The organism is Enterococcus faecalis (genome assembly GCF_029024925.1).
In the GTDB taxonomy this organism is placed as follows: Bacteria; Bacillota; Bacilli; order Lactobacillales; family Enterococcaceae; genus Enterococcus; species Enterococcus faecalis.
Genome location: NZ_CP118962.1, coordinates 337,843 through 395,513 on the forward strand (window position 1 = coordinate 337,843; position 57,671 = coordinate 395,513).

The window sequence follows — 57,671 nt, forward strand, 5'->3', positions numbered from 1 at the left end:
TACACGAATGAATGGGGCGCCCAGAACACAATTCGTTTCTTAAAAAATATTATGGGTATGTGGCTAATTCAAGAAGTGGCACGGCACCAAAACTACCAATATAGCTATGCTGAATTGGCCGCCTTAGCTGAAAAAGAACCAGCATTTCAACAATTTATTGATGTAAATGATCCTCGTTTTTTAAATCCGGGAAATATGATTACTGAATTACAAGCCTATTGCCGTGAAACACAACAAACAGTTCCTGAAAGCCCTGGTGAACTCGCTCGTTGTATTTATGATAATTTAGCATTGTGTTACAGCGTAGAACTAGAAAAATTAGCTCAATTAACAGGAATCGAACGGAAAATTACAACTTTACATGTTGTCGGTGGTGGTTCCAATAATCGTTTATTGAACCAGCTAACTGCTGATGTTGCTAATGTTACAGTGAAAGCGGGACCTGGGGAAGCAACTGCTTTAGGTAATCTTTTGATGCAGATGATTGCAACAGGTGAACTTAAAGATATTCCAGCAGCTCGTACTTGTATCCAAACATCTTTTCCCACGGAAATCTATCAAGCAAATCCAATTGATTCAACAATAAAAAATCGCTATCAAGCATTTATGAAAAGGAGCTCATTATGACAACCATTACACAAAAATATGAAGAAGCGAAAGAAAAATATGCTAGTATTGACGTAGATACCGAAGCTGTATTGGAAAAAATGGCTGATGTCAAAATTTCAATGCATGTGTGGCAAGGAGATGATGTGAGAGGCTTCTTAAGTGAGGATGAACTTTCTGGCGGTATTTCAGTTACAGGGAATTATCCAGGCGTTGCTCGAAGTCCCCAGCAACTACGTCAAGATTTAGAAAAAGCGTTTTCTTTAATTCCAGGAAAACACAAATTGAATTTGCATGCTATTTATTTAGACACAGAGGAAAGGGTGGATTTAAACGAACTGGAACCAAAGCATTTTGAACCATGGGTGACTTGGGCAAAAGAAAATGGCTTAGGATTGGACTTTAATCCAACCTTTTTCTCGCATCCAATGTACCGCGATGGCTTTACTTTAGCTCATCCGAATCCGCAAGTTCGAGACTTTTGGATTGAGCATGGGAAACGTTCACGAAGAATTGCTGAATATTTTGGAAGAGAATTAGGACAAGTAGCTGTCAATAACTTTTGGGTGCCAGATGGCTTTAAAGATAACCCAGTTGATCGTTTAACGCCGAGAAAGCGGCTAATGGCTTCGCTAGATGAAATTTTTTCAGAGGAAATTGATCCAGCTTATACAGTTGATGCAGTGGAAAGTAAGCTCTTTGGGATTGGTTCAGAAGCCTATACAGTTGGGTCTCATGAATTTTATATGGGCTACGGTTTAACGCGGAATAAATTAATTTGTTTAGATGCTGGTCATTTTCATCCAACAGAAGTGATTTCTAATAAGTTATCTTCATTATCCTTATTTGGCGAAGGAATGCTATTACATGTCAGTCGTCCAGTTCGCTGGGATAGTGACCACGTTGTCATTATGGATGATGAATTGCAAGAAATTGCCAAGGAGTTAGTTCGCAATGATTTATTAGGAAAAACACACGTGGGCTTAGATTTCTTTGATGCCACAATCAATCGTGTTGCCGCTTGGGTGATTGGCACCCGCAATACACAAAAAGCGTTAATGAAAGCGATGCTTGAGCCAACAAACGTCTTAAAAGAAGCTGAATTGATAGGAGATTTTACCACACGTTTAGCCTTAACGGAAGAGTTAAAAGACTTTCCATTTGCCGATATCTGGAACTACTACTGTCAAGAAAATCACGTACCTATCGGCTTAGATTGGTTAACGGATGTTCAAGAATACGAAAAAGTGATTTTACCAACTCGTCAATTGCCAACAGGTAAAGATAGTTGTCGTTTTTCATAAAATTAACAAACGAGAGGAACTTATAAAATGAAAAAAATGAACGTGTTACAAGCACCATTTGTGGAAGAAATGGTCAAAACGACCAAAAATTTATATCGTTTAGGTTGGGATGAACGAAATGGCGGAAATATTTCGTATTTATTAAAAGAGGAGGAGATTTTACCTTTTCTAAATCCAACACAAGTGCTCCGAAAGATTCCAATGAAATTTGATGCAACGAAATTAGCAGGAAAATATTTTATCGTGACAGGCTCAGGAAAATATTTTAAAAATGTCTGTGATGCACCAAGCGAAAACTTAGGGATCTTACGAGTTAGTGAAAATGGCCAGGAATTAGAACTATTGTGGGGCTTAGAAGATGAAGCTGTGCCAACGAGTGAATTACCTAGCCATTTTATGAGCCATATTGCTCGTTTAGCTGTTGATCCAGAAAATCGCATTGTCATGCATAATCATGCGAGTCATTTATTAGCAATGAGTTTTACTCACGAATTAGATGAAAAAGTCTTTACTAGAACATTATGGCAAATGTGTACCGAATGTTTAGTAGTATTTCCAGACGGTGTTGGTATTATTCCATGGTTGGTTCCTGGAACGAATGAAATTGGTGTAGCAACGGCTGAAAAAATGAAAGAATCTCGTTTGGTTTTATGGCCGCAACATGGTATTTATGGTACTGGCCGTGATATGGATGAAGTATTTGGTTTAATTGAAACTGCTGAAAAAGCCGCTGAAGTGTACACTTATGTTTGTGCGCAAGGAGGCGTTCGCCAAACAATTTCAGATGCAGATTTATGGCGCTTAGCAGAAGCGTTTGGTGTGACACCGAAAGTTGGCTATTTGGAAGAGAAAGTATCAAAACGGAGAAAGCTATGATAAAAAAAGCCTTTTGTATGCAAGTATATCCTGATCAACATGCCGAATATCAACGACGTCATGAGAAGTTATGGCCAGAAATGCGTCAAATGCTGAAAGAACATGGGGTAATTAAGTATCAAATTTTTTTAAATACTGAAACCAGTACACTTTTTGGTTATTTAGAAATAGAAGATGAAGCTCGCTGGGAGCAAATAGCACTGACACCAATCAATCAAAAATGGTGGAACTATATGGAAGATATTATGGAAACAAATCCTGATTGCTCGCCAGTGACGGCTGAATTAAAAAAAGTTTTTGAACTATAATTTAAAATAGAACAGTTTGTTATAGTGAATCGTATGATTGTACACAAAACAACTTACTTGAGTAGAGTTGATTTCAAGGGATTGTTCTAGAACTTACAAAGAAAGCCTTTGTGGTAACGGCTGTTCCAGAAAGAAATAAATTGTACCAACATTAGCTGTAACTGTTTATTCAAAAAATAGTTAACTTCTAAAAAAAGAGGTGAATCTTGTTGAAGAGTGTAAAAGAAATCCGGAAATCACAAGTAAATAGTATGATTTCAGATCAATATGAGATCTTTCATGTAAAAGATATGGTCAGTCCAGAAAAAACCATCTATCATTACCACGATTTTTATGAAGTCCATTGTACGTTAAAAGGGGTAGCAACGTTCTTTTTAGATGGACATCAATTTGATGTTGAAGCAGGGACCGTTTTACTCATTCATTATCATGATTTACATCGAATTATTAAGCAGAGTACTGATAATTTTGAACGGATGTATATTTTTTTAACACCTGATTTTTTACAACAACGATCTAGTAAACGGACAAACTTGTCTGCTTGTTTTCAACATTTTGGTCAGCGTCGTAGTAAAGTTATCAAAGTGGATGTAGCAAAATTAGCAAACTACTTGACCCCGTTAGATCATTCTCCTTTGCCAGAAGAATATGGTGCGGATGTTCGTTATGAACAACAACTGTTAGACTTTTTAATTTACTTAAATCAATTAGTTCTGAAAGAAGAGAATGAGAGCCAACCAAAACAAATGATTGAAAATGAACGAATTGAAGCAATGATTACCTACATTTCTCAAAATTTGGATCAACCATTAACCTTAGAACAGATGGAAAAAAATTTTTTTGTGACTAAGTATTATGTAACGCGGGAATTTAAGAAACATACAGGATTTACTTTCCATCAATTTGTGCTGAAAAAGAAACTACTTTACGCTAAACAGTTATTAAAAGAATATCGCAGTGCTAGTGATGTTTACCTGAAATGTGGATTTAAATCATATCCACACTTTTTGAAATCTTTTAAAAAAGAGTTTAATATGACACCGAAAGAATTTTTGGTGAAACATAAGAATAATCAGATCATTCATTTTGATCATTACGAAGAATCTATCAAGAAAGTGAGGCTTGAATAAAATGTTGACACTTGCAGTACGTGCCCATGATGTTGGCACCAAAATATCTCCTGTGGAATTGGCTAAAAAAATTGCTGAAACGAACATAACTTCAATTCAATTTGCCTTAGGTATTTCTTATCCAGAATATGCAAGTGCTGCTGTTCTATCTCCAGGACTAGGAAGCCAATTGAAGAATATTTTCGAAGATGAAAAGATTACGATTAGTGTCCTAAGTTGTTATATTAATCTGATTCATCCAGATTTAGAAGAGCGAGAAAAACGACTTCATCAATTTGAAACATACATTCGTTACGCTTCAATGTTTGGGGCAAAAATCGTTGCAACTGAAACAGGCAGTATATATGAAACGATTTATTACACTGAAGATAATTATACAGAAGAAGCCTACGAAGAAGTTTTATTTTCTGTTAGAAGATTATGTCGAGAAGCTGAAAAGTATGGGATAATTGTTGGGATTGAACCAGGAATCAATCATCCAATTCATACAATTGAAAAAATGCAACGATTGATTGACGAGGTTGCTTCAACTAATTTAGGCATTATTTTGGATCCTACCAACTTAATTCGAGTGGATATAGATAAAACGTATTTGGAAATAGTAGAAGAAGCGTTTGAGTGTTTTGGTGAAAAAATCGTTGCTTTTCATTTGAAAGATTTCATTATAAGAAATCAGCAGATATTTCCGGTAGCCATTGGCGAAGGGCAGGTACCTCTTAAAGAAACCATTCAATTTCTGAATAAACATAAGCCCGGACTGTTCACTATTTTTGAGGAAACACCATTTGAAAAAATAGCAAGTGCCTATCAAAAAGTTTCGCAATATCATTCTATTTAGATAAAAATGTACAACAAAAACATCTCGATTTTTTGAGATGTTTTTCGTTGCTTAATAAGACAAAATATAAAATATACTTGCCTTAAAAACTCACATAAAAGAAAGAAGCAATCGCCACAGCAAATGAAATAATAGCAAACACTAAACTACTCCATAGTCCTAACAGAATAAATGGTGAGGTTCTTTTGCCGCCCTCTTTCTTTAAGTAGGAAAATGTCCGTCCAGTAACAATGAATTGCCAGATACTAATCAATAAAAAAATACCGCCAATTAAGTAACGCATGTCCTCGTCCTCCTTCTACTTAGTATACCACTTGATGAAAACGTTATCAAAACGCTGTATAAAAAAGTTGCCTTTCAAAAAAGAGAAAGGCAACTTTTTTGACGGTTTAACGGACGTCACCCATTAAGTTTTGGATTGGTTTTTTCACAATGAATAAGAGAATCCCGGCAACGACAGCTACAAGTCCGACAATCCCAAAATATGCTGACTCTGTTCCAGGTGTATAGAAACGAGCAATTTGAGCGTTAATGGCTTGTGAAGCGGCATCTGCTAATAACCAAATAGCAACGGTTTGAGCTTCGAAAGCTTTCGGTGCTAATTTTGTAGTAATCGATAAGCCAACGGGAGATAAACACATTTCTCCGACAATCATAATGAAGAAACTAAAGAATAACCAAAGTGGACTCACCCGTCCTTCGGTACCATAAAGTAGACCTGGCAACATTAATAAGACGAAGGAAAGACCAGCAAAGACTAGCCCTAGTGAAAACTTCACAACTGTTGATGGTTGACGTTTACCTAGTTTTGTCCATAATGTAACAAAAATAGGGGTCAAAATAACTACGAATACAGGATTTAATGATTGGAACCAGCTAGCGGCAATCGGGAAGCCAAACAAACTCGTTTGCGTCCGTTCATTTGCAAATAGAGCAAGAATAGACGAACCTTGTTCTTCCAATGACCAGAAAACAATTGCTGCTAAGAATAATGGCAAGTAAGCCAGAACTTTTGGTTTTTCTTCAGCAGTGACATCTTTAGACGTTAACATTTTGCTGAAATAATAAACTGGTAACAGGATTCCTAACACGCTGATGGTATTAATAAAGAAATCAATTGTTAAATGTCCTGTGACATAGGCGCCACCAAAAATAAGTAAAGCAACGACAATTGCCAACATAAATGCTTTAGCAAATTTCTTTTGCTCTTCTTTAGACATTGGATTAGTTGGGGCCTGACCAATTCCAGCCAGAGATTTACGTCCTTGGAAATAATATTGTAGTAGCCCGAAGAACATCCCTACTGCGGCAACTGAAAAGCCTAAATGATAATTATATTCTTGTCCTAAAGTTCCGACAACAAGGGGAGCGATTAAGGCTCCGATATTAATCCCCATGTAAAAAATGGAGAAGCCTGCATCTCTACGTAAGTCAGTTTTTGAATAAAGATGGCCAACCATCCCTGAAACGTTTGGTTTTAACATCCCAGTCCCGAACACAATCAACATAATAGAAACGAATAAGGCGGGGACACCAAATGGGGTAGCGAGAACAATATGTCCAGCAATGATTAACAAACCACCAATAAAAACAGTTTTCCTTGAACCTAAGACACGGTCAGAGACCCAACCGCCAATGATACTGGACATGAAAACCATTGATCCATAAATGGACATGATGGCTAAGGCAGTTGCTTTGGGGAGACCTAAACCGCCATTGGCTACGGTATCGTAAATATAATACATTAGAATAGCACGCATGCCGTAGTAACTGAAACGTTCCCACATTTCTGTGAAGAACAGTGTTGCTAGTCCTTTCGGTTGTCCCAGAAAGGATTTGTCTAATTTCTCAAGTTGTTCTTTGTCACTCATAGATAAAACTCCAATTCTTATAATATTCAGAATATTTGATAATAAAATGACTTAAATGTAGATTCATATATTTTATTACTCATAGATTGGAAAATAGAAAGAAAAAAAACTGATTATGTTTTTAAATAACAAGCGTTCGAGCGATTGTTTGTTTTTTATTCGTGAATTATGATGAAAATGAATATTTATTCTGCTTTATTTTCAATAATTTGTTTTCACAGTCGTTTTAGCTGTTCTTTTTTTGAATAAGATTAAAATGAATAAATAACAAGCAAAATATAAGATTTTTTTGTTTAACTCTTTTTGTTTCAATAGGAAGTGCTTAGTGTTTTTTCAGAATCGAAAAATGAATACGACAAAAAATTTATCTATATATATAGAAGGAAAAATAAAAGTAGTGAATGATAAAAAAATTCAAAGAAAACACTTGTTCTTTTTAGGCGTGAGTTTTTGAAAAAAACATTCTCATGTCTAGTATCTTTAACATTTTGTTACTTTTTGACTGAAACGAATGTAAAAAAACCGACATTTAATGGCTAATCAAGGGTTAGAAAACGGTTTCTCAAAAATAAAATCCTGTTTTTTTAACTTTTTTTCGCAAAATATAAACAGGATAATATCAAGCTTCCAGCAGCTTTTTATTACAAAATGTAACAAAACCGACATTCTAGTAATAAATTGTCACGAGATATTCACCTACGGCCGGCCATTCGATGATAAAGTATGTGAAGTCGTTTCGATAAAGCGAAGCAGACGTGGTTGTTGCCGAGAGCTAAGAGCAACAATCAAATATTTTTAATTACAAAGGAGAAACATACATGAAATCAATCAAAACGATTTTACTTGGAACAACTTTGGCCGCAGGTTTAGGATTATTCTTAGGAACAGACGCAAACGCAGAAAGCTTATATACAGTTAAAGCAGGAGATACTTTATCAACAATTTCTCATCAATTTGCAGGAGACAATAGCTTAATTCAAAAAATTGCTTCTGATAACAAATTGCCAAACCTTGATTTAATTTTTGAAGGAGAACAATTAGTTATTCGTTCAGAAAAAGAAGTTGCTAATACTCCAGCACCAGCTGTAGAAGTTGCACCAGTTCAACAAGTAGTTGAACAACCTGTTGCACAACCAGTACAACAAGAAGTACAACAACCTGTTGCTCAAGAAGTAGCGCAACCAGCAGCACCTGCCGCAAGCAGTGATGCAAAAGAGTGGATTGCACAACGTGAATCTAGTGGTTCTTACGATGCAACAAACGGTCAGTATATCGGTCGTTACCAATTATCTGCCTCTTATTTAAATGGTGACTATTCACCTGCCAACCAAGAACGCGTGGCAGATCAGTACGTAGCAGGTCGCTATGGTTCATGGGATGCAGCTAAATCATTCTGGTTAGCAAATGGTTGGTACTAAAATTAAATAAACGAAGTAATCTAATTACTTATTAAAAACCATAAACAAAAAAACAGTAACCTGTAAAGATTACTGTTTTTTTTGTCGATTTGTTAAGGTACAACGCCCCACGCTCGTCAATTGGTGGTCTGCGTTATATATTTTTGCTTCCCAAACTTGAAGGGTCTTTCCCGAGTGATCGGGTGTCGCAATCACGGTAAGGCTACCATCATGGACACTACGAAGATGATTTACTTGTAAGTCTATGCCGACAGCAAAAGTGTTTTCAGGAACGTTTTCGTTCGCACCTAAACTACAGGCAGTTTCAATTAAGACGCCGTTTAAGCCCCCGTGGACAAGGCCATAGGGTTGTTTATGCACGTCTTTTACCGTTAAAGTAAGCTGACATTTCTCAGCAGAAACCTGTTGAATCGTGATGCCTAAATACTCTAAAAGATGAATAGTAATCAGTCCTTTCTAATAAAAGAGAGAATAAAAGGTTTTTTATTTATTATACAGGAATGAAGAAAATTTGAAATAGCCATGTTTTTTCTTAAAATTCAAGCGACTTTTTCTCTAAAGTGCCGATTCTTGTGTATAATAGAAAAGATGAGATTAATGAAGGAGGTTTCCTAATGAGAAACTGGACAACAATTAAAGAATATGATGAAATTTTATTTGAGCAAGCAGGCAAAGTAGCAAAAATTACTATCAACCGCCCGCATGTTCACAACGCATTCACACCAAAAACAGTCATGGAAATGATTGATGCATTCAACATTAGTCGTGATAAAGAAGATGTCGGGGTTATTATTTTAACAGGCGCAGGTGACCAAGCATTCTGTTCTGGTGGCGATCAAAAAGTTCGAGGTAATGGTGGGTACGTTGGCGAAGACAACATTCCACGTTTAAATGTGTTAGATTTACAACGGTTAATCCGTGTCATTCCCAAACCAGTAATCGCAATGGTGAAAGGCTGGTCCATTGGCGGCGGCAATGTTTTACAATTAGTTTGTGATTTAACAATTGCGGCTGAAAATGCTAAGTTTGGGCAAACAGGACCAAATGTCGGTAGCTTTGATGGTGGATACGGCTCAGGTTACTTGGCGCGCGTTATCGGCCATAAAAAAGCGAAAGAAGTTTGGTTTATGTGTAAACAGTATTCTGCTCAAGAAGCTTTAGATATGGGCTGGATTAATACAGTTGTTCCATTGGATCAAGTAGAAGATGTGACAATGGGGTGGGCAGAAGAAATGTTAACCAAAAGCCCGATTGCTTTACGGATGATTAAAGCCTCTTTAAATGCCGATACAGATGGCTTGGCTGGTGTGCAACAATTAGCTGGTGATGCGACACTTCTTTACTATACAATGGCTGAAGCACAAGAAGGCCGAGATGCATTTAAAGAAAAACGGACACCAGATTTCGATCAATTCCCTAAATTCCCATAAACCAATGACTTGGTTAAATAAACAAGTACAAAAACGTCCCGATCATCCTGCTTTTTATTTTCAGGATGAATCTTGGACGTTTTTAGAAGTGCAACAAGAAGTCAGCCATTGGGTAGCCACATATCAACAGGTGCTTGCACCAGAAGAAAAACGTGTGGCTTTATTCAGTAAGAACAGCAAAGAGTTGTATTTTTCAATTCTAGCCTTATGGGAATTGGGGAAAGAGTTATTATTTTTAAATACGCATTTGACACTTGCTGAACTGACTTTTCAGTTAAAAGATGCGCAAGTTAAAACGATTATTGGTGCGCCTGAAACGCAGGCTTTGTTAGAGGAGATTTCTTTTGTCGACGTTCAGCCAATGGTTAAAAAACAGCATAGTCTTTCACATCAGGAGTTTCAACAGCCAAGTGACTTAGAGTCGGTGGCTTCTATTATGTATACATCTGGAACTACAGGACAGCCTAAAGGGGTCTTGCAACGGTTTAAAAATCATTTGGCCAGTGCTAGAGGCACTCAAGAAAATATGGGGATTACTGCTGAAGATTGTTGGTTGTGTGCAGTCCCATTATTTCACATTAGCGGATTGTCGATTGTTGTTCGACAACTCGTCTTAGGTTGTAGTATTCGCCTTTACGATAAATTTGATGAACAGCAAGTGACACAAGATTTACAAGAAGGCCATGGAACCGTCATTTCAGTGGTTGCGACAATGTTGCAACAATTATTGTCTGTCTATCCTGAAGCTGGCTACAGAGCCAGCTTTAAAGGAATGCTATTAGGCGGCGGACCGATTGCTCCGGATAAATTAGCGCAGTGTGAGGAAAAAGGGATTCCAGTCATTCAATCTTACGGGATGACGGAAACGTGTTCGCAAGTTGTTGCCTTGAAATTTGAAGATGCGGCACTGAAAATCGGCTCTGCTGGACAACCGTTAAAAGATATGCAGATCAAAATTGTTGATGAACTAGGACAAGAACAGCCAGAAAAGCAAGTCGGGGAAATTTTACTTAAGGGACCAAACGTTGTTTCAGGTTACCTTAACCAGCGTCAACCTGAAAAATGGACAGCAGATGATTGGTTTAAAACAGGCGACATGGGCTATTTAGATGCACAAGGTTACCTGTATTTGGTTAGTCGTTTAAGTGAACTCATTATCTCTGGTGGTGAAAATATTTACCCCACTGAGGTTGAACAGGTGTTACAGGCGATAACAGGAATTAAAGCAGCGGCAGTTGTAGGAGAACCAGATGCGCAATGGGGAGCCGTCCCAGTTGCTTATGTGATTAGTGACCAAGAACTCACCTTAGCGCAAATTCAAGACCAGTGTTCACGAAAACTGGCAAAATATAAACGACCGAAACGCATTTATTTTTGTCATTCTTTCCCGCAAACAGCAAGTGGAAAGATTGCCAAACATCGTTTCATGACAGAAGAAAGAGAGGCGTTTTTAATCAGATGAAATTGCCTGATGAATTACGACAAGCCTATCAGAAGAATGCCCGTCAGTTCAGTTGGGTTTTTCCATTAGAAACAGAACAAACAGCCTTGGCAATTTTTGCCGCTGGTGAAAAGGCATACCAAGGAGAACGTTTTTTTTGGCAAACACCGAAAAAAGATTTTGCTTTGGTTGGCTTCGGATATGAAACTATCTTAAAAGGCGCAGAAACAGAAACGCATCAATTGAACAACTTTTTAAAAAAAGAGTCGGCAACTCGTTTTCAAAATATGTCTATTTCTGGTACGGGGGCCCTTCTGTTTGGCGGTTTGCCTTTTGATACAGAACAAACGCCTACTGAGGCCTGGGGAGAGTTAGGGGAAGGTTGGTTTTATCTACCAAGTATTCTATTTACTTTTTCAGGTTCACGTATTTATGGAACGCTGAACTTTTCAGGTTCTAGTGAACAAGAAGTCGAGGAACGTTGGTCGACTTTGGTGGCTCAGTTTGATCGCTTGTTAGCTACCTGTGAGGAATTGCCAGCTGTAGCGGAAACAAAGATTGACAAGGAAGAAGTTGCCGTGACTGAATGGCTACAAGCTGTCAACGAAACAGTAGCAGTCTTAAGAGAAGATGGCCCTTTAAAAAAAGTGGTTTTGGCTCGACAACTTGCTGTGAGCAGTCCTGAAAAAATTCGAAGTAACCAAGTGCTCGTTAATTTAATGGCACAACAACAAAATACGTATTTGTTTGCTTTAGAAGCCAAAGACACAAGTTTCATTGGTGCAACACCAGAACGACTTCTGTTGGGTACTAAAGAAACGTTTGCGACCGCTTGTATTGCAGGAACCATTAAAACGGGTCAAACACCAGAAGAAACGAAAGCTTTAGGAGCACAACTTTTACAAGACCGCAAAAATACCGGAGAACACCAAATTGTGGTGGAACGTTTAGCGAAAGAGTTGGCGAAGATGACGACTTCTGAAAACAGTATTCAAGCACCCATTATTTTGGAAAATCGAGATGTACAACATCTTTATGTGCCAATCTCGGGTCAACGTAAACCGGGAATTTCGTTCTTGGAAAGTGTGATGCAGTTACACCCAACGCCAGCTTTAGGTGGTGAGCCCAAAGAGTTGGCAGTCGAATGGATTCGACAATATGAGCCAGGGAGTCGTGGGTTATATGGTGCGCCAATCGGTTGGATTTCAGGGAATGATGATAGTGGCGAGTTCGCTGTGGCCTTGCGTTCAGGTGTCTTTGCTGGTCAGCAAGGCGTTCTTTATGCAGGTTGTGGTATTGTTGCGGATTCCCAAGCAGAGCTAGAAAGAGAAGAAACGAAAATAAAATTTCAACCGATGTTACGAGGAATTGGAGGGCAGGTTTAATGAATCATCAAGAAACAATGACCGATTATTTAACGGCCTTTATTGAAGGCTTAAAAAATAGTGGGGTTGAACAAGCAGTCATTAGTCCAGGGTCCCGTTCCACACCACTGGCTTTATTACTTCATCGGGAAACCGCAATCCAAACTTTTGTCGATGTCGATGAACGTTCCGCTGCTTTTTTTGCTTTAGGATTAAGTAAAGCGAGTCAAAAACCAGTGGTCTTACTTTGTACCTCTGGAACAGCAGCTGCAAACTATTATCCAGCAATTTGTGAAGCCAATATTAGCCATGTGCCTTTAGTCGTTTTAACAACGGATCGGCCGCATGAGTTACGTCAAGTTGGTGCTCCTCAAGCCATGGACCAATTACAAATGTATCAAAATCACGTGAAATTATTTGTTGAAATGGCTTTGCCAGAAGCAACAGAAGAGATGTTGAATTACGCCTATTGGCAAGGCGCTAAAGGAGCAGCATTCGCGCAACAAACGCCTGCAGCACCTGTTCATTTGAATTTTCCTTTGCGGGAACCATTATTACCTGACTTAGAGAGAAAAACAAAGAGTTCTCAACAAACGGCTTTATTCGCTGGTCAATCAATCCTTTCTACAGAACAAGTGCAACAGCTAGCGGATCAATGGTACCAGAAAAACGGCGTTTTGGTTGTCGGTGGCAGTCATACAGAGGAAGAAGCGGCGTTATTTATTCAATTAGCCGAAGCTTTGCAATGGCCGTTACTAGCGGATCCTTTAGCAAACATTGTGACACATGGGCAAAATAGTGAAGTTGTTATTGCACATAGTGATCTGTTTCTAAATGTGGCGACCTTGCCACAAGAACCAGAAGTGGTAGTGCGCTTTGGTTCGCTGCCAATTTCTAAAAACATCATGTTATGGTTGAAACGCTTAGCAACGACAGAGACTACTTTTTATTTTGTGGACGAAAATGGGCAATGGCAAGAGCAATTGAAAAAATCACAAACAGTTATTCAGGCAAAGGAAACCACGTTTGTAGAACAACTGCTAACGGTTGTCAAATCAACAGAAGCGACTTGGTTAGCACAATGGCTCTTGCTAGAAAAAACGGTCTCTGAAGTTCTTCTAGAAACGCTGAACGCGACAGAATTAAATGAAACAACAGCCAGCTTAGCTGTTCACCAAACAATGAAAGAGAACGGTCAGTTATTTGTATCTAATAGTATGGCTATCCGCTACTTAGATCGATTTATGGATAGTCGCCCTTATCGGATGTTTGGAAATCGCGGCATCAACGGGATTGATGGGATTGTTTCAACTGCTTTAGGAATGAGTGCCGTAGCACCGACACAGCAAAACGTTCTACTGATTGGTGATTTAGCGCTATATCATGATATGAATGGTTTATTTTTGGCTAAACGTTATCAGTTGCCGTTAACAATTGTTTTATTAAATAACAATGGTGGCGGGATTTTCTCTTTTCTATCTCAACGAACTTTACGTGAGGACGATTTCGAGCCTTTATTTGGAACACCGCTTGATTTAGATTTTTCGTTAGTTGCTGAACTTTACGGTGCTTCGTATCAAGAAGTCAAAACAATCGCGGAGCTCAAGCAAATTTTACAAACAGCGGCTGAAGAACCACAATTTCAAGTGATAGAAGTCAAAGGAAATCGCCAAGAGAATGTTCATTTGTATGAATCAATTTTAGCTGAAATTGGTAGACGAGTAGAAAGACAGGGGATTTCATGGAACGGTTAATTCGGGGGATGCAGTACCATTATCAATGGTTAACACCTTTTGATGCAAAGCGAACGACAGTAGTCTGTTTACACGGTTTCACAGGAACGTTAGCCACGTTTGCAGCCGTTTTTCCCAGTCAAACACCTTATAACGTTTTAGGCATTGATTTACCTGGGCATGGCGCGACTGCTAGTTTGGTAGCACCAGAGCGTTATACCATGAAACAGGTTTGCCATGATCTTGCTGAACTAACCGAATCGCTAAATTTGCCTTGCTTTTGTTTATTAGGCTATTCAATGGGCGCTCGAACAGCTTTAGGTTTTGCATTACATTATCCACAAAAGGTACAGCATCTTTTATTGGAAAGTGGGTCACCAGGTTTGGCCACCGTCGCAGAACGTCAGACTCGTATCTGTCAAGATCATCGTTTGGCGGAACGTCTCTTAGAGGAACCGCTGGTGGATTTTATTGATTTTTGGCAAGAATTACCGTTATTTCAAACGCAAAAAGCCTTGTCTGTGGCACAGCAAATGGCCATTCGTCAGGAACGTTTGAGCCAATCGGCCTTTGGATTGGCTAGTAGTTTGTGGTATATGGGCACAGGAGCGCAAGAGAGTTACTGGGAACGTCTAGCAGAATTGCAGCCGATTCCTACCGATTTATTGGTAGGCGGCGAAGATCAAAAATTTATTGGAATTGCGAAAAAAATGCAGGCACGTCAACCGTTGTTGAGGCTGACAATTTTTCCTGAAGCAGGACATTGTATCCATTTAGAACAACCAACGATTTTCTATGAAAAGGTGACAGCGTTATTGGAAGGAGCCGTCTGAATGAACATTCAATCAATTGAAACCTATCAGGTTCGTTTGCCTTTAAAAACGCCGTTTGTCACGAGCTATGGTCGCTTGGAAGAAAAAGCGTTTGATCTATTTGTAATAACGGATGAGCAAGGAAATCAAGGGTTTGGCGAATTAGTGGCTTTTGAGCAACCTGATTATGTGCAAGAAACGTTGGTAACCGAACGCTTCATCATCCAACAGCATTTAATTCCGTTACTTTTAACAGAAGCGCTTGAACAGCCGCAAGAGGTTTCAACAATTTTTGAAGAAGTTAAAGGGCATTGGATGGGAAAAGCTGCGTTAGAAACTGCCATCTGGGATTTATATGCCAAACGGCAACAGAAGAGTTTAACTGAATTTTTTGGACCAACGCGGAGGAAAATTCCTGTAGGGATTAGTTTAGGGATTCAAGAAGACTTACCTCAATTGCTTAAACAAGTTCAGTTAGCTGTAGAAAAAGGGTATCAACGAGTGAAGCTGAAAATTCGTCCCGGTTATGATGTGGAAGCCGTTGCTTTGATTCGTCAGCATTTTCCTAACTTGCCTTTAATGGTCGATGCAAATTCAGCGTATACATTGGCAGATTTGCCTCAATTGCAACGTTTAGATCACTATCAATTAGCGATGATTGAACAGCCTTTTGCTGCAGATGATTTTTTAGATCACGCACAATTACAAAGAGAACTGAAAACAAGAATTTGTTTGGATGAAAATATTCGTAGTCTCAAAGACTGCCAAGTGGCGTTAGCATTGGGTAGTTGCCGTAGTATCAATTTGAAGATTCCTCGTGTAGGTGGGATTCACGAGGCGTTGAAGATTGCCACATTTTGCCAAGAAAATAATTTATTGGTTTGGTTAGGTGGCATGTTTGAGTCTGGTGTTGGACGCGCATTGAATTTGCAATTTGCGTCACAGCCTACCTTTTCCTTTCCAGGTGATATTTCAGCCACGGAACGCTATTTTTATGAAGATATCATCACGGAACCTTTTATTTTAGAGCAAGGGACAATGACCGTGCCTCAGGGACTTGGTATTGGTGTTACACTTTCCCAGACGAATTTGCTAAAATACAGTCAGTATCAAAAAATCATGTAATGATAACAAAATTGCGCCTATGACTATGCAGAGAAGCATAATCTAGGCGCAATTTTTTATTTTTCTAATTGACTCGCTGCGGCTTCATCCAAGAGAACCGTTAAATTTGGATGGAGTTGAAGAATAGAGGCAGGATACGTTTCTGTGACAGGTCCTTGGAGCACTTGTTTGACCATCTGAGCTTTTTGTTCACCATTTACAATTAGGACAAGATGCTTAACTTTCATGATGCTGGCTGGCCCCATCGTAACAAAGGTCATGCCTGGCTGCATCATTTCAGGAACAAACCAAGGCTCTGAACCAGTGACGGTCACTTGGTAGGTTTCATTTTTAAAATGAGTGGTAGTGGGCATGTTCCCGCAAAAATGACCATCTGCTCCTAAGCCAATTAACATCAAATCTAAGCCGCCTGCGTCAGCAATCCGTTGTTCTTGTTGTTGAAAGTTTTCCACAGTTAATGGATGGATGTTTTGCTCGGATATTTCCGCAGGTGTCAAATACAGCGTCCGCAAATCTGTCAGAGTAATGCCTTCCTTTTGATGAGGAACGGGGATTTCATCAAAGTTATAATAATGAACATTATCAAAGTCAGATGAGTTTTTCACAATCGAGGCTAATTTTTGGTAAACAAGTGCTGGTGTTTTGCCAGCGGTAATTGATAAATTCACTCGTTTATCTTGGCTCATCGTGCTTAGAAGTAACATTTTTGCCCATTCGCTCATCGTGTCGAAATCTTGTTTAATTAAAATTTTCATACTTGCTCACTCCATTCTTTGAATAAGCTAAGTATAATTTGTGGGAACCATCCCATGTCAAGCTCTTCACAAAAAGGATTTAATTAACGGTAGGCAAAAGAAAGAGGAGCAGCCGTCAAAACGATGGCTGCCCCTCTTTTTAAAACTTAAGATAACCTACAACGAGTTAACTTTTTAGCTTTCTGTTCCACTTGCTACAATGCTAATCTAAACGTTCTTTTGACCAACACTGTTTAACAAAGAATTTTATTTTATTGTTCTTTTAACCATTTTTCTAGTTGTAAACGTTGCACTTTCATAGTAGCTGTGTGAGGGATTTCATCAAAAGCCATAATGATAGGTTCGTTTAAATGTGGTAAATCGGCTACTTGTGTCCACCAAGCGTCCCAATCCATTTCTTCCCCAGGGACAACCGCTAAAATTGGCTGAGGTTCATTTTCTTTGCCACGGACAATAATCACTTCTTCTAAGAAATCTAATGCATCCAATAAATGATCTTCAATAGCTAAATTACTGTCGATGTTTTCAATTAGATCTACTTGGCGATCTTTCAAGAATAAGTGGCCGCGTTCATCTAACATTCCGTAATCGCCGCTGTCCCACCATTCGCCGTAGACATTTTCTGCAAAGCGGGCATCTTCTTTGTAATATGTTAAGGCCCGTCCTTTTGATAAAAATTGGATATGGCCGTCCGTCATCGCAGGTAAAACTTGTCCTTTTTCATCAGTAATTCGAGCTTGTGTTAAATCCTCTAAACCAACACCCATGTCACGAGCATCTGAATCTTTTAGAGATTCTAAAGTATGCGCTCGTAAGATCATTGGCCCGCATTCACTTTGTCCATAAACTTGTAGGAAAATTGGTTCATTGGCAGCAGATGCTTTTAAGAAAGCCACCATTGTAGCGTTGTTAATTGCATCAAAAGTAGAATGATAATAATGGACACTAGCGAAAGCTTCAGGTTTTTCTTTGGCCAAACGAACCCATTGAACGAAGTTATTGGGGTGTGTTTCTACAGCGATTGGTTGATAGGTGCTGAACATTTCAGCGACTTTTTCGCTCGAAGCGTTTGCTAAAGGCATCATAGGGAAGCCCATGGCCATTAAAGAAGACACGCCAATGTTAAAACGAGAATGAACTGGCGAAATATGAAAGCCAACTAATTTCTTTTCAGCAATTTTTGTAAAAATGGTTTTTTGCCATTTTGTACGCCAACCCATAGAGTGATTGGAATGACAGATAAGTTTAGGAATACCTGTTGTTCCAGAGGTGTGGGTCATGTAGGCAATTTCGTCTTTAGTCAGTTCGTCTTGAGGAACTTCCGTGGCATCAGCTTCTAAAAGAGAAGCAACCGAAAGTTTTTTATTGGCAGAGCTGTTACGAACAGCTTGAACTTTTTCAGCAGTCACATCATCAAATAAAATATAAGGATCTTCTAAACGATCAACGAATACTTCAATTGTTTCAAAAGGTAAATGGTATGAAACCATTACAGGAACGGCTGCTAGATATGAGGCTGCAACAGCTAGTAAATACGTGTCGAATTTAGGACTTTTATAAATAATAATTTTGTCGCCTTTTTTTACACCTAAAGTGGCTAATTGATATGCCCGTTTCAAAATTTCTTGATGGCTTTCACCATAAGTTGTTTCTAAGCCAAGTGCAGGAAAAGCAGGCAAAGATTCATCAAAAATAATTGGAACAGTTGGTGTTTTTTCTGCGGCTTCTTGATAGTTTGTGTAGAGGTTTAATGGTTGATAATCAAGTAAGTGTGTCAAGGGAAAGTCTCCTTTGTAAAATAGTTTGTGTACAAATGTACAAGTTCACTTTATCCTATCATAGAATGGGTTCTTTTTCTACGTCAAAAATACAACGTTAAATGTTATTTTTTATTATTCACAAGCACAACGTTTGCTGTATCTGGCAAAGTTTCCTACAATAATTATGTAAGTAACAAGTTCTCAGAAGTGTAAAACTTTACAAAGGAGAGGAATTTACATGAAAAAAATCTATGAAACAACTATCATTAATACGGGTGGACGTGCAGGAGAAGTTCACTCACCGGATAAATCATTTTCTTATGCGGTTGCTTCGCCAGGTGTCAAGAAAGAAAATACAACAAATCCAGAACAATTATTCGCAGCGGCTTACAGTGCTTGCTTTAACGGTGCGTTAGAATTAGTGATGGATCAAGAAAAAGTCGAAGGTAAAAGTACAGTAACTGCACGTGTTTCCTTATTCCAAGGAGAAGATGGATTTAGCGTTGGTGCTGAATTAGAAGTTCATATTGATGGGGTAGATCAAGCTAAAGCAGAAGAACTTGTTAAAAAAGCCCACGAAATTTGCCCATATTCTAAAGCAACAAGAAATAATATAGATGTTAAATTAACAGTGATTTAATTAAAAAAGAAGCGCTTTGTCGTATAGACAAAGCGCTTCTTTTTTAGATAACAGTCCACAAATTATACATATTTAACAAAATAACTAAAAAAACAACTAAACTATAAATTTGGGCGACCCGTTGTTGGGATAATTTTTTACTGAAAAGACCGCCGACATAACCACCGAATAAAGCGGCAGGAATAATAGCCAAAAGCATTGTCAAATCAAAAACCGCAAACCCTGTGGTCAAGCCGATATTGCCAAGTTTGGCGAGTTGGGAGAAAAAAATAGTAATGATGGAATAAACAGTTGCTGATTTGATATCCATTCCAAAAAAGAGAATAAGGCAAGCTACATTAATGGGACCGCCACCGATGCCTAAAAAGGTTGATAGAATCCCTAAGCCTAATCCGACAATCAGAAAAATGCTCAATCCGTTGAGGTGTAAGTGCCAGTTGGAAAATTGATTGTAGAGAAGAACCAAAACCAAGGTCAGCAACATGATGATATATTGGATTAGTTGTACTTTTTCTTCATTTGGTGCTAGTGCAATCGCCTGATTAAGAAGTAAATCACCTAACATGCCGCCGACTAAGGAACCAAACGAAATACTCGCGGCTTTTTTCCATTCAATTTGGACACCATTTTGATACTGTTTATAAGTCGAAGAAATGGACATGACAAAAACAGCGACACTTGAATAGAACGCAATACTATTTAACGAATGGAACCCAAGAAAATCCAAAACAGGCTTAATAATGACGCCTCCACCCATCCCAGAGAGCGCCCCAACTGTATTGGATAGAAAAATAGTTATGAAATAAATCAGCAAAACCCGCACATAATCACTCCTAAACCGTTTTCTTTTAGTATAGCACAAAAATTATATAAGAAATGTAATTTCATTTAAAAATATTTTTAAAAAGAACTTGAAATGATATTTCTTTAATGGTATTCTACAAATACAAAAAAGAAAACGCATTCAAGGAGGATGAGAAAGCATGACAGTATCGATTGGTATTATTTTGATTTTATGTCTTTACACAGTTGTTGGTGTACTTGACCAAATTTCTATTCAGATTGGTCCATATACACCATTGTTTGCTGCAACGTTTACTGGCCTGGTCTTAGGGGATGTTCAAACAGGTTTGATGATTGGGGCAACGCTTCAATTGATGACATTAGGCGTAGCGACTTATGGAGGAGCAACAGTCCCAGACTTTCTTTCGGGGGCCATTATGGGAACGGCTTATGCAATCATTTCAGGGAAAGGGGCAGAGTATGGTATCGGAGTTGCGGTTCCGATTGGGTTATTATTAACACAACTAGATATTTTAGGCAGAATGGCTAATACGTTTTTCCAACACAAAGCAGATCGTTATGCGGAAGAAGGCAATTATAAAGGGGTCGAGCGCTGCAATGTTTTAGGAATTTTTCCTTGGACGATTTCTCGTGTCATCCCAGTTTTTATTGGCCTAGCTTTTGGTGAACAAGTTGTAAACGCTATCAACAATTGGATTCCTATTTGGGTGATGAATGGGTTAAAAGCAGCAGGTGCTATTTTACCAGCGATGGGGATTGCTATTTTAATGCGTTACTTACCAATTAAAACATACTGGCCCTATTTTATTATTGGGTTCGTGTTACTTGCTTATGGGGCCCAATTCTTCTCAGTTTTAGGTGTCGCACTGGTTGGCTTGGCTTTAGCAGCGATTTATGTGATGAATCATAACAAAGGCGGCGCAGCTACAACAAGTGGCACGGTTATTTACGAAGATGATGAGGAGGTTGAGATTGATGACTAACAAATTAACAAAAAAGGATATTAATAAAGTTTACGTCCGTAATCTTTTTGGCTATCAGTGGGGCTGGAACTATGAAAAAATGCAAGGACTTGGTTACGCTTGGGTGATGATGCCTGCATTAAAGCGACTATACAGTGAAGATCCAGTAGCTATGAAGAAAGCCTTGAAGACACATCTTGGCTTTATGAATACAACGCCAGCCATGTCGCACTTAATTGTCGGGGCTGATATGGCTTTGGAAGAAGAAGTCGGCATTGAAGATGAAACGGCCATTACTGGCTTGAAAACAGGTCTAATGGGTCCGTTTGCTGGTGTTGGTGATACCATTTTTATCGCGATTTATCGTGCGATTGTTTTTTCGATTGCAGCTTACATGGCGCAAGGGGGCCAGGTTGTTGGGTTACTGATCCCGTTAATTGCCGGAGCAGTGGTCCTATGGGTTCGCTATAAATTCACTTGGATTGGTTACCATCAAGGGAAAAAAATTGCGACAGAATTTGCGGATAAAATGAAATTGTTTACGCAAGGTGCAGCTATTTTAGGGTTAACGGTGGTCGGCGGTTTGATTCCTTCGGTAATTACTTACAAATTAGATTTAACTTATAAAATGGGAGATGTAACATTATCTGTTCAAGAAATGTTGGATAAAATTTTACCCGCATTAATTCCTTTAGGGATTGTTCTTTTATCCTATTGGTTACTAGGGAAAAAGAAAATGAATTCAACACGGCTAATCTTTGTTTTAATTTTAATTGGCATGGTTTTAGGCAATTTACAACCAATGTTGGCTTGGGTTGGCGGTTTATTTTAAAAAAATAGTATATAATAGGAGAGATTTATTATGACAATTGTACATGCAAGAGTAGATGAGCGTTTAATTCACGGACAAGTTGCAACCGTTTGGACGAATACGGTTGGCGCACAAAGAATCATGGTAGTAAATGATGCCGCTGTCAAAGATCAATTACAAATTGGTGCCTTAAAAATGGCTAAGCCTGCAGGAGTTAAATTATCTATTTTATCAAAACGTAAAGCGATTGAAAAAATTTTAGCAGGCAATTATGATGAAGAGAAAGTCTTTTTAATTACGAAAGACATTGCAGACATGGCGGCTTTAATTGATGGCGGTGTTCCGTTACAGAGCTTCAATGTCGGCAATATTTCTCAAAAAGAAGGCAGTCGAGCAATTAAAAAATCTGTTGCATTAACCGATGAAGATATTCAAACCGTTCGTCGTTTAACAGATAATGGGGTGACTATTACCGCACAGATGATCCCTTCTGAACCAAACGAAGCAATTTTAACTTTCATAAAATAGAAATGGAGATGAGAAGATGGAGCCAATCCGTTCAATCAGACAAAAATATAAGGACTTTTCCAAAGTAAATAAGAGAATCGCAGACTATATACTGAAGGATCCGACCCGTCTTCTCTCATTAACAGCAAACGAAATTGCTAGCAATAGCGAAACTTCTCCAGCATCAGTTACCCGTTTTTCTAAACAATTAGGGTTTGACAGCTGGGAAGAGTTAAAACTATCCATTGCAGCGGTACAAGCTGCCAGTAACGGTAAAAAAGATATTGATCCAATTGTAGCGGCGGATGATTCGGTGGATACTATTTGTATGAAAGTGGAATCTTTATTAAATGCTACGATTGAGGATTTATTTTATACAGTGGATAAACAAGCCTTGGAACGAGCAATCGCGCATGTTAAAAAAGCGGAAAAAATTCATTTGGTTGGAATTGGTGCCTCTTCTTTAACGACTTATAATCTTTATCACAAGTTTAACCGCGCTGGTCGCCAAGCAATTTTTAATTATGATAGTCACATGATGTTGGAGTTTTTAAATTATGCAACGGCACAAGACATTTTGATCACGGTCTCCTATAGTGGTTTGACAAAAGAAGCCTTAATCGCCTGTGAAATTGCCAAAAATAGGGGCGCAACGGTTATTTTTATTACCAGTAACGATGGAGAAAACGTGCGATCATTGAGCGATGAAGTTCTTTTAGTCCCCAATAATGAGCACCTCATTCGAGTTGGGGCTATTTCATCGATTGCTTCGTCAATGGCAATTGGCGATGTTCTGTATTTAGGTTCAATTCAAGATGATTTAGACACAGAAATTGAACGTAATATGATTGAAACGAGTCAACTTGTCAGCCGTCTAAAAGAGAAGTAGGGGTGTGCAAGCAAATGAACTTAGAAGGATTAACGACAGAAGCCAGAAATGAAGCGACTAAAAAGATTGACCAAGTGTCAACATTAGAAATGGTAACTTTAATAAATCAAGAAGACCAAAAGGTAGCACAAGCAATTGAAAAGGTGCTTCCGCAGATCGCTGCAGCAATTGATGCAGCGGCAGAACGATTTAAAAAAGGGGGCCGTTTAATCTATTGTGGTGCAGGAACGTCTGGACGTTTAGGTGCTTTGGATGCGATTGAATTAACGCCCACATATAGTGTGTCGCCAGAACGCGCATTTGGTATTTTAGCTGGTGGTGAAAAAGCAATGTATCAAGCAATTGAAGGCGCTGAAGACTCGAAAGAATTAGCTATCGAAGATTTAACACAACATCAATTGACTGCCCGAGATGTCGTAATTGCGATTGCTGCTAGTGGTCGGACACCATATGCTGTTTCCGCAATTGAATACGGAAAAAAAGTGGGCGCTCTAACCATTTCAGTTACCTGTAATAATCAAAGTCCGATGAATCAATTGGCGGAAATTGGGATTGCGCCAATTGTAGGACCGGAAGTCATTACAGGATCAACTAGAATGAAAGCGGGTTCAGCACAGAAAATGGTGTTAAATATGTTTTCAACAGGGATTATGGTTAAAGTAGGGAATATCTATCAAAATTTGATGGTCAACGTACAACCAACGAACGAAAAATTAATTCAACGTGCCACGAATATCATTAAAGAAGCAGCAGAAATCGAGGAATCGCAAGCCAAAGAATACTTGGAGGCAGCACAGCTAGAAGTGGCACCAGCCATTGTAATGGCGAAAGCCCACGTTGATTTTCAAAAAGCCAAACAACTATTAGCAGAACATGACGGACGGATTTCAGAAGTTTTAGCATAGAAGTGGTGAACAATGAATCAAATCGCAATTCAAGAAACAATTCAGAGACTGATTAATCAGCAAGTCGTTCCGGGTGTCGCTTGGGGGACGATCACAGAAGATAGCTTATCAGAACAGTATACGGGCTTTTTAGGTAATACTGGTCCATTTGCAAGACAAAAGATTTCATCAGCTAGCCTGTATGATTTAGCGTCCTTAACGAAAGTTATTGGGACAACAAATCGAATGTTACAATTAATCGATACAAATCAGCTTACTTTTTCAACCACTGTGGGGGAAATCCTACCTGATTATCAAGGACTATCTTGTTCGATTGGGGAGCTTCTACTGCATCAGAGCGGACTGCCAGCTGATGTTGTCGATAAGAAAAATGTCACAAAAAAAAGCTTGCAAGAAATCATTTTAACGCATTCGTTATCTGAACGAGGGAAAACCACTTATTCTGATTTAGGGTATTACTTATTGGGAGAAATTATTCAAGTATTGGATCGCTGCTCATTAGAAGAGAGCTTTCAAACATACGTATTTCAACCAATGAACCTACAGCATACAAGTTTTACGGTCAGCGATTTTGCCCAGGCAGTGCCCACAGAGATTACAAAACAACGCGGCGTTATTCAGGGAGTGGTCCACGATTCGAAAGCCTATCAACTAAAAGCGCCAATCGGCAGTGCAGGTTTATTTGCAACTTTACCAGATTTACTCACTTTTGTTCAGTGTTTTATGAACAATCGCTACCCGTCTGGCAAACCATTATTTTCTGAAAAAATGTTCGATGCTCTCTGGTCTATGAATCAAGGGGGCCGTACATTTGGTTGGGAAGTGAAAAAGACGCAAGCAGGGGCAGGCTATTTGTATCATACTGGCTTTACTGGAACGGCGATTGGTATGAAAAAAGAGACCAAAGAAGCCCTAATTTTGTTGACGAATCGGATTCATCCCACTCGTGAAGAACGTGGCTTTCTGAAAGCACGAACAAAAATTTATCAGCAGTATTTTTAGGAGGAAATGATGAAACCAAAATTAATTTTAATGAGCCATGGACGGATGGCAGAAGAAACCTTAGCTTCTACTCAAATGATTGTCGGGGAATTAGCAGACGCTGCGATTGTGTCAATGACCGCAGAAGATGGCTTGAGCGGCACGCAAGCAAAACTGGCAGCAATCTTAAAAGAAGCTGGCAATGTCCCGACGCTTGTATTAGCTGATTTAAAAGGAGGAACACCTTGTAATGTGGCTATGATGGCCATGGGCACTTATCCGCAATTGCGAGTGGTCGCCGGACTTAATTTAGCAATGGCAATTGAAGCAGCCGTGTCACCTGTGGAAAATGTGGATGAATTAGCTGCATATTTAACGCAAATTGGCCAATCTGCGGTGACCACGATTGACTTACCTGAACTAACAGATGAAGAAGAATTTGAAGAATAGCAAAAAGGTGTTGTCTCAAGGACAACACCTTTTTTAAGAACCAGGGATATTCCGCGGTTCGTTTTTGGTTGTAACAAAGAAAAAGAATAGGCTCAGTAAAATAACTAGGATGCCATCGTTAAACATCGGATTTACGAAGTTTAAAATAGCACTTAAGATAACTGGCACGGTAGCACAATACGTAATAATTTTTAAACAATCAATCAAACGTAAAGAATAAAAACGTAATTTTGAATAGAGAGATGCACCGATAGCGGCAATCAGTAAGTCTAAAACTAAACCGATTAGAACAGGGTAGATAGCCACTAAAAAGACAATGAGTTTTGTCCACCAGGGGATCGCTGCTTCACTTAGCGCAGTCTTGATACTCTGAGCGTTAACGCCATCTAAGGTTCCTTTACTATAGGGGAAGATAAATTGGTCGGTGCCTAGAATTGATTCAGTTGCGCCTGAATTTGGTAAGGCGACTACAAATTCATCTTGTAAAAAAGCCAAACCAAACGCATTACCAATTAAATCCTTTTGGACATCAGCGGCTGTACGCTTTCCATCTGGATCAAACGTAAAAATAATCGAGTCGGTTTGATAAATAAAACCAGATTCTTTGGCCTTTGTTTGCAACGTGCCATTTTCAATAGAAAAGTCAGGCAACTTTTCTGCAATTTTTTGGCCATCTTGTTGCACCTCTTGTAGCACAGAAAAGACTTGTTTGGTAATAGGTAGTGCTAAAATAGCACTTAAAAAAACAGCATAGAGAATTACTTTCCAAAACGCCATTTTTTTCGCATGCCGTAATTCTGAAACTGAAAAAAAGGCCTGCTTAAATAATTGCAATGTATTCATTTATTTACTCCTCACATCGTTCTTCTACAGGTCATTCTAGCGAATTTATGAGGGAAACACAAGGTAATCTCCCTCTTTTGTAAAACTTTTCTTTTGGCAAGCAAACTATTTTGTAGAAAGCGGTTCACTCTGTTATCATAATAGTTGTATGAAAGACGTATGTTACATACTAAAAAATAGGGGGATTTAAAAAATGACTTACACATTACCAGAATTACCATATGCTTATGATGCATTAGAACCTTACATTGACGTGGAAACAATGCACTTACACCATGATAAACACCACAACACTTATGTGACTAACTTAAACGCAGCGATTGAAAAACATCCAGAATTAGGCGAAAAATCTGTAGAAGACCTAATTTCAGATATGAATGCTATTCCTGAAGATATCCGTACAGCCGTTCGTAACAATGGTGGCGGTCACGCAAACCATACATTCTTCTGGGAAATTATGGCACCAAATGCTGGTGGACAACCAACTGGCGCTATTAAAGAAGCAATCGATGAAACATTTGGTAGCTTTGATGAAATGAAAGCTGCTTTCAAAACAGCTGCAACTGGCCGCTTTGGTTCAGGTTGGGCTTGGTTAGTTGTGAATAACGGTAAATTAGAAATCACTTCAACACCAAACCAAGATTCACCATTAATGGATGGCCAAACACCTGTTTTAGGTCTTGACGTTTGGGAACATGCGTATTACTTAAAATATAAAAACGTTCGTCCAGATTACATTGAAGCATTCTGGAACGTTGTTAACTGGGATAAAGTAAACGAACTTTTTGCAGCAGCAAAATAAGTTTGCCAATTGTGAAGGAAAGAGTCAAATGACGGCTGTCATTTGACTCTTTCCTTTTACAAATCCAGGGTCGAAATAGTTGTTCGTTTATGGCATACTAAAGTAAGTAGGGAAAGATAACGGATACATAAAGAAGGAGCTAAAAAAATGAATGTTATGATGCAAAAAGTACACGGGTCAGAAAATGATTTCTTTTTATTGGATGAAACACAGTTTGAGCGTTCTTTAACCGCTGAGGAAATTGAGCAATTACGCATCCAGTTATGTTCGCGGGAAACAGGATTATTGGCGGGAGCAGATGGGTTACTTTTGGTAGGAGAAGGGACTCACGGCACGTCCAATGCTAGAATGCGAGTGATTAACAGCGATGGTAGTGAAGCAAGCATGTGCGGGAACGGCTTGCGTACGGTTGCCCGTTATTTAGCTGAAAAAAACCAAGAAAAATCATTTACAGTTGAAACAATGTTTGCAGATTTGAAAGTACGTCAAGCCCCCAGTTTAGCTGAAGAAGTAGCGACTTACCAAGTGGAAATTTCGCCAGTAAGTTTTGAAGCAGTCACTATCCCAATGCATTTAGGGGTCCAAACATTAATTGATGAAATCGTACCAGCCTTATCTAACACCATTCGCTTTACAGCGGTAGCAGTGCCTAATCCGCACCTTGTAGCATTTGTGGATCACGAAACCTTAAATGGTCCAGAATTTGAACGAATCGCTACCTATGTAAATAATGAAAATCCGTATTTTCCAGAAGGGATAAATGTGAGTTTTGTTGAAATTCTTGGCAAAAATCAACTATTTGTTCGAACGTATGAACGTGGTGTAGGTTTTACAAGTGCTTGTGGGACAGCTATGTGCGCAAGTAGTTTACTTTATACGTTATTGAAAGATGGTGTTTTTTATGAAGAAATAACCGTCAAAAATGCTGGAGGTATGGTGAAAACAGTCGTCCACGAAACGTCTGATGACAGTTATTGGATGGAATTAATTGGGAATGCCACGATTACGCATTTGATTGAAGGATCACTGACTGATTTACTAAATGGTGCATTTGAGAAAATAACTATCACTGAAACGAATGAACAGAAACATTATCAAGAATTTCTGCAAACACTTTCTCAAAAATAACAATTGTTCCTTGATAAAGCGCTCTTTTATTTTACAATTGTGTTAAGTTCTTGTTCCAAAAAATAAAAAATATTGCTTGAATAAGCAAACTATGAGAAAATAAAGGGCATGAATTAAGAATTATTCTTAGATAAACGAGGAAGTGTCTTATGAAACTATGGAAAAAAGTAGTACTGGGCTTCTTGAGCGTCTTGCTAGTGGTAGTAGCTGGGGTATGTGCTTACGGGATTAAGATGTATTCAGATGCCAATTCAACAATTAATGGGATCTATCAATCAGTTAACCGTAAGTCCAATAAAGGAGCCACGGCTAATATTGATGCGCAAGAACCATTCTCTGTTCTTTTAATGGGGATTGACACAGGCGATTTAGGCCGAACAGAACAAGGTCGTTCAGATACTACAATGGTTGTAACCATCAACCCGAAAGAAAACAAGTCCACAATGATCAGTTTGGATAGAGATATTCTAACAGATATTGTTGGAAATGACACACAAGACAAATTGAACCATGCCTATGCATTTGGTGGCGCCGAAATGGCGATTAATACAGTCCAAGAATTACTGGATATTCCCATCCATCATTATGTATCCATCAATATGAAAGGGTTAAAAGACCTGATTGATGCGGTAGGCGGTATTGAAGTAGATAATACGATTGGTGAATTTACGTTGGACGGTATTACTGTTCCAGCAGGTAAAATCAAGTTAGATGGCACGACAGGTTTGGCTTATGCGCGGATGCGTCACGAAGATCCTGAAGGAGATGTGGGTCGTCAACGCCGCCAACGAGAAGTTGTTGAGAAAATTGTGCGCAAAGTCATGAGTTTTGACGGTGTTTCAAAATATCGAAAAATTCTTGATGCTGTTGAAGCCAATGTAAAAACAGACTTAACTTGGGATGACATGATGGACATCCAATCAAAATATTTGTCTGCCTTTAAAACAATTGACTCTGAACAATTACAAGGATACAGTGCAACTATTGATGATATTTATTATCAAGTCCTAGATCCAAATAGTTTATACAAAACACAAACAACACTTAGAAAACAACTTGGTTTAAAAGAACATGCTTCTGAACGTGAAAAAGATTTAGCCTTTTATAATCAGTTTAGCTATGCTGTTACAGATACTGCACTGATTGGTGAATCTGGTGATTCAAGTGTCAATAGCTCTACTAGTTCGAGTAGCACAGCGGACACCACAGCCGGACAAACAGAATACAACGGCAATACGCAACAAGCAGCAGAAGGAGCCTATGATCCGAATACGTACGTTGACCCAAATACGTACACAGATCCAAACGCTTATGCTGATCCAAATACGTATGTGGATCCCGACGCACCACAATATTAATCTGTTAAACAAGCTCGAAAACTTCTATTTCTGATGGAAATAGAAGTTTTTTTCTTTTATTCTAGAAATTTTTTTCAGAAGGTGTTATAATTGGACTATACCAAAATAAACCGTAAGGAGCGTGTCAAAATGCAAATTATCCGTGTAGCAAATGCAGAAGAAGGCGGCAAAAAAGCGTTTGAATTAATTAAAGAAGGTATGAACAATGGTGCGAAAGTTTTAGGCTTAGCAACAGGTAGTACACCAGAAACATTATATAAAGAAATGACAGCAAGTGATGTCGACTTTACAGAAATGACTTCTGTAAACTTAGATGAATATGTTGGTTTAGGTGGCGAAGATGAGCAAAGTTACCGTTATTTCATGAACAAACACTTATTTGACAAAAAACCATTTAAAGAAACATTTGTACCAAATGGTAAAGCAGAAGATTTAGATGCTGCTTCCGCAGAATATGAAAAAATTATCGATGCACATCCAGTAGATATCCAAATCTTAGGTATTGGTCAAAATGGACACATTGGTTTCAACGAACCAGGCACACCTCTAGATAGCTTAACACATGTCGTTGAGTTGACTGAATCAACAATCAACGCAAACAAACGTTATTTTGACAAAGTAGAAGATGTCCCAACACGTGCTGTTTCTATGGGGATTGGCTCAATCATGAAAGGTAAAAAAATGATTTTAATGGCTTATGGCGAAGCAAAAGCAGAGGCCATTAAAGGAATGATTGACGGACCAGTAACAACAGACATGCCAGCAAGTGCATTACAAAACCATCAAGATGTTGTTATAATCATTGATGATGCAGCTGCAAGTAAATTATAATCGTTGATGAAAAAGAACTTGAAACATAAGGATTTCCTTATGTTTCAAGTTCTTTTTTTGTTATACTGGAAGTAATAGAAGAAGAGGTGAAAAGGATGTTACAGCTAACAATTCCAGAAATTATTTTACGGTTAGTCCTAGCGATGGTGATGGGTGGCGCAATTGGTTTTGAAAGACAATATAAGAATCGCCCAGCAGGGATGCGCACTCACATTTTAGTTTGTATGGGCGCGGCTATTATTGCGTTAATTCAGTCGCAAATTGCAATCAATGCATTGAAAGATGCGTTAGCTAATCCGGCTTTGACGGGGGTCATTCGTTCAGATCAAGCAAGGTTGATCGCACAAGTTGTAAGTGGAATCGGCTTTTTAGGTGCTGGAACCATCATTGTAACGAAACAAAGTGTCACCGGATTGACGACAGCAGCGTCACTATGGACCGTTGCTGGTTTAGGGATCGCGGTGGGCATGGGCTACTATACGATTGCCTTAACAAGTTTTATCGGTGTATTATTTGCCTTAACCATTGTCAAACGAATTATTCACGTACCAACAATCAAAAAATTAGAAATTCGCTATCAACATAAACAAGAAACCAAAGAATTTATTAATCAGTATTTTGAAGAAAAACATATTGAAATTTATGATGTGAATTTCAATGTTTCTTGGGTAGATGATACAAAAATCTATACGAATATCTATACTATTGATTTGCCTAAAGGCCTAACGTATGCCGATGTTATCGAAGATCTATCTGTTTCAAATAATGTAACAAAATTACGATTGATTAATGTGTAGAAACATCTATTTATAATTAATGACAACCGCTATAAGTTAAAATGCTTATGGCGGTTTTCTTCTAGGACCTAGGACTGATTTTTTAAGTTTAATATTTCAAAAAGATTACAAAAGAGTTATGATTGTATTACGAGTTAGAAAGAAAGGTGATAAGTAAGATGAATAAAAAAAATAAATTTCTTAGTATTATTGTTGTTGTCGTTGTGATTATTGGTGCATTTGTGATGAAAGCTTATAATCAATTGATTACTTTAGATAATAAAGTCGAAGCAGAATGGTCACAAGTAGAGAATGTAATGCAAAGACGTGCTGATTTAATTCCTAATCTTGTCAGTAGTGTTCAAGGCAGTATGACTCAAGAAAAAGAAGTTTTAAAAGAAATAACGGAAGCACGTAAAGCATACGCAGGAGCAAAATCTTCTTCTGAAAAAGGGCAAGCAAATGAGCAAATTGAAAAAGGATTAGGTAATTTTGTTACAGTATTGAATGAAGATTACCCAAAGTTAGCTTCTTCTGAAAATGTCAAAACCTTAATGACTCAATTAGAAGGATCTGAAAATCGAATTTCTGTTGAACGCCGTAACTATATACAAGCTGTTGAAACATATAACCAACAGATTTCAAAATTCCCTGATAAAATAATTGCAAAACTTTTAGGATTTGAGAAGAAAACTAACTATGTTGCGACAGAGCAGGGAAAAGAAGTACCACAAGTGGAATTTAAATAAAAAATTTGTAGAAAATTTGGGTTAAAAGAAAGAAGTGAGGAAGGTTGGATAAAAAAGTCGAAAAAATTCAAGAAAAAGTTCGTTTGTTTTATAAAAAGCATCAGCGGAATACAACGATTGTTGTGGTAATTAGTTTAAGTATGATTTTAATATTAGGAATGGCTGCTTGGTATGAAGGAAAGGGAATCTCTTATGAAGCAAAACAAACTGCACTGAGAGAGAAGCAACATGCCTTACAAAAAAAGAGAGACGATATTTTAGCAGGGAAAATGACTGAAGCGTCAACCCAGACAACAATAAATAACTTTTCTAAACAAGAAATAACTGGTGAAAATGAATTAGTGACAATTACTGGAACGAATGGGCAGTTGAACATTAATGATGCTAATATCTATGTTTCAGATAATGCAGGTATTGTCTCAAATCAACTTAAACAGAAAATGTTTCAATTGAATCAACAATTGTTGGAAAATGCGAATGGCGCACAATTTATGCTTATTACCGTTCCTGCGTTACCTAGTGGGGAATCTGTTGAATCTTACAGCAATAAGATTGCTAATCAATTAGGTGTAGGGGATCGTGAAAAAAATAATGGTGTGGTTTTTCTAATGGCAATTGAGGATCGCGAGTCTCGCTTGGAAGTTGGATATGGCTTAGAGAGTATTTTAACGGATAGCTATGCGGATGATATTATTAATAATGAAGAAGTAAAAGAGGCTTTTAGAGACGAGGATTATAATACAGGTCTCAATAAAATTATTGATCAAGTATCGGCTGCAATCAATTCAAAAACCGCACAAGTGGATAATGAATTAACAAATATACAAACAGAGTTAAACACTAACACAACGAAAAGAAATGTTCTTTTAATGGCAAGTATTGCTGGGATGCTCATTTGTGCTGTTTATATTTTACAAATTTTAAGAACAAGAAAACTTGTTAAAAAAATGTATCAAGATTATTTGAATTGTTTACCAACAAAGGCTGTCCTAAATAACTCAGAACAGACAAAGAAAGTATTAAATAAGATGAAAAAGACTTCTTTTTATTGTTTATATCTTAATGGAGCAACGTTATTTGCCACAAAAGGGAAAATAAGACGTGCCACTAAGCGTGGTTCTTTACTAAGTATATATCCAAATGCAAAAAAACAATCTTTTGGGCGTTTATTAGTAGGAGATACTTTATATAGTTATGATGGTAGTGTTTTGACGTATGCTTATTTAAACTCACAATACAATCCGTCTAATCATAGTAGTTCTGGTAGCAGCAGTGGTGGTTCATTCGGTGGCGGCTCATTCGGCGGTGGCGGTGCCTCAGGAAGTTGGTAAAATAAAAAGCTAGAAACGTTGATCGTTTCTAGCTTTTTGCTATTTATCTAAACCGTAAAGATAGTCATCATCTTTCATGGCTTCAACTGTTCCTAGTAAATAGCCATTTCCTACTTGGGAGAAGAAGTCATGGTTGCTAGTTCCTGTCGAAATACCATTCATTACAATCGGGTTCACATCATTGGCTGTATCCGCAAATAAGGGATCCATACCTAAGTTCATTAAAGCTTTGTTGGCGTTGTAACGTAAAAAGGTTTTTACTTCTTCGGTCCAACCTAAGTCATCATATAATTCTTCTGTATAACGTTCTTCGTTTTCGTACAATTCGTAAAGTAAATTATACATCCAGTCTTTTAGTTTATCTTGCTCATCTTCTGGTAATTCATTAAATCCTAATTGGAATTTATAGCCAATATACGTGCCGTGCACTGATTCATCACGGATAATCAATTTAATAATTTCAGCGACGTTCGCTAGTTTATTGTTTCCTAAATAGTAAAGAGGAGTGTAAAACCCAGAATAGAATAAAAACGTTTCTAAAAATACACTAGCAATTTTTTTCTCTAACGGAGTGCCGTTTTTATAAATTTCGTTAATCCGTTCTGCTTTATATTGCAGATGTTTGTTGGTATTTGTCCACTCAAAAATATCATCAATCTCTTTTTTTGTATTTAATGTACTGAAGATAGAAGAATAACTTTTGGCATGGACAGATTCCATGAATTGGATGTTATTTAAGACGGCTTCTTCATGGGGCGTCCGCACATCATTTCTCAGTTGATCCATGCCGCTTTCTGATTGAACAGTATCTAATAAAGTTAAACCGCCGAAAACGTAGCCGACAGTAGTTTTTTCTAAATCGGAAAGAGTCCGCCAATCATCTAAGTCATTGGATAACGGAATCCGTGTATCTAACCAAAATTGTTCGGTTAATTTTTCCCAAGTGGATTTATCAATGACGTCTTCAATGGCGTTCCAGTTAATTGCTTCATAATACGTTGCCATGGTTATTCCTCCTGTATGCTGGGACAGCAGTCTGTTTGACTAGTTGTCTCGTTTCTTCGCTTAAAACGTTCTACAGAGTCCAAATAGGAGCGTGCAGCCGTTCTTCTTTGTCCAGTATATCTGAAAATGTCCTGTTTAAAAAGAGAACATTCCTAAAAAATAAGACGCTCAAACAGAACGCCTTATTTAAGTGCTTTTCATTAAATCACGCAAGACTCACATTGATTGCTGCCAATTTCTTCAGCATCATCTGTAAATGTACGAATATAGTAAATTGATTTAATCCCTTTGTTGAACGCATAATGACGTAAAATGTTCAAGTCACGGGTTGTTTGTTTTGGTGTTTCTTTCCATTCATACAAGCCTTCAGGGATTTCTGAACGCATAAACAAGGTTAAACTCATTCCTTGATCAACGTGTTGTTGCGCTGTTGCGTAGACATCAATCACTTTGCGCATATCCATGTCGTAAGCAGAAGTATAGTAAGGGATTGTATCATTAGCTAAATAAGGCGCTGGATAGTAAATCTTACCAATTTTCTTCTCTTGACGTTCTTCAATCATGCGAGTAATTGGATGAATGCTGGCACTAGTATCATTAATATATGAAATTGAACCATTTGGCGCTACGGCTAAACGATTTTGATGATAAAGACCATCTTTTTTCACAGCATCGCGTAACGCAGCCCAATCTTCAGCCGTTGGAATCTGAATGTCTTTGAAGATTTCTTTCACTTTATCAAATTTTGGTGTAAAGTTGCCTTCAATATATTTATCGAAGTAAGCACCAGAAGCATAATCTGATTTTTCAAAATTATGGAAGACTTGGTTACGTTCTTTCGCAATTTGATTACTTTCCATTAAAGTCCAGTAATTTAATAACATGAAATAAATGTCTGTAAAGTCTAATGATTCTTCAGAGCCGTATTCCATATGATTTTTAGCGAAGAAGGTGTGTAAGCCCATTGCGCCTAGTCCGATTGTATGGCTTAAACGATTTCCATTTTGGATAGTTGGCACGACATCAATTTCAGAAGCATCTGTTACAAAAGTTAACGCACGCGTCATAGCGCGGACAGATTTTCCAAAGTCAGGACTTTCCATTAAATTAACAATGTTAGTTGAACCTAAGTTACAACTAATATCTGTTCCTAAAACTTCATATTCTTGTTTCCCATTAATAACAGAAGGCGTTTGAACTTGAAGAATTTCAGAACATAAGTTACTCATGATAATCTTGCCATCAATCGGATTGTTTTTGTTAGCTGTATCAATATTGATGATATAAGGATAGCCAGATTCTTGTTGTAATTTAGAAATTTCATTTTCTAAGTCACGGGCTTTAATTTTACGTTTACGTATGTTTGGATTGGCCACTAGGTTATCATATTCTTTTGTGATATCTACATAGGAATAAGGCACACCATATTCACGTTCCACACTATAAGGACTAAATAAATACATATCTTCGTTGTTACGCGTTAATTCGTAAAATTTATCTGGAACAATAACACCAAGAGACAACGTTTTTACACGGATTTTTTCATCAGCGTTTTCTTTTTTAGCAGATAAGAACATTTCAATATCTGGATGGAAGACGTTTAGATAAACCACACCAGCACCTTGACGTTGACCTAGTTGGTTAGAGTAGCTAAAGCTATCTTCAAATAATTTCATAACAGGGACAACACCACTTGCTGCGCCATCATAACCTTTGATTGGTGCGCCCGCTTCACGTAAGTTTGAAAGAGTAATTCCTACGCCACCGCCGATTCGTGATAATTGAAGGGCAGAATTAATTGAACGCCCAATGCTGTTCATATCATCTGTTACTTGAACTAAGAAACAAGAAACCAATTCACCTCGACGTTTACGCCCAGCGTTTAAGAAAGAAGGTGTGGCTGGTTGATACCGTTGGTGGATCATTTCATCCGCCAATGTTAAAGCCAACTCTTCATCGCCATCCGCAAAATACAAGGCATTAAAGGCAACACGATCTTCATATGTTTCTAAATACTCTGTTCCGGCGTTGTTCTTTAAAGCGTATTGAGAATAAAATTTATAAGCCGCCATGAAAGACTTGAATTGGAAATGTTGTTCATCTAAGAAAGCATATAATTTTTCAATAAAGTCCATTGAATATTTTTCGATGAATTCAGTTTCAATAAAATCTTCTTTCATTAAAAAGTTGATTTTTTCTTCAGCAGAGCTGAATTTACGTGTATTCGGTTCTACATTTTCTTTAAAGAAGGCTGCGAGTGCTTCTTTATCTTTATTTAAAGGGATTTGACCATCAACAGGACGGTTAATCTCGTTATTCAGTTTGAAATAGCTGACATCTTTAATTTCTTTTAGACTCAATTTCTTCCACTACTTTCTTAAAGGTCTCCACGTCTTCGTCTGTTCCGCTAAACTCAAAGGAGTATAGAAGCGGAACGTGATAATCGCGGGCAATATCTTTGGCGGTATAGACAAATAATTCAGCAAAATTACGGTTGCCCCCACCAGCTACACCAACTAACAGTTCTTGATTACTTTTATAATCAAGAAAGTCATTCACTACCTCTGTAATTTCTGCATCATAGGTAGGAATGACAAGAATAAAAGGCTCATTTATTTCAAAAAAAGGATTCGCTGGCTCAAGTTCATAAGCAGGCAAATCCAATTTTTTAATAAAGCGCCTTGTTTGACCGGTGACTGAAAAATAAACAAGTTTCATCTTAGCTAGCCAATTGTTTTAATTGGTCTGGACGGAAGCCAACAACGGTTGTTGCTTCAGATGTGATTACCGGTACGCTTTGGAACCCTTGTTCTTTTAACCAGTCGATAGCATCTGGTTGTGCGTCGATATTGATTTCTTCAAAAGCGATGTTATTTTCACTTAGGAAACGTTTCGCCATTTTACATTGGATACAGTTATTTTTTGAAAAGATTTTTACGTTCATTGAAAGTTCCTCCTCTTTTTTTCTACATAGACTAGTATAAATCTATGTAGAAAAAAGTCAACACTTTAACACTATATATTGTGGTGCGTTTTTCTCATAATACTAGTTTTTGTGTTTTTGAAAGAAAAATGAAAACACGTGAATCCTCGTTTTTGGGAGAAAAAACACATTGGTCAGTGTTTGACAAACAAAAAAATTAAAATTTTGAAAGAGAACATTTAGTGAAAAAACACTAAATATTGTGTTGACATTTGAGTTAGGCACAAGAAGAAAAAATAAGCGGATTTGTTATTGAATGATTGGAATTTTACAGTAGCTAGTAACATAAAAAACAAGTGCTGACTTTTTTTCAAAAATGGTAACCTGAAAAAAGTGTCTCTATATAGAAGGAAAATAGAAGAAAACAGGAGATACATCCAGAAATTCATTGACTTTCCGTGTAAGCAAGCGTATTCTTTTAATTGAGAACGATTCTCATTTTAGTTTGAAACTTTTTCACATGGAGGAAAGTAAATGATTACGTTAGCGCAGGCAGAAGTTGGGAAAGTCTATACAGTCGAAAGCGTCCAAGCAGATGTTCAGACAAAGAAACATCTGAACAATTTAGGTGTCGTTGCAGGCCAAGCAGTTGTCCTTGTCAATTATCAGAATCAAAATGGTATTGTTTTATTACATAATAGTCGAATTGCGCTGACAGATACGATTTTACAAGCGATTCATGTGGAGGAGCGCTCGGCGAATGAGAAAGTTTGGGTCTCCTTAGATACCTTGAAAGTTGGAGAACGCGCTACAATAGTAGGGATCCACGGACAAGGAGCGGTGAAACGTCGGTTGATGGACATGGGCTTAACAAAAGGAACAGTAATTTTTATTCGCAAAGTAGCTCCTTTAGCTGATCCAATTGAAATCAATGTACGTGGCTACGAACTAACGTTACGAAAAAGTGAAGCGGAACTAATCTTGGTTGAAAAGGAGGAAAGCGAATGACTCAGCAAATTGCACTAGCCGGCAACCCTAATAGCGGTAAAACGACAACGTTCAATATGTTAACAGGAGCCAACCAATATGTTGGAAACTGGCCAGGGGTGACTGTGGAACGCAAAGAGGGGGTGGCAAAGAAAGATAAGACACTCATTATTCAAGATTTGCCAGGGATTTACTCTCTTTCTCCTTATACGCCTGAAGAAATTGTGGCACGAGATTATCTTTTGGAGGACCAACCTTCAGTGATTTTGAATATTCTCGATGTGACCAATTTGGAACGGAATCTTTATTTAACAACACAATTAATTGAAACTGGATTACCGGTTGTTTGTGCGTTAAATATGATGGATTTGTTGGAAAAAAACGGCCAAACATTGAATAGTGAAAAGTTAAGTTATGGCTTAGGCGTGCCTGTTGTTGAGATTAGTGCTTTGAAGAATCGTGGGTTGGATCATGCTTTAAAACAAAGTAAGCAGCGAGCGAATGCCATAGAGACAGAGGTTATTTATCCTTCTTATGATAATCGCTTAGAAGCAGCACTTGCTGAAATTGTTGATATTTTAGGGAATACTGTTCCTGAAACGCAACAGCGTTGGTATAGTTTAAAACTTTTTGAACGAGATGTTCGAACCAAAGAGCAATTATTATTGAGTTCTTTTCAAGAAAAAGAAATTGAAGAAGTCATTCAAATTACTGAAAAAATCTTTCAAGATGAAAGTGAAGCGATTATCATCAATGAACGCTATGCCTTTATTGCTCGATTAATTGCTTTGTGTGCGACGAAAAAAACAGAAATGACATTTACTCACAGTGATAAGATTGACCGAGTGGTAACCAATCGGTGGTTGGCGTTGCCAATCTTTGCGTTTGTGATGTGGTTGGTCTATTACTTATCTATTCAAACGGTTGGTACAATGGGGACAGACTGGTTAAACGATGTCTTTTTCGGGGAATGGGTTCCTCAATTTGTGGGAAATTGGTTGGCGCAATGGCAAGTAGCACCATGGATGCAAAGTTTAATTTTAGATGGGATCATTGCAGGTGTTGGGGCTGTGTTAGGTTTTTTACCACAACTGGCCGTCCTGTTTTTATGTTTAGGTTTTTTAGAAGATTGTGGCTATATGGCACGGATTGCCTTTGTCATGGATCGTTTGTTTCGGAAATTCGGCCTATCTGGTAAGTCGTTTATTCCAATGTTAATTGCGACAGGTTGTGGGGTCCCAGGCGTGATGGCTAGTCGAACGATTGAAAACGAACGCGATCGGCGAATGACTATTATGGTCACGACTTTTATGCCATGTTCGGCGAAGTTGCCAATTATCGCTCTGATTGCAGGTGCATTTTTTCCTAACCAAAGTTGGGTCTCGCCCTCTGCTTATTTCTTAGGGGTTGCTTCCATTGTGTTATCAGGGATTGCTTTAAAAAAGACCAAGCATTTTTCGGGAGATCCAGCACCATTTATTATGGAACTTCCCGCCTATCATTTGCCACAGCTTAGAAGTGTGGTTCGACATGCCTATGAACGATGTCGCTCATTTGTAAAAAAAGCAGGCACGATTATTTTTGTTTCCAGTATTCTCATTTGGTTCATGTCACATTATTCTGTGACGTTTCAACCCGTTCCAGAAAGTCAAAGTATTCTAGCATTTCTAGGTAAAGGGTTGGCGGTGCTATTTATCCCATTAGGCTGGGGTAATTGGCAAGGGGCAGTTGCCACAATTACAGGATTGATAGCGAAAGAAAATATTATTGGTACCTTAGGCATTTTATTTGGCAATGTGAAAGATGTTTCTGAAAACGGGGTAGAAGTCTGGGGCGCACTGCAACACACCTTTACGCCAGTCGCGGCCTATTCGTTCTTAACTTTTAACTTATTATGTGCACCTTGTTTTGCTGCAATTGGCGCAATTCGTCGTGAAATGGGAGACCTCAAATGGACATTAGGAGCCATTGGTTATCAATGCGGTTTGGCTTATATGGTTAGTTTTGTGATTTATCAATTGGGCCATGTGTTAGTCGAAAAAGGCACACTAACTCTGGGGACTTTTTTAGCGATGGGTGTTGTTTTAGCTGGATTTTATTTCCTTATAAGAAAACCAAAGCCAGGCAAAGAAAGTGTCCAAGCAATCACTTCTTTAGAAAGAGGGTAATAACGGATGGCAACAATTATTTTATCCATTTTAATTTTTGGGACAGCAGGAATCATCACCTATCGACGAATCAAAAAAGGGGAAAGTTGTGAAGATTGTCAAACAGCTTGTCCTGTAAAAAAAGAACAATCTTCACAAGAATAACAACTGAAAAAAATTCCCTCTTGTATAAATAATAGCGGAGTGCTACAATATTGAGGTAGCTGAAAAGCCATTTTATACAACGGGGGCATAGCTCAGTTGGTTAGAGCATCTGACTCTTAACCAAATGCTCTGCTTGTGAAAAAAGCTTTATAAAACTTTATAAATAGGTTTTTAGTTTGTGAATTTTTTTATTGCCAACATACTGGCAACAAATTGCCAACGAAAAAAATACTAAAAACAAGAAACGATACCACAAAGATATTGTTTTTTTGTTTTTTATTCTTTAAACCCAAATGCGTTTTCTAATGCTTCTGCTGCACGCTCTTTTACTCCTGCAGTTAAATGTGTATATAAATTAGCAGTTGTCGAATACGATGCATGTCCCAGCCATTCTTGAATGGATTTCATATTCTGTCCACTATCTAACATTATTGAAGCATTAGAATGACGCAAGTCATGAAAGCGAATTTTTTTCAATCCATTTTTCTTAATCAACTTACTCAAGCGATGTGTTACATATTGAGGCTTCATCAACCGTCCATCTTCCATAGTAAATACGTACTCACTATCTTTTAAAATATAATCCTCTCCTAAAAGAATACGATTATCTTGTTGCCATTTAGCTTGATTTACTAATGCTCGTTCAATCGTTTCAACCAAAGGCAACGTACGATAGCTGGAAGAGTTCTTTGTTTGATCTTTCTTTATTAACTGGGACATATTCTCTGGATTTTCTATGATTACATGGTTTATCATGATTTTTTTGTTTAAAAAATCAATAGCAGACCATTTTAATCCTAAAACTTCACTTCTTCGCAATCCATAAAATGCTGTTAAAAGAACTACCAAATAGAGCTTTTCTTCTGACAAAATATCAAGTAATTTCAAGATCTCGTGTTGATTATAAACTTGAGAAACAAATTGTTTCTTTTTTGGCTTTCTTACTTTATCTGCTACATTTGTACTTATCAATTCTGTAATAACAGCCTCTTGAAGAGCTTTGCGTATAAATGCGTGATAATGAATGACTGTATTAGCTGTACAGTCATCATTTAACATATATTGGTAAAAATCTTGTAAATGATAAGGCTTTAACCTATTTAGTTTAATTTTTTTAGGATAGAAAAACTTGTAAATTCGATTATGGACATAATGCTTATACCCAACATATGTGTTAAATGCTACTTGTTTTTTTGATACTTCTAAATAATTAAGCAAATAGTCATAAAACAATAAATCTGGATTAGCACATTTACATTCCATAGCTAATTGACTTTCCAATTCTAGTAAAAATTCATCTCTAATTTTTTCTGCTCGTTTTTTATTTCCTTTCTTTTTTAATTTTGTATCTTTCCACTTTTGTCTAATTTTTCCGTTAGAGTCTTTATAAGATACAATTACTTGTAATGTTCCTCTTTTCTCAATTATGTTTGCTCTTAATTTCAATTCAATCTCTCCTCTTAAACTGAAATATCGGCAAAAATTTTGACTATTCTATTATAGCATGATTTTTACCTTCATCTTGTATTTTTAATATATACTCAATGACAGCTTTTTTAGGTATTTTGTACCTTGCTCCAATTTTTATATTTTCTATTGATTTATCTTTCAGCAAATTATAAGCTTTATTTTTTCCAATATTTAACATTTTAGTTAAATCAGTAATTTTCAATATCGAGGGATAACTTTCAAATATTTTTTCATAATCTTGAAAATCCATAAAATTCACTCCTACATTCTGATAATAAGTATTGCACTTTTTTATTTTAGGTGTTAGAATAACAAAGTATTAATTTGGGCTGTTAGCTCAGTTGGTAGAGCAGATGACTCTTAATCATCGGGTCGCGGGTTCGAGCCCCTCACAGCCCATTGGGTGCCAAACCCTTAAATACAGTGTAAACGTTGGTGCTTAGCATTTAGAAAACGTGTATACTGTATTTTTTTGTTTTAAAAAAAGACTGTAGTACCCCGCTTTTTTACTGGCTCTTTGTCAAATGGTGTTGTTTTGACTAAATCACACTTTAGGAAATGCTTCGGCATTTCCTTTTTTGCGTTATTAAATGATCTCACAGATATTTTGCTGGATGAGGACACGCATCCGAAGGTGACGGAAAGTCCGGAATCCAAAAGCTATTCTTTTGATTACTTTGATAAGGTTGTTCTTTCCCTCCAGTTTTCCGTTTGAATAGGGATATTTTAAAAGAGTTTGTGATGGCTTCTTTGTGCTTTCTCAGGTAACGAATCGCTTTTTTAAACCCCTCGTTCATTGAATGTGGCAATGATTCAATCAAGTCGAAGAATTCAGTGAAATCTTTTGCGTCAAAAGCAGCTAACAATTCTTGATAGACCTCATAGCTTTGTCGCAATTGGTCATCTATGGACAATAGGTAATCAAGCACCTCAGATTCTGTTAGGTATTTCCGATGGAAAAGGGGAAATTGCTTGAAGGAGGTGTAGTTTAACTTCGCATTTTTCTTCAGGATCGTTCGCCAATACTTTTTCAACTTTCTGTAGTCTTTTTGAGCTTGTGGATCGCTTTTCTTCAACTGATTCATTGTCTGAATCCGTTGTTTATTAAAGGCACGCGTAATTTGTTGGATGACGTGGAAACGGTCGATTGAGATTCGTGCGTTTGGAAAGACTTCCTTAGTCACTGCATCGTAAGAGGCATTCATATCCATAACAATATGTGTGACACGTTTTCTGGCTTTTAAGGTAAATCGTTGGAAGTATGCCCGTAGTTTAAAGTTGCGTCGGTCGTCTAAGATATCGAATATTTTGCCAGTATCCGCATCGCTGATAATAAAGCACATGGCACCTTCACAATCGCTGGTTCCTTTAAATTCATCAATTAGAAGATGTTTGGGAAGGTAATTAGGCTTTTTACGAGGCTCCTCAAAGAAGCTGTCTAAGACACGTTCAACGGTTTTTGTGGAAACGAAGTATCGCTGTGCAATATCTTTCATTGAGATCTTTTTCTTCAAATCCACGGCAATCGCAAATTTTAAGGCCTGCGAGATGTAACAATTCTCCGCTACATAATAGGTTTTGGCAGAAAAAGTATGACGGCATCGGGTGCAGCGAAAACGTTGTTTGTACAGGTGTAGATAGGTTGGTACCTCTTGATAGGGAAGCAACTGAATCCAACTGTCTTGGTAAGAATGGCGGATGACAGAATCAAACCCACAATACTCACAACGAGGAGCTTCTCCAGTTAGTAAGCCGGTAAACACATTGGCCATCCGGCCATGAATACTCTCTTTACTAATGGCATCTTTTGAGAAACTAATATGAGAATCCTTGATATTCAGGATTTGTTTGATGGATTTACTTGTATTTTCATCGGTACATTTGATATTCTTAGTTATGGACATTTGGTTATCCTCCTATGATTGGGTTTGGCGATTTAATTATAGGACAACCAAATGTCTTTTTGTTATAAAAAAATACTTGGTGTCTTTACTCATTTGAGAGTAACAACACCAAATATCATAGAACCAGTTAGAAATGGAAGAAGAAAAAAGCAATGATTTCGTGTGAATAATGCACGAAATCATTGCATATTTTAGAAAACGGCTTTGAAGATGCTATTCAAATTTTGTCTTTTCCTGAAAATATCCGCCGAAGGATTCGTACAACCAATGTGTTGGAACGGTTGAACGAAGAGATTCGCCGGAGAGAACGAGTGATTCGGATTTTTCCAAATATCAATTCCATCACTCGGATAATTGGAACACTTTTGATGGAAAAGGACACTGAGTGGCTGGCTTCTCCACGAAAATATTTAGAATTTAATTCGAATAACATTTAGCACCATGAACCTGTGCGAGTCTCTTCTTTCTGAGGAGAGACATCAAGAGTCGCTGCGCTACTGCTCCTGACCTCTCTCCTCAGAAAGAAAGGCATGGTAGTTAGGTTCACAACGCAAAACATTGTGCTTTTGATGAGGTTGAACTTTTACACAAGATTGTGGACTTGACTGATTTATCCTAAAGCTAAATACCAACATTGCTGTGTTCACGTTTCCCGTAATATTGCTCATAAAGTACGTGTCAAAGATCGAAAAGAAATCTGTGATGATTTTAAGGCTGTTTATCAAGCTAGCTCAAAGGAAGAGGCAAATACCTTTTTAGGGAGTATGATTGAGAAGTGGCAGAAAACTTATCCTAAAGTGACGCAGTCACTGATAAAAAATCAAGATTTATTGACTTTTTATGAGTTTCCGCCTGGTATCCGCCGAAGCATTTACTCAACTAATTTAATCGAATCTTTCAATAAACAAATCAAGAAATACAGCCGCAGAAAAGAGCAGTTTCAAAATGAAGAATCACTAGAGCGTTTCCTAGTATCCATCTTTGATACATACAATCAAAAATTCTTAAATAGAAGCCATAAAGGCTTCCAACAAGTGACGGATACATTAGCTTCAATGTTTACTGAGTAACCCATTATTTTGCAGAAGGACGAGTTATTTACACAAAATTATTGACGCTCCCGGTTGGTACAACAAGAATTGCAGTAGCATAGTCACCATTGATGAAACTACTTAATGATTAAATTGAGCAATTTCTCAAATAGCACAAACTGCTCTTCATAAAACGAAAAGCAGTTCATAATGTATTTAGATATTTCATTGTGCTATTGACCAGAAACACACTATTTAAGGTACCTTTCTCTTTTCGCTGAGATTCACCAACTTCAATTGCACAAAAAAGCGTGAGCACAAGGCTCACACTTTTTCTAGTTGACTATCCTAAAAATTCGAAAACATCTTTACGATCATACAATTTCAAGATTTTTTCAAATAAGATTTGACCTACGAAAGCAGCTACGATTGGTACAACAAACCAGCTGATTAATAGTAGAATAATACTCAAACCGGCGTCCAATGAAGCCAACGGACCTACCAACCCTACCAAACCGAAACCAGCAGAAGCAGGAGTCCCTGAGACTGAGAATAACGCTACTGGAATTGCTGAGATGATAGCGGTGAATAGACATGGCACCAAGATAATTGGTTTCCTAAACAAGTTTGGCATCATCATTTTCATAGCACCCAATGCGATGGCCAAAGTAACCCCTGGTTTGTTGACTTTCCAAGAGTTAACTACCAAGACAACTGTTGTTGCGGCAACACCCATAGCGGCTGCACCAGCAGAAACACCGTTCAATTGAATTGCCATACCAATGGCAACTGTAGAGATCGGCGAGATAATCAAGAAAGCAAAGGAACATGCAATCAAGATTGACATCAAAATTGGTTGCAAAGTAGTAAAGGTATTAATTAAGTCACCGATAGCGGCAGTAATCTTGGTTACGTAAGGATATAAATAATAGCCGATTAGACCAGCGCCGATACCAACAACGATTGGTGTTGCAACAATTGCCACGGACCCAAATTTTTCGCCGATCAACAAGATCATGCCGACAGCGATTGATGCAGTAATCATGGTATTGATGATGTCTCCGGTACCAGCACCGATATAAGTAGCTGTGTCAGGATTGAATTTCACAACACCGGAGCCAACGAAAGCTGCACCGGCAACTACTAACATTTGCATTGGTTTGAAGCCAAACTGCACCGCAATCAAAGCGCCAATCAATAGTGGAGTAGCTAGTTGGAAAATAACTGCCATTTGTGTGATCGTTACTGCTAAGGTATTTTCACCAAATAATTTCAAAATTGCTGCCAATACCGCGTTAGGAATCAACCCTACGATGATCCCCGTTGCGGTACCCGCTAATACTTTATTTAAAAATATTTTTGGAGTTAATTTTTCTTCCATTTTCTCGTCCTCTTTCTAATGATTACTATTTCGCTCCTAGAATTTCTTCTTTACTATGAACCAGTTGCGTTAAGAAATCACAGTAAGGAGTTACTACGCCATATTTTTTACCTTTACGAGAAATGGCTCCGTTGATGTAGTCAATCTCGGTCAAACGGTTATTTTTTATCAAGTCTTGGTGCATCGATGGGAAATGCATACCAATCGTAGTCGGGTCAAAACAAGTTTCTACATGTTCGATTACTTCGGGAATGTCTAAGTTGACGTTTTCTTTGGCAGCAACAGCTGCAAATTCGTTAACAATAGTCACTACCATGTCATGAGCAGGTTTGGTTGCACCAAGCCCCGCCATATTGACGTCTAAAATCGTGCATAAGCCATTCATCGTACCATTGACACAAGCTTTACGATAAATTGAATAATGAATGTTGTCGGAATATTTGGCATTTAAACCAGACGCGGACAAAGTTTCCGCCAATTTTTTCGCTGATTCTTCTTGGCCAATACCTAGATTTTGCAATTCAACAGACCCGCTGCCAAATAATTTAGCCTTGCCGGGACCTTCTAGACCAGCAGTCCACATGGTGTTGCCGATAAAGATTTTTTCCATCGGTACGAATTTTTCGATTACGTCTTCATGACCGATACCGTTTAAAAGACACAAAACTTCTGTGTGATCAGCAATTAATGGTTTAACATCCTGCAGCATTTTTTCCAACTGCATTGCCTTCGTGAATAAGATAATCAAATCAAATTGCTCACCAGTGGGCACCTCATTCTGATTAACAATTGGGACTTTAACAGTAATTTCTTCGCCATTATAATTAGCCTTCAATCCGTTTTCTTTGATGGCATTGATATGCTCCTGCCAGCCGTCGATTAGCAAAACATCGTTACCACCTTGTTTCAACATCAGTCCGAACCGGGAACCCATCGCGCCGGCCCCTGCAATTGCAATTTTCATAAATAAAAGCCTCCAAACTTAATTTATAATAAGTGAACATTTTCACATTTCTCATTATAGAGTTTTCATTCGGAAACTTCAAGTAGTAAAGTGTCAAAACAATGATGAAATCATTTAGTTCTTATAAATTAGACATGAGAAAATAAATATTCCATATCTACTTTATTGGATCCATAACATGACTAAATTCTGAATACTTTTTAAAGCTTATCATTTGGTAAAACAGAATATAAGTTAATCATATAGACTGAAAATTTTTAATTTTCAGAATAGAATAACTTAAAAGTACTGACAAAATTTTTTAAAGGGGCAATATAATGTTCTGAGATAATCAAATCTTACCGAAAATATCAAAAGTCCAATGTGACGCAATCTGATTCTGTCACATTCGTTAAAATCGCTCTATCCTTAGAGGCTCTAAGAGGAAATCACTTTTCTTTTAGGACCTTTTTTCTATAGCTTGTTTAAATGTGACTTATTATCTGTTATAATCATATTAAGTAACATTTGAGAGGGGACTAAAAATGAAGAGCGTGGAACCGATTCGCGATAAAAAAAAGATCGATGCCATGAAGGCAATTTTGGCTTCCGGAAAATATGGGCAACGAAATTTGGTGCTTTTTTCGATCGGGATCAATACAGCGTATCGAATCTCCGATTTAAGACAGTTGAAATTAAGTGACGTGGTAGAAATTTCTCGTGGCCGAGTGATTGTCAAAGAACGTCTGGCCATGAAGGAACAAAAAACAGCTAAACACAATTCGGTTTTCATTTCGAACAAATTACGAAAAGTGATTCTTGATTATGTTCAATCAGAATTTCTTGAGCAGCTGCAAGTACAAGACTTCAGCAATTATTTGTTTCCAAGTCGAAAAGGAGCAGATACGCCTTTGACCCGACAAAGTCTTTGGCGGATCATTCATGAAGCAGGAACGGCGGTTGGGTTGAAAGAAATTGGCCCCCATTCGATGCGCAAGACCTTCGGCTATTTTTTGTACAAGCAAGGGACCAAAACAGAGATCATTCAGTCGCTGCTCAATCATTCTTCGCAACGAGAGACCTTACGTTATATTGGGATCACCCAGGAAGACAAAGATACCGCTGTGAAGAGTTTGGATCTATGACAGAATAAAGCCTTATATAATAGAAGGAAAAATTCAAGAGGTGAGAAAATGAACGAAGAAAAGCATCCTACATTTCCTGATAAATACCACTTATCTCGCAAAGAGTCTGTGTATTTATTGAAGAAAAACATTGTGGAACTGGTGTACAATGCGGGGGAATTTGAAGGATTGAATACAACGCTATTACAAACAGAAGAGATTATTAAGTATAACCGGGCCGATAACGTGGCTGTAGATGCTGTCCTGACCGTTGTTATCTTAAAAAGAGGCTTTGAATTGCTTTTAAACGACGTACAGGAGCCCCTGTTAGAGACAAGTAAGCGGATTAATCGGATCGTTGCAGCGTAAGATGCACTTTTTCCCGGTGAGATAAGATCTGGTGGGGTAGAAGTATCGAGTATTCAAGGAAGATATGTGCCACCAATGTTAACTGAAGATGAAGTACAGAATCAATATGATGAGATAATGAATCGAGATATATCAGAGACGGAAAAAGCTTTGCGCCTATTTCTATTCATTTCGAAAAATCAAATATTTTGGGACGGTAATAAGATAACTGCATTGTTAACAACAAATAAAATTATGTTTGATTGGGATTTAGGCTTGTTGTCCATTCCTGAAACTGTATTTGAAAAATTTAATGTGTTGCTTTCCATTTATTACAATAGTAATGAAGATATAGATGTGGAAAAGATATTGGATTTTATGTATTCCAATTGTATTTTTGGTATTAACTATTTGCGAAAAAATAAATTATAATTTAAGAGGTATTTGTAAATGATAATTTCAGAAGAAGCAAAATAGCGGTTCTGTTGCAAAGTTTTCCAAAAAATCTATTTTAGTGTAAAATTGAGAAAAAAGACAGAGAGGACAGAGTAATGAATCATTTTAAAGGCAAACAATTCAAAAAAGACGTCATTATTGTCGCTGTTGGTTACTACCTGCGTTACAATCTAAGCTATCGTGAAGTTCAGGAATTGTTATAAGATCGTGGAATAAATGTTTGTCATACGACGATTTATCGTTGGGTGCAAGAGTACAGCAAAGTCCTCTATTATCTGTGGAAGAAGAAAAATAGACAATCCTTCTATTCATGGAAAATGGACGAAACCTATATCAAAATTAAGGGACGTTGGCATTATCTTTATCGTGCAATTGATGCGGACGGCTTAACCTTAGATATCTGGTTACGAAAGAAATGGGATACGCAAGCAGCCTATGCTTTCTTAAAACGACTCCATAAACAGTTTGGTGAGCCGAAAGCAATTGTGACCGATAAAGCACCTTCTCTTGGCTCCGCCTTGAGAAAGTTACAGAGTGTGGGTTTATATACTAAGACAGAGCACCGAACTGTGAAGTATCTTAACAATTTAATAGAACAAGACCATCGACCTATTAAACGACGGAATAAATTTTATCAAAGTCTCCGTACAGCCTCTTCCACGATTAAGGGCATGGAGACCCCTTCGAGGAATATATAAAAAGAACCGAAGAAATGGAACGCTCTTCGGCTTTTCGGTGTCTACTGAAATCAAGGTATTAACGGGAATACCAGCCTAAGATATTTGGAGTTCAGAGCGGGCGCGTTTGATTTTCAAACTTCGCAACAGAACCATGATTATCATATCTGTTATCGTTTCGGTCAGCAATGGTCAGGCTGAGATTTCATTTATGAGGTAGACGATTTTTTTATGCCTCAAAATAGCTTGAAAGTCGAAAGATATTATCATATAATGAACTGTACTGCTTATTTTTATTAATTATCGAAAGGAAAAAAACAAGATTGGGAATCAATGGGAAAAAGAGGATATCGGTATTTGGGTTAGGTTATGTTGGTCTAGCGAATTCATTGTTATTAGGTCAGCATGAAGATGTGGTGGGCTATGATATTGATAGTCACAAGATAACATTATTGGAACAAGGTTGCTCACCTTTAATAGATGATTACATCGAGTCATTTATTAAAGAGAAACGTTCGAATGTGAGCTATACTAGTGATTTTGAGCAGGCGGTTTTACATGGAGAGTATTTGGTGATTGCAACGCCAACAGACTATGATGAATCAACAGATTATTTTAATACATCGTCTATTGAAGAGGTGATTGAAAAAGCAATTCAAATCAAAGCTGATGCGAAGTTCATTATCAAATCTACGATTCCAATCGGCTATGTTGCGACCCTAAAAAAACAATTTCCCAGTGTTCAAACTATTATTTTTTGTCCTGAGTTTTTGAGGGAAGGAACAGCACTGTATGACAATCTTTATCCGTCTAGGATCATCATTGGTGATACAACTGATGCAGCAAAAGAAATAGGTGCTTTATTTTTGAGAAATGTCTGGGATAAGGAAGTGCCTGTGCTATACACGAGTGAAAACGAGGCGGAAGCAATCAAGTTATTTGCCAATACTTACTTAGCCCTTCGTGTTGCTTATTTTAATGAATTGGATACTTTTGCGCAGATAAATGGACTTGAATCCAGACAAATCATTGAAGGAATGGGATTAGATGCGCGCATCGGTTCTCACTATAACAACCCAAGTTTTGGTTATGGTGGCTATTGTTTGCCCAAGGATACCAAGCAGTTAAAACAAAATTATCGTCAAGTCCCTGAGAGATTAATTTCAGCGATTGTTGCATCAAATGATGTTCGAAAAGATTTTGTTGCTGATAAAATTATGGCGAAAAATCCTAAAACAGTCGGTATTTATCGTTTAACGATGAAGCATGGTAGCGATAACTTTAGATATAGTGCGATTCAAGATGTTATGACGAGACTACAATCTAAGGGTGTTGAAATTGTTATTTACGAACCAACTTTGAGTGTGCCAAATTTTAAGGGAATTCAACTTGTGCATAGTTTAGAAGACTTTAAACAAGCGGCTGAGATTATAGTTGCCAATCGATGGGATGAAAGTCTGCGCGACGTTGCACATAAAGTGTACACTCACGATGTATTTGTGAGAGATTAAAATATAAAATCTATCAACTGGATTAATGGAGAGAAAATGTTAAACTTTTTAAGTATATTTTTATTGGTTTATGGTGTGCTTGCTATTTCGCACATTGTATTTCAAATTATTTTATGTCATAGTGACCATAGAAGACAGAACAAGAAATCATTTAAGGATTTTCATAGTAACTATCAGGCTAGTGTTTCGGTCATAGTGCCTGCCTATAACGAAGTACCACAAATTTTGAAGAATTGTATTGATTCTATTGTGGCACAAAAGATACCTGACATAGAGATTATTGTTGTGGATGACGGTTCAAAAAATCGTGAAGAATTGATTGAAAAAGTCTATGACACTTATCAATCGAATCAAAATGTTAAAATTTTATTGCCTGAGGAAAACAAAGGCAAGCGTCACTGTCAAAAACTTGGATTTGATATTGCTAAGGGTGATATTATTGTCACAGTGGATTCAGATACCTTACTACATGATGAGGATGCTGTTGAAAAATTAATTCAGCGTTTTGCGAATAAGAAAGTTGGGGCTGTCACTGGTGATGTTCGAGTCGAAAACAAAAATAAAAACATCTTAACACGTCTGATTACGTATCGCTATTGGTCTGCTTTTCACCAAGAGCGAGCGGCTCAAAGCCGCTTTCACGTTGTCATGTGTTGTTCTGGACCATTTTCAGCCTATCGTAAAGAAATAATTGAGGAAATCAAAGAGAAGTACATTACACAATATTTCTTAGGCGAAAATTGTACCTATGGGGATGACCGTCATTTGACGAATTTAGTTCTTGAGGCAGGCTATGAAGTTGCTTTCCAAAGTGATAGTCAAGTTTATACTTTTGTTCCTGAAACAATTGGTGGGTATATCAAACAGCAAGTGAGATGGAATAAAAGTTTCTATCGTGAGATGCTCTGGACGATTAAGTTTGCACATAAGCATCATTTTTATATGATGTATGATTTGGTCATGCAATTTATCTTACCGTTTATGTTGGTTGTGTCTTTAATCGCTATGATTGAACAAACAATTTTGTATCAGAATTTCGGACATTTATATCAGTATTTGATTGTTTTGGTTCTGATTGCTATTTTCCGTTCACTGTATGGTATTTATAGAACTAAAGATATTGGATTTTTACTCTTTGTTATCTATGGCTTTATGCACGTGCTACTTTTATTACCTGTTAGATTCTATGCACTATTAACATTAAAATCGACAAAATGGGGAACGCGATAAATCTTATCCATAACACTATTTTAAAAAAACAGCTTTCTTACGCAAGCTGTTTTTTTTATAACGCGAATTGTAAAATTAAGTTAGAAAAATAAAAAGGCATTTATGGTACACTCAAATTGTATTTCCGACGAAAGAAAACAAAGGAGTGTAACCATAAATGACCTACAAACATCTTACCATAGACGAACTGACAATGATAGAATCATATTATCTTCAACATAATAAACCGGTTGAAATCGCTAACCGAATGGGTCGTGCTATACAAACTATTTATAATGTAGTCAATAAGTTCAAGCAAGGCAAGACTGCTCTTGATTATTGGCACCAGTATAAAGAAAATAAGAAAAAATGTGGTAGAAAAGTCATTCAATTACCTGCTCATGAAGTAGATTACATTAAAGAGAAAGTCACTCTTGGTTGGACGCCTGACGTCATTATCGGGCGAAAAGAAAGGCCTGTTTCATGCGGTATGAGAACACTTTATCGTTTATTTTCTAAAGGGATATTTGATATTGACACACTACCGATGAAAGGTAAAAGAAAACCCAATGGTCATCAGGAAAAACGGGGAAAACAACAATATCAGCGCTCAATCCATGATCGACCTGATAATTATCCTGATTTCAATTCTGAGTTTGGTCACCTTGAAGGTGATACGATCGTTGGCATTCATCATAAAAGTGCCGTCATTACTTTAGTTGAAAGATTATCTAAAGTCATTATCACGATTAAACCCAACGGCCGTAAGGCATTAGATATTGAAACCGCCCTTAATCAATGGTTTTCTCGCTTCCCTAAAAACTTCTTTAAATCTATTACGTTTGACTGTGGAAAAGAATTTTCTAACTGGAAAGCCATTAGTAACCAACACGATATTGATATATATTTTGCGGACCCTGGAACACCTTCTCAACGCCCATTAAACGAGAATTCTAACGGGATTCTGCGTCGTAATGGACTGCCGAAATCAATGGATTTTAGAGAAGTGAATCAGACATTTATTTCCAGTGTCAGCAATCAACGTAATCATATTCCAAGAAAATCATTGAATTACAGAACACCAATTGAGATATTTTTGAGCTATGTACAAGAAGCATTTTATTCTAACTTAATTTGACAAATCATAAGAAATATCTTTTTGGGTAGCAATCGTATTTGCTAGTCTTTATTTTGATAAAAGTTTTGAGCAAAAAACTATATTGAACAATATAGTTTGGATATTGGCAGTTATTTTATTATTATTTGATGCTTTTACAATTGGTGTGCCTAAAAAGATACAAGGTAAAAACAATGAGTGAAGAATTAAAAACGATTAAAGAGTTGGCGGATGAGTTAGGTGTTTCCAAACAAGCTATTCAATATCATATAAAATCATTGACAAACAAAAACCGACAAACAAACGACAAAGGTGTAACGGTTTTGTCTGCGATAGAACAAGAATTTATAAGGGGTAAAGTAGACAAGCAGACAAACAAAAACAAGACAAATGAACCGACAAAAAAGCGGCAAACAGACAAACAAAAAGAACCGAATATTAATCAATATTTGTTAATTGAAATTGAAGAAGTTAAGAAAAATAGGGATAAACAATTAGCAGTTAAAGATAAACAAATAGAAAATAAAGACATTCAAATTGCACAAATGCAAAATCTGCTAGATCAGCAACAACGTTTAGCCCTACAAGATAAAAAATTGCTGGAAGAATACAAGGCAGAGAATGATAGCTTAAAAGCCCTTAAAATGCCCACAGAGGACACAAAAGAGAATCAATCGCAGGAAGAAGTCCAAACCCTTAAAAAGCAAATGGAAGCCTTAAATGATAAAATAAAAGGACAGGAACAGGCGAATAATCAAAGTTCTAAAAAATGGTATCAATTTTGGAAATGACAAAAAACCTATAAAATGAGATTTTAGGCTTTTTATTATTCAAGTGGCATAATTACTCAAAACCATTTAAAAGGGCTTAAAAGGAAAAATATGAGCTTATAGGACTATTCAAGCATTAAAGGGAGTGAAAAATTCATTTTTCAATTTCTTTAGTGCTTTTTCGTTGGTTTGCTTACATTTATCGTTTTATTGATTGAAAAAATCACAAAAAAATAAGAACCGTCTGACTTTGGTAGGTTTGATGTGCACCCCAAAAGTTAGACTTTTTATCCAAGTAGAAATACTTGGATTTTTTTAATTGTTTTGGTAATTCAAGCGAAATTGAATTGGACTCATCCAGTTCAATTTTTGTTTGATTCGTTTTGTATTATAGTACCTAATCCAGATTACAATAACCTGTTCAAGTTCTTCGAAAGACGAGAAGATATGTCCGTAGTAAATTTCTTGTTTAAGTAGCCCAAAGAAATTCTCCATAACTGAATTATCATGACAGTTTCCTTTACGGCTCATAGACTGAAAAATTCTATGAGATTTTAATTTAGAAACATAGTCTCTCATTTGGTATCCCCATCCTTGATCTGAGTGGAAAGTACGTCGATAAGGACAATCAGATGTCACAGCTAAGGCTTGATTTAGAGCAATATCAATTGATTGATAAGAGGGTTGTTTAGAGATATGATAACTAATCACCTCGCTATTAAATAAATCAATGTAAGGATTGAGATAACACTTTTTCTGAATTCCATCTTCATAATATTTGAATTCTGTCGTATCTGTTGTGATTTTTTGATGAGGAATGGAAGTTCTGAATCGTCTGTGTAATTTATTTTTAGCTACCGTCCCTACTTTTCCTTTATATGAATTATATTTACGTGATTTGTGCCAATAAGACGTCACACGAAGCCCTAGCTTCTTCATTAAGCGCTGTACCTTCTTGTGGTTGACGTGATAGCCACGTTGCTTAAGTAATTCACTCATTGGACGATAACCTGCATTGGCATGTTCTTGACGTATTTTAAGCATTTCTTTTTCGATAAGCTCATCTTTGTTTACCCGTTCAAAACAGTTAACCCAATAATAATAAGTGGCTTTAGGGAATCCTGTAACTTTCAAGATTTCTTTGATTTTGAAGGTTTTACGGAGACTGTAGATGAGTCTTGATTTTTGTTCATTAGAGCATTTTTCTCCAATCTCCGAAGTCCTTTTAAATAAGCTACCTCAATTTGCGCATAACGTAATTCTTGTTCAAGTTCTTTAATTCGTTGAGAATCATTTGGGTTCTGAGTCATAGACGATGCAATGCTTTCTAGTTTTTTACGCCGTCCTCTCTTTTTGCTTATTGGGACTTCTCCATAAATTTTGAAATGATTAACCCAGCTTGCAAGTAAGGTAAAATTAGTAATTTCGAATTTTCTTGCCACAGCTTCATACGTTAAATCAGTTGTTAAATAACATTGTACCGCATTTTCTTTCAACTCCATAGAATAATTTTTATTGACTTTGGAGTGAGCTGTAGGAAGTCCCTCTGCTCGATAATTGCGAATCCAGCGTCTAACCTGACTAGATGAACCTACGTTGTGCAGTTTAGCAAGATAGGTAGAGCCTCCCTTGCCAGATAAATAATCTTGAATAACGCGTTGTTTTAATTCTATGGAATATTTGACCATAAGAAAAGACCTCCGAAATATAGATTTGAAAAGTCTATATTTTGGGGGTCACTACAGTTAACGGTTCTTAGAACATTATACTGCCACCGACTTTTAATCGGCTACACTAGGACTTGTTAGCGCAAGTCCTTTTTCTTTACCCTTGTTTTATCACAACTTCGTTTTTTTATCATCTCGTTTAATTAAGAAAGATAAACACTCTCATCTTCTCATAAAACTGTCATAATCTGCTCATATTGCTCAACTTTTCAAGGCTAATCGGGCAATTCATTAAATTGACTTAAAATAACTATTAAAAACTTTCGTTTTAATTATCAAGACATAAAAAGTTATTGGTAGTATGTCAGTAACTCATACTCGATTTCCATCAAATTTGACTATTTTATTTTATTTCATTTTTAGCGGCAAACAAATCATTTAATGCTTCAGTCATGGTTGGATGAGTGTAAATTTTGTCACGCAATAATGTGTAAGGCAAGCCTACTTCAATCGCAAGACTTATGAGATTAATTGTTTCATAAGATTCTTCTGCGTAAATTGTAATACCAAGAATTTTGTCTGTCTCTGGATCAACCAAAGCTTTGAGTAAGCCTTTAGACTGATTCAAGACAGCTGATTTTGGAATGGCTGTCGCAGCAAGTTTGAAGAGACGGTAATCGATGCCCGCTGCTTTAGCATCTTTTTCATTAAGGCCAACTTTAGACAAGGCAGGTGTGATAAAAACAGAGGTTGGTACATTTTTGCGGTCAGACAGACTCCGCTTACCATCTCCATAAAGGTTATTACTTACAATACGGAAATCATCAAGGGAAGTGTAAGTAAATTGTAAACCGCCATGCACATCCCCAAGTGCCCATACATTTTGAACAGTGGTTTCAAGTTTATCGTTGACCACAATTTCTCCACGTTGACCAAGTTGAATATTAGTGTTTTCAAGTCCAAGTCCAGCAGTATTGGGTTTGCGACCTGTTGCAACCAAAATTTTATCTGATAAGATTGAAACTTTTTTGCCTTCTTTATTTATTATTTCAACGCTATTGTCAGTAATAGCAACAATCTTCACGCCAAGCTTAAAGATAATCCCCCTAGATTCAAGGTCGGAACGAACCAACTTCGAAATATCTTCATCATCACGAGGAAGGAAGTTATCGAAAATATCAAGAACTGTTACTTTTGATCCGTAACTTGCAAACATTGAAGCAAATTCAAGACCAATATAACCAGAACCAATAATCGTCAAATGTTCAGGAAGCTGCTTCAAATCCATTAATTCAGTT

Annotated in this window: 53 protein-coding genes, 1 tRNA gene and 5 pseudogenes (2 of these 59 only partly in view); 41 read left to right on the forward strand and 18 right to left on the reverse strand. The window is 37.4% G+C overall.

Translation table 11 applies throughout. The features are described 5' to 3' along the window. The 6 genes from rhaB to PYW42_RS01705 all read left to right on the forward strand — a co-directional run. Positions 1-627 carry the end of a rhamnulokinase gene (gene rhaB / locus PYW42_RS01680; RefSeq protein ID WP_002363001.1) on the forward strand. 885 nt of this gene lie to the left of the window's left edge, so the window shows 627 of its 1,512 coding nt (coding positions 886-1,512); its start codon lies beyond the left edge, outside the window; it ends in the stop codon at positions 625-627. Then, positions 624-1,910, forward strand: a complete 1,287-nt coding sequence (gene rhaA / locus PYW42_RS01685; protein ID WP_002355309.1) for an L-rhamnose isomerase — start codon at positions 624-626, stop codon at positions 1,908-1,910. The genes rhaB and rhaA overlap by 4 nt, the downstream gene beginning before the upstream one ends. A 27-nt stretch (positions 1,911-1,937) precedes the next feature. Next, entirely contained in the window at positions 1,938-2,786 is an 849-nt protein-coding gene (rhaD, locus tag PYW42_RS01690) for a rhamnulose-1-phosphate aldolase (RefSeq protein WP_002363003.1), read from the forward strand. Then, positions 2,783-3,094 (forward strand): L-rhamnose mutarotase, encoded by a 312-nt coding sequence (gene rhaM, locus PYW42_RS01695; protein ID WP_002355311.1) that lies wholly within the window; start codon positions 2,783-2,785, stop codon positions 3,092-3,094. The genes rhaD and rhaM overlap by 4 nt, the downstream gene beginning before the upstream one ends. Positions 3,095-3,345: 251 nt before the next feature. Further along, entirely contained in the window at positions 3,346-4,224 is an 879-nt protein-coding gene (locus PYW42_RS01700; RefSeq protein ID WP_002355312.1) for an AraC family transcriptional regulator, read from the forward strand. 1 nt (position 4,225) lies between these two features. Next, positions 4,226-5,062 (forward strand): sugar phosphate isomerase/epimerase family protein, encoded by an 837-nt coding sequence (locus PYW42_RS01705; RefSeq protein ID WP_002355313.1) that lies wholly within the window; start codon positions 4,226-4,228, stop codon positions 5,060-5,062. An 82-nt stretch (positions 5,063-5,144) separates the two neighbouring features. Here the strand turns inward: PYW42_RS01705 and PYW42_RS01710 are convergent, their stop codons facing one another. Beyond that, positions 5,145-5,345, reverse strand: coding sequence for a hypothetical protein (locus PYW42_RS01710; RefSeq protein ID WP_002355314.1), 201 nt, complete (start codon positions 5,343-5,345; stop codon positions 5,145-5,147). Positions 5,346-5,451: 106 nt separating this feature from the next. Then, positions 5,452-6,933, reverse strand: coding sequence for a peptide MFS transporter (locus PYW42_RS01715; protein WP_002355315.1), 1,482 nt, complete (start codon positions 6,931-6,933; stop codon positions 5,452-5,454). A gap of 818 nt (positions 6,934-7,751) precedes the next feature. Here PYW42_RS01715 and apf point away from each other — a divergent pair. Next, positions 7,752-8,351, forward strand: a complete 600-nt coding sequence (gene apf, locus PYW42_RS01720; RefSeq protein ID WP_002355317.1) for an aggregation-promoting factor — start codon at positions 7,752-7,754, stop codon at positions 8,349-8,351. A gap of 69 nt (positions 8,352-8,420) precedes the next feature. Here apf and PYW42_RS01725 read toward each other — a convergent pair whose 3' ends face one another. Continuing rightward, positions 8,421-8,801: a PaaI family thioesterase gene (locus tag PYW42_RS01725; RefSeq protein ID WP_002355318.1), complete on the reverse strand. Its 381-nt coding sequence runs from the start codon at positions 8,799-8,801 to the stop codon at positions 8,421-8,423. Positions 8,802-8,911: 110 nt separating this feature from the next. Here PYW42_RS01725 and menB point away from each other — a divergent pair, with 110 nt between their 5' ends. The 6 genes from menB to menC are packed head-to-tail and all read left to right on the forward strand — an operon-like array spanning position 8,912 to position 16,256. Continuing rightward, a complete protein-coding gene (gene menB / locus PYW42_RS01730; protein WP_002386093.1) occupies positions 8,912-9,781 on the forward strand; it encodes a 1,4-dihydroxy-2-naphthoyl-CoA synthase in 870 nt (289 codons plus the stop codon). Positions 9,782-9,785: 4 nt separating this feature from the next. Further along, the gene (locus PYW42_RS01735; protein WP_002363006.1) at positions 9,786-11,243 is read left to right on the forward strand and encodes an o-succinylbenzoate--CoA ligase; all 1,458 of its coding nucleotides are present in this window, start codon (positions 9,786-9,788) and stop codon (positions 11,241-11,243) included. Further along, on the forward strand, positions 11,240-12,607 hold the full coding sequence (locus PYW42_RS01740) for an isochorismate synthase (RefSeq protein ID WP_002363007.1): 1,368 nt from the start codon (positions 11,240-11,242) through the stop codon (positions 12,605-12,607). Before PYW42_RS01735 ends, PYW42_RS01740 begins: the two co-directional genes overlap by 4 nt. Further along, entirely contained in the window at positions 12,607-14,340 is a 1,734-nt protein-coding gene (gene menD, locus PYW42_RS01745) for a 2-succinyl-5-enolpyruvyl-6-hydroxy-3-cyclohexene-1-carboxylic-acid synthase (protein WP_002355323.1), read from the forward strand. The genes PYW42_RS01740 and menD overlap by 1 nt, the downstream gene beginning before the upstream one ends. Beyond that, positions 14,328-15,152 (forward strand): 2-succinyl-6-hydroxy-2,4-cyclohexadiene-1-carboxylate synthase, encoded by an 825-nt coding sequence (menH, locus tag PYW42_RS01750; RefSeq protein WP_002363009.1) that lies wholly within the window; start codon positions 14,328-14,330, stop codon positions 15,150-15,152. The genes menD and menH overlap by 13 nt, the downstream gene beginning before the upstream one ends. Continuing rightward, the gene (menC, locus tag PYW42_RS01755) at positions 15,153-16,256 is read left to right on the forward strand and encodes an o-succinylbenzoate synthase (protein WP_002355325.1); all 1,104 of its coding nucleotides are present in this window, start codon (positions 15,153-15,155) and stop codon (positions 16,254-16,256) included. 56 nt (positions 16,257-16,312) lie between these two features. On the opposite strand, the gene PYW42_RS01760 is transcribed toward menC, so the two are convergent. Both PYW42_RS01760 and PYW42_RS01765 read right to left on the reverse strand, forming a co-directional pair. Next, positions 16,313-17,011: a glucosamine-6-phosphate deaminase gene (locus PYW42_RS01760; protein WP_002355326.1), complete on the reverse strand. Its 699-nt coding sequence runs from the start codon at positions 17,009-17,011 to the stop codon at positions 16,313-16,315. Between the two features lie 251 nt (positions 17,012-17,262). Next, on the reverse strand, positions 17,263-18,789 hold the full coding sequence (locus PYW42_RS01765) for an AMP-binding protein (RefSeq protein ID WP_002355329.1): 1,527 nt from the start codon (positions 18,787-18,789) through the stop codon (positions 17,263-17,265). Positions 18,790-19,009: 220 nt separating this feature from the next. Here PYW42_RS01765 and PYW42_RS01770 point away from each other — a divergent pair, with 220 nt between their 5' ends. Then, the gene (locus tag PYW42_RS01770) at positions 19,010-19,411 is read left to right on the forward strand and encodes an organic hydroperoxide resistance protein (RefSeq protein WP_002355332.1); all 402 of its coding nucleotides are present in this window, start codon (positions 19,010-19,012) and stop codon (positions 19,409-19,411) included. Positions 19,412-19,454: 43 nt separating this feature from the next. Here PYW42_RS01770 and PYW42_RS01775 read toward each other — a convergent pair whose 3' ends face one another. Further along, positions 19,455-20,225 carry a sulfite exporter TauE/SafE family protein gene (locus PYW42_RS01775; RefSeq protein ID WP_255067470.1) on the reverse strand — a complete coding sequence of 257 codons (771 nt, stop codon included), beginning with the start codon at positions 20,223-20,225 and terminating at the stop codon, positions 19,455-19,457. A 169-nt stretch (positions 20,226-20,394) separates the two neighbouring features. Between PYW42_RS01775 and PYW42_RS01780 the strand changes: the two genes are divergently transcribed. From PYW42_RS01780 to PYW42_RS01810, 7 genes are read left to right on the forward strand one after another with little or no spacing between them, the layout of a single operon-like run. Next, positions 20,395-21,198, forward strand: a complete 804-nt coding sequence (locus PYW42_RS01780; protein ID WP_002358431.1) for a PTS mannose/fructose/sorbose/N-acetylgalactosamine transporter subunit IIC — start codon at positions 20,395-20,397, stop codon at positions 21,196-21,198. Then, the gene (locus PYW42_RS01785) at positions 21,191-22,009 is read left to right on the forward strand and encodes a PTS system mannose/fructose/sorbose family transporter subunit IID (RefSeq protein WP_002355336.1); all 819 of its coding nucleotides are present in this window, start codon (positions 21,191-21,193) and stop codon (positions 22,007-22,009) included. Before PYW42_RS01780 ends, PYW42_RS01785 begins: the two co-directional genes overlap by 8 nt. A 30-nt stretch (positions 22,010-22,039) precedes the next feature. Then, complete coding sequence (locus tag PYW42_RS01790; RefSeq protein WP_002355337.1) at positions 22,040-22,516, forward strand: PTS system mannose/fructose/N-acetylgalactosamine-transporter subunit IIB; 477 nt, start codon at positions 22,040-22,042, stop codon at positions 22,514-22,516. 16 nt (positions 22,517-22,532) lie between these two features. Continuing rightward, a complete protein-coding gene (locus tag PYW42_RS01795; RefSeq protein WP_002355339.1) occupies positions 22,533-23,384 on the forward strand; it encodes a MurR/RpiR family transcriptional regulator in 852 nt (283 codons plus the stop codon). Between the two features lie 14 nt (positions 23,385-23,398). Continuing rightward, a complete protein-coding gene (gene murQ, locus PYW42_RS01800; protein WP_002355340.1) occupies positions 23,399-24,289 on the forward strand; it encodes an N-acetylmuramic acid 6-phosphate etherase in 891 nt (296 codons plus the stop codon). A 12-nt stretch (positions 24,290-24,301) separates the two neighbouring features. Beyond that, complete coding sequence (locus PYW42_RS01805) at positions 24,302-25,291, forward strand: serine hydrolase domain-containing protein (protein ID WP_002355341.1); 990 nt, start codon at positions 24,302-24,304, stop codon at positions 25,289-25,291. Positions 25,292-25,300: 9 nt separating this feature from the next. Beyond that, on the forward strand, positions 25,301-25,720 hold the full coding sequence (locus PYW42_RS01810; protein ID WP_002363016.1) for a PTS sugar transporter subunit IIA: 420 nt from the start codon (positions 25,301-25,303) through the stop codon (positions 25,718-25,720). Positions 25,721-25,753: 33 nt separating this feature from the next. On the opposite strand, the gene PYW42_RS01815 is transcribed toward PYW42_RS01810, so the two are convergent. Beyond that, positions 25,754-26,563, reverse strand: a complete 810-nt coding sequence (locus tag PYW42_RS01815; protein WP_002355344.1) for a DUF1189 domain-containing protein — start codon at positions 26,561-26,563, stop codon at positions 25,754-25,756. Between the two features lie 193 nt (positions 26,564-26,756). Here PYW42_RS01815 and PYW42_RS01820 point away from each other — a divergent pair, with 193 nt between their 5' ends. The 7 genes from PYW42_RS01820 (at position 26,757) to PYW42_RS01850 (ending at position 33,538) form a co-directional block, all read left to right on the forward strand. Next, positions 26,757-27,365 carry a superoxide dismutase gene (locus PYW42_RS01820; protein WP_002361201.1) on the forward strand — a complete coding sequence of 203 codons (609 nt, stop codon included), beginning with the start codon at positions 26,757-26,759 and terminating at the stop codon, positions 27,363-27,365. 147 nt (positions 27,366-27,512) lie between these two features. Further along, positions 27,513-28,493: a diaminopimelate epimerase gene (gene dapF, locus PYW42_RS01825; RefSeq protein WP_002363017.1), complete on the forward strand. Its 981-nt coding sequence runs from the start codon at positions 27,513-27,515 to the stop codon at positions 28,491-28,493. A 149-nt stretch (positions 28,494-28,642) separates the two neighbouring features. Further along, positions 28,643-29,851 carry an LCP family glycopolymer transferase gene (locus PYW42_RS01830; RefSeq protein WP_002386097.1) on the forward strand — a complete coding sequence of 403 codons (1,209 nt, stop codon included), beginning with the start codon at positions 28,643-28,645 and terminating at the stop codon, positions 29,849-29,851. A 129-nt stretch (positions 29,852-29,980) separates the two neighbouring features. Continuing rightward, positions 29,981-30,682 (forward strand): glucosamine-6-phosphate deaminase, encoded by a 702-nt coding sequence (gene nagB / locus PYW42_RS01835; RefSeq protein ID WP_002363019.1) that lies wholly within the window; start codon positions 29,981-29,983, stop codon positions 30,680-30,682. Between the two features lie 95 nt (positions 30,683-30,777). Next, a complete protein-coding gene (locus tag PYW42_RS01840; protein WP_002355354.1) occupies positions 30,778-31,479 on the forward strand; it encodes an MgtC/SapB family protein in 702 nt (233 codons plus the stop codon). Between the two features lie 158 nt (positions 31,480-31,637). Then, entirely contained in the window at positions 31,638-32,207 is a 570-nt protein-coding gene (locus PYW42_RS01845) for a LemA family protein (protein ID WP_002386098.1), read from the forward strand. Positions 32,208-32,251: 44 nt separating this feature from the next. Beyond that, positions 32,252-33,538 carry a TPM domain-containing protein gene (locus PYW42_RS01850; protein WP_002381196.1) on the forward strand — a complete coding sequence of 429 codons (1,287 nt, stop codon included), beginning with the start codon at positions 32,252-32,254 and terminating at the stop codon, positions 33,536-33,538. Between the two features lie 39 nt (positions 33,539-33,577). On the opposite strand, the gene nrdF is transcribed toward PYW42_RS01850, so the two are convergent. From nrdF to PYW42_RS01870, 4 genes are all read right to left on the reverse strand, one after another. Next, entirely contained in the window at positions 33,578-34,543 is a 966-nt protein-coding gene (nrdF, locus tag PYW42_RS01855; protein WP_002355357.1) for a class 1b ribonucleoside-diphosphate reductase subunit beta, read from the reverse strand. A gap of 200 nt (positions 34,544-34,743) precedes the next feature. Next, on the reverse strand, positions 34,744-36,903 hold the full coding sequence (gene nrdE / locus PYW42_RS01860) for a class 1b ribonucleoside-diphosphate reductase subunit alpha (RefSeq protein WP_002355358.1): 2,160 nt from the start codon (positions 36,901-36,903) through the stop codon (positions 34,744-34,746). Then, positions 36,884-37,261, reverse strand: coding sequence for a class Ib ribonucleoside-diphosphate reductase assembly flavoprotein NrdI (nrdI, locus tag PYW42_RS01865; RefSeq protein WP_002355359.1), 378 nt, complete (start codon positions 37,259-37,261; stop codon positions 36,884-36,886). Before nrdI ends, nrdE begins: the two co-directional genes overlap by 20 nt. 1 nt (position 37,262) lies before the next feature. After that, positions 37,263-37,487 carry a redoxin NrdH gene (locus tag PYW42_RS01870; protein ID WP_002355360.1) on the reverse strand — a complete coding sequence of 75 codons (225 nt, stop codon included), beginning with the start codon at positions 37,485-37,487 and terminating at the stop codon, positions 37,263-37,265. Positions 37,488-38,000: 513 nt separating this feature from the next. On the opposite strand from PYW42_RS01870, the gene PYW42_RS01875 reads away from it, so the two are divergent. The 3 genes from PYW42_RS01875 to PYW42_RS01885 are packed head-to-tail and all read left to right on the forward strand — an operon-like array spanning position 38,001 to position 40,765. Then, positions 38,001-38,474 carry a ferrous iron transport protein A gene (locus PYW42_RS01875; RefSeq protein WP_002355361.1) on the forward strand — a complete coding sequence of 158 codons (474 nt, stop codon included), beginning with the start codon at positions 38,001-38,003 and terminating at the stop codon, positions 38,472-38,474. Further along, positions 38,471-40,621 carry a ferrous iron transport protein B gene (feoB, locus tag PYW42_RS01880; RefSeq protein WP_002355363.1) on the forward strand — a complete coding sequence of 717 codons (2,151 nt, stop codon included), beginning with the start codon at positions 38,471-38,473 and terminating at the stop codon, positions 40,619-40,621. Before PYW42_RS01875 ends, feoB begins: the two co-directional genes overlap by 4 nt. A gap of 6 nt (positions 40,622-40,627) precedes the next feature. Further along, on the forward strand, positions 40,628-40,765 hold the full coding sequence (locus tag PYW42_RS01885) for a hypothetical protein (protein WP_002355364.1): 138 nt from the start codon (positions 40,628-40,630) through the stop codon (positions 40,763-40,765). A gap of 276 nt (positions 40,766-41,041) precedes the next feature. Here the strand turns inward: PYW42_RS01885 and PYW42_RS01890 are convergent, their stop codons facing one another. Then, complete coding sequence (locus PYW42_RS01890; RefSeq protein WP_002355365.1) at positions 41,042-42,211, reverse strand: tyrosine-type recombinase/integrase; 1,170 nt, start codon at positions 42,209-42,211, stop codon at positions 41,042-41,044. 43 nt (positions 42,212-42,254) lie between these two features. Further along, the gene (locus PYW42_RS01895) at positions 42,255-42,485 is read right to left on the reverse strand and encodes a helix-turn-helix domain-containing protein (protein ID WP_002355366.1); all 231 of its coding nucleotides are present in this window, start codon (positions 42,483-42,485) and stop codon (positions 42,255-42,257) included. Between the two features lie 76 nt (positions 42,486-42,561). On the opposite strand from PYW42_RS01895, the gene PYW42_RS01900 reads away from it, so the two are divergent. Further along, positions 42,562-42,634 (forward strand) — tRNA-Lys (locus PYW42_RS01900). A 187-nt stretch (positions 42,635-42,821) separates the two neighbouring features. Here the strand turns inward: PYW42_RS01900 and PYW42_RS01905 are convergent. Beyond that, positions 42,822-44,139: pseudogene (locus PYW42_RS01905) on the reverse strand (ISL3 family transposase). Positions 44,140-44,330: 191 nt separating this feature from the next. Here PYW42_RS01905 and PYW42_RS01910 point away from each other — a divergent pair. Together PYW42_RS01910 and PYW42_RS01915 are read left to right on the forward strand one after the other, a co-directional pair. Then, a pseudogene (locus tag PYW42_RS01910) lies at positions 44,331-44,576 on the forward strand (transposase); the annotation flags it as partial. 171 nt (positions 44,577-44,747) lie between these two features. Next, positions 44,748-45,209 (forward strand): annotated as a pseudogene (locus PYW42_RS01915) (IS256 family transposase); the annotation flags it as partial. 304 nt (positions 45,210-45,513) lie between these two features. Here PYW42_RS01915 and PYW42_RS01920 read toward each other — a convergent pair. Both PYW42_RS01920 and PYW42_RS01925 read right to left on the reverse strand, forming a co-directional pair. Then, complete coding sequence (locus tag PYW42_RS01920; protein WP_002355369.1) at positions 45,514-46,551, reverse strand: PTS sugar transporter subunit IIC; 1,038 nt, start codon at positions 46,549-46,551, stop codon at positions 45,514-45,516. Positions 46,552-46,576: 25 nt separating this feature from the next. Further along, positions 46,577-47,515 carry a 2-dehydropantoate 2-reductase gene (locus PYW42_RS01925; protein ID WP_002335374.1) on the reverse strand — a complete coding sequence of 313 codons (939 nt, stop codon included), beginning with the start codon at positions 47,513-47,515 and terminating at the stop codon, positions 46,577-46,579. A gap of 524 nt (positions 47,516-48,039) precedes the next feature. Between PYW42_RS01925 and PYW42_RS01930 the strand changes: the two genes are divergently transcribed. From PYW42_RS01930 to PYW42_RS01960, 7 genes and pseudogenes are all read left to right on the forward strand, one after another. Continuing rightward, a complete protein-coding gene (locus tag PYW42_RS01930) occupies positions 48,040-48,639 on the forward strand; it encodes a tyrosine-type recombinase/integrase (RefSeq protein WP_002355370.1) in 600 nt (199 codons plus the stop codon). A 48-nt stretch (positions 48,640-48,687) separates the two neighbouring features. Further along, positions 48,688-49,398: pseudogene (locus tag PYW42_RS01935) on the forward strand (Fic family protein). A 119-nt stretch (positions 49,399-49,517) separates the two neighbouring features. Further along, positions 49,518-50,199: pseudogene (locus PYW42_RS01940) on the forward strand (IS6 family transposase). A gap of 223 nt (positions 50,200-50,422) precedes the next feature. Continuing rightward, a complete protein-coding gene (locus PYW42_RS01945; RefSeq protein ID WP_002386101.1) occupies positions 50,423-51,610 on the forward strand; it encodes a nucleotide sugar dehydrogenase in 1,188 nt (395 codons plus the stop codon). Between the two features lie 36 nt (positions 51,611-51,646). After that, positions 51,647-52,840, forward strand: coding sequence for a glycosyltransferase (locus PYW42_RS01950; protein WP_002355375.1), 1,194 nt, complete (start codon positions 51,647-51,649; stop codon positions 52,838-52,840). Positions 52,841-52,997: 157 nt separating this feature from the next. Continuing rightward, the gene (locus PYW42_RS01955) at positions 52,998-53,957 is read left to right on the forward strand and encodes an IS30-like element IS6770 family transposase (RefSeq protein ID WP_000221326.1); all 960 of its coding nucleotides are present in this window, start codon (positions 52,998-53,000) and stop codon (positions 53,955-53,957) included. A 173-nt stretch (positions 53,958-54,130) separates the two neighbouring features. Beyond that, complete coding sequence (locus PYW42_RS01960; protein WP_002363024.1) at positions 54,131-54,727, forward strand: HTH domain-containing protein; 597 nt, start codon at positions 54,131-54,133, stop codon at positions 54,725-54,727. Between the two features lie 294 nt (positions 54,728-55,021). Here PYW42_RS01960 and PYW42_RS01965 read toward each other — a convergent pair. Both PYW42_RS01965 and PYW42_RS01970 read right to left on the reverse strand, forming a co-directional pair. Beyond that, positions 55,022-56,394 (reverse strand): IS3-like element ISLla3 family transposase gene (locus PYW42_RS01965; protein WP_108120410.1). Its coding sequence is split into 2 segments (ribosomal slippage): positions 55,022-55,935 and positions 55,935-56,394, totalling 1,374 coding nucleotides; the frame shifts between segments, so codons are not numbered across the junction. A gap of 382 nt (positions 56,395-56,776) precedes the next feature. After that, on the reverse strand, positions 56,777-57,671 hold the 3' portion of the coding sequence (locus PYW42_RS01970) for an FAD-dependent oxidoreductase (protein WP_002355383.1). The gene runs 455 nt beyond the window's last position; the window shows 895 of its 1,350 coding nt (coding positions 456-1,350); the start codon falls outside the window, past its right edge; its stop codon occupies positions 56,777-56,779.

Bases quoted from the DNA above. Each gene is read 5' to 3' on its own strand.
- PYW42_RS01700 (WP_002355312.1), top strand. From the start codon at position 3,346: ATGATTTCAGATCAATATGAGATCTTTCATGTAAAAGATATGGTCAGT.
- PYW42_RS01875 (WP_002355361.1), top strand. From the start codon at position 38,001: ATGATTACGTTAGCGCAGGCAGAAGTTGGGAAAGTCTATACAGTCGAA.
- apf (WP_002355317.1), top strand. From the start codon at position 7,752: ATGAAATCAATCAAAACGATTTTACTTGGAACAACTTTGGCCGCAGGT.
- PYW42_RS01705 (WP_002355313.1), top strand. From the start codon at position 4,226: ATGTTGACACTTGCAGTACGTGCCCATGATGTTGGCACCAAAATATCT.
- PYW42_RS01780 (WP_002358431.1), top strand. From the start codon at position 20,395: ATGACAGTATCGATTGGTATTATTTTGATTTTATGTCTTTACACAGTT.
- PYW42_RS01770 (WP_002355332.1), top strand. From the start codon at position 19,010: ATGAAAAAAATCTATGAAACAACTATCATTAATACGGGTGGACGTGCA.
- PYW42_RS01870 (WP_002355360.1), bottom strand. From the start codon at position 37,487: ATGAACGTAAAAATCTTTTCAAAAAATAACTGTATCCAATGTAAAATG.
- rhaA (WP_002355309.1), top strand. From the start codon at position 624: ATGACAACCATTACACAAAAATATGAAGAAGCGAAAGAAAAATATGCT.
- PYW42_RS01810 (WP_002363016.1), top strand. From the start codon at position 25,301: ATGAAACCAAAATTAATTTTAATGAGCCATGGACGGATGGCAGAAGAA.
- rhaD (WP_002363003.1), top strand. From the start codon at position 1,938: ATGAAAAAAATGAACGTGTTACAAGCACCATTTGTGGAAGAAATGGTC.
- dapF (WP_002363017.1), top strand. From the start codon at position 27,513: ATGAATGTTATGATGCAAAAAGTACACGGGTCAGAAAATGATTTCTTT.
- PYW42_RS01955 (WP_000221326.1), top strand. From the start codon at position 52,998: ATGACCTACAAACATCTTACCATAGACGAACTGACAATGATAGAATCA.
- feoB (WP_002355363.1), top strand. From the start codon at position 38,471: ATGACTCAGCAAATTGCACTAGCCGGCAACCCTAATAGCGGTAAAACG.
- PYW42_RS01740 (WP_002363007.1), top strand. From the start codon at position 11,240: ATGAAATTGCCTGATGAATTACGACAAGCCTATCAGAAGAATGCCCGT.
- PYW42_RS01795 (WP_002355339.1), top strand. From the start codon at position 22,533: ATGGAGCCAATCCGTTCAATCAGACAAAAATATAAGGACTTTTCCAAA.
- murQ (WP_002355340.1), top strand. From the start codon at position 23,399: ATGAACTTAGAAGGATTAACGACAGAAGCCAGAAATGAAGCGACTAAA.
- PYW42_RS01710 (WP_002355314.1), bottom strand. From the start codon at position 5,345: ATGCGTTACTTAATTGGCGGTATTTTTTTATTGATTAGTATCTGGCAA.
- nrdF (WP_002355357.1), bottom strand. From the start codon at position 34,543: ATGGCAACGTATTATGAAGCAATTAACTGGAACGCCATTGAAGACGTC.
- PYW42_RS01885 (WP_002355364.1), top strand. From the start codon at position 40,628: ATGGCAACAATTATTTTATCCATTTTAATTTTTGGGACAGCAGGAATC.
- PYW42_RS01960 (WP_002363024.1), top strand. From the start codon at position 54,131: ATGAGTGAAGAATTAAAAACGATTAAAGAGTTGGCGGATGAGTTAGGT.
- PYW42_RS01785 (WP_002355336.1), top strand. From the start codon at position 21,191: ATGACTAACAAATTAACAAAAAAGGATATTAATAAAGTTTACGTCCGT.
- PYW42_RS01845 (WP_002386098.1), top strand. From the start codon at position 31,638: ATGAATAAAAAAAATAAATTTCTTAGTATTATTGTTGTTGTCGTTGTG.
- PYW42_RS01805 (WP_002355341.1), top strand. From the start codon at position 24,302: ATGAATCAAATCGCAATTCAAGAAACAATTCAGAGACTGATTAATCAG.
- PYW42_RS01930 (WP_002355370.1), top strand. From the start codon at position 48,040: ATGAAGAGCGTGGAACCGATTCGCGATAAAAAAAAGATCGATGCCATG.
- PYW42_RS01895 (WP_002355366.1), bottom strand. From the start codon at position 42,485: ATGGATTTTCAAGATTATGAAAAAATATTTGAAAGTTATCCCTCGATA.
- PYW42_RS01925 (WP_002335374.1), bottom strand. From the start codon at position 47,515: ATGAAAATTGCAATTGCAGGGGCCGGCGCGATGGGTTCCCGGTTCGGA.
- PYW42_RS01820 (WP_002361201.1), top strand. From the start codon at position 26,757: ATGACTTACACATTACCAGAATTACCATATGCTTATGATGCATTAGAA.
- menD (WP_002355323.1), top strand. From the start codon at position 12,607: ATGAATCATCAAGAAACAATGACCGATTATTTAACGGCCTTTATTGAA.
- PYW42_RS01735 (WP_002363006.1), top strand. From the start codon at position 9,786: ATGACTTGGTTAAATAAACAAGTACAAAAACGTCCCGATCATCCTGCT.
- nrdI (WP_002355359.1), bottom strand. From the start codon at position 37,261: ATGAAACTTGTTTATTTTTCAGTCACCGGTCAAACAAGGCGCTTTATT.
- PYW42_RS01715 (WP_002355315.1), bottom strand. From the start codon at position 6,933: ATGAGTGACAAAGAACAACTTGAGAAATTAGACAAATCCTTTCTGGGA.
- PYW42_RS01920 (WP_002355369.1), bottom strand. From the start codon at position 46,551: ATGGAAGAAAAATTAACTCCAAAAATATTTTTAAATAAAGTATTAGCG.
- PYW42_RS01790 (WP_002355337.1), top strand. From the start codon at position 22,040: ATGACAATTGTACATGCAAGAGTAGATGAGCGTTTAATTCACGGACAA.
- rhaM (WP_002355311.1), top strand. From the start codon at position 2,783: ATGATAAAAAAAGCCTTTTGTATGCAAGTATATCCTGATCAACATGCC.
- PYW42_RS01840 (WP_002355354.1), top strand. From the start codon at position 30,778: ATGTTACAGCTAACAATTCCAGAAATTATTTTACGGTTAGTCCTAGCG.
- nagB (WP_002363019.1), top strand. From the start codon at position 29,981: ATGCAAATTATCCGTGTAGCAAATGCAGAAGAAGGCGGCAAAAAAGCG.
- PYW42_RS01830 (WP_002386097.1), top strand. From the start codon at position 28,643: ATGAAACTATGGAAAAAAGTAGTACTGGGCTTCTTGAGCGTCTTGCTA.
- PYW42_RS01760 (WP_002355326.1), bottom strand. From the start codon at position 17,011: ATGAAAATTTTAATTAAACAAGATTTCGACACGATGAGCGAATGGGCA.
- menH (WP_002363009.1), top strand. From the start codon at position 14,328: ATGGAACGGTTAATTCGGGGGATGCAGTACCATTATCAATGGTTAACA.
- PYW42_RS01815 (WP_002355344.1), bottom strand. From the start codon at position 26,563: ATGAATACATTGCAATTATTTAAGCAGGCCTTTTTTTCAGTTTCAGAA.
- PYW42_RS01950 (WP_002355375.1), top strand. From the start codon at position 51,647: ATGTTAAACTTTTTAAGTATATTTTTATTGGTTTATGGTGTGCTTGCT.
- menC (WP_002355325.1), top strand. From the start codon at position 15,153: ATGAACATTCAATCAATTGAAACCTATCAGGTTCGTTTGCCTTTAAAA.